General features: G+C 68.8%; 51 protein-coding genes and 1 tRNA gene. 30 read left to right on the top strand and 22 right to left on the bottom strand.

The window, feature by feature from the left end; all coding sequences use genetic code 11:
• Positions 1-159 precede the first annotated feature (159 nt).
• Positions 160-621, bottom strand: a complete 462-nt coding sequence (locus ACWGIC_RS31735; RefSeq protein ID WP_452079621.1) for an NUDIX domain-containing protein — start codon at positions 619-621, stop codon at positions 160-162.
• A 139-nt stretch (positions 622-760) separates the two neighbouring features.
• Here ACWGIC_RS31735 and ACWGIC_RS31740 point away from each other — a divergent pair, with 139 nt between their 5' ends.
• On the top strand, positions 761-1,210 hold the full coding sequence (locus ACWGIC_RS31740; RefSeq protein WP_452079573.1) for a DoxX family protein: 450 nt from the start codon (positions 761-763) through the stop codon (positions 1,208-1,210).
• Between the two features lie 31 nt (positions 1,211-1,241).
• Here ACWGIC_RS31740 and ACWGIC_RS31745 read toward each other — a convergent pair whose 3' ends face one another.
• The 6 genes from ACWGIC_RS31745 to kynU form a co-directional block, all read right to left on the bottom strand.
• Entirely contained in the window at positions 1,242-1,841 is a 600-nt protein-coding gene (locus ACWGIC_RS31745) for a GTP-binding protein (RefSeq protein ID WP_452079574.1), read from the bottom strand.
• Positions 1,822-2,196 carry a DUF742 domain-containing protein gene (locus ACWGIC_RS31750; RefSeq protein WP_452079575.1) on the bottom strand — a complete coding sequence of 125 codons (375 nt, stop codon included), beginning with the start codon at positions 2,194-2,196 and terminating at the stop codon, positions 1,822-1,824. Before ACWGIC_RS31750 ends, ACWGIC_RS31745 begins: the two co-directional genes overlap by 20 nt.
• On the bottom strand, positions 2,193-2,609 hold the full coding sequence (locus ACWGIC_RS31755; protein WP_182891125.1) for a roadblock/LC7 domain-containing protein: 417 nt from the start codon (positions 2,607-2,609) through the stop codon (positions 2,193-2,195). The genes ACWGIC_RS31750 and ACWGIC_RS31755 overlap by 4 nt, the downstream gene beginning before the upstream one ends.
• Complete coding sequence (locus ACWGIC_RS31760) at positions 2,609-5,116, bottom strand: nitrate- and nitrite sensing domain-containing protein (protein ID WP_452079576.1); 2,508 nt, start codon at positions 5,114-5,116, stop codon at positions 2,609-2,611. Before ACWGIC_RS31760 ends, ACWGIC_RS31755 begins: the two co-directional genes overlap by 1 nt.
• Positions 5,117-5,493: 377 nt before the next feature.
• Positions 5,494-5,784 (bottom strand): hypothetical protein, encoded by a 291-nt coding sequence (locus tag ACWGIC_RS31765; RefSeq protein ID WP_452079577.1) that lies wholly within the window; start codon positions 5,782-5,784, stop codon positions 5,494-5,496.
• 212 nt (positions 5,785-5,996) lie between these two features.
• The gene (gene kynU, locus ACWGIC_RS31770; RefSeq protein WP_452079578.1) at positions 5,997-7,187 is read right to left on the bottom strand and encodes a kynureninase; all 1,191 of its coding nucleotides are present in this window, start codon (positions 7,185-7,187) and stop codon (positions 5,997-5,999) included.
• A 145-nt stretch (positions 7,188-7,332) separates the two neighbouring features.
• Here kynU and ACWGIC_RS31775 point away from each other — a divergent pair, with 145 nt between their 5' ends.
• Positions 7,333-9,159: an AMP-dependent synthetase/ligase gene (locus tag ACWGIC_RS31775; RefSeq protein WP_452079579.1), complete on the top strand. Its 1,827-nt coding sequence runs from the start codon at positions 7,333-7,335 to the stop codon at positions 9,157-9,159.
• A 32-nt stretch (positions 9,160-9,191) separates the two neighbouring features.
• On the opposite strand, the gene ACWGIC_RS31780 is transcribed toward ACWGIC_RS31775, so the two are convergent.
• A complete protein-coding gene (locus ACWGIC_RS31780; protein WP_452079580.1) occupies positions 9,192-10,079 on the bottom strand; it encodes an SDR family NAD(P)-dependent oxidoreductase in 888 nt (295 codons plus the stop codon).
• Between the two features lie 354 nt (positions 10,080-10,433).
• Here ACWGIC_RS31780 and ACWGIC_RS31785 point away from each other — a divergent pair, with 354 nt between their 5' ends.
• From ACWGIC_RS31785 to ACWGIC_RS31805, 5 genes are all read left to right on the top strand, one after another.
• On the top strand, positions 10,434-11,642 hold the full coding sequence (locus tag ACWGIC_RS31785) for an MFS transporter (RefSeq protein ID WP_452079581.1): 1,209 nt from the start codon (positions 10,434-10,436) through the stop codon (positions 11,640-11,642).
• Between the two features lie 464 nt (positions 11,643-12,106).
• A complete protein-coding gene (locus ACWGIC_RS31790) occupies positions 12,107-13,471 on the top strand; it encodes a GGDEF domain-containing protein (protein ID WP_452079582.1) in 1,365 nt (454 codons plus the stop codon).
• 441 nt (positions 13,472-13,912) lie between these two features.
• Positions 13,913-16,084, top strand: a complete 2,172-nt coding sequence (locus tag ACWGIC_RS31795; RefSeq protein ID WP_452079583.1) for a phospholipase A2 — start codon at positions 13,913-13,915, stop codon at positions 16,082-16,084.
• A 163-nt stretch (positions 16,085-16,247) separates the two neighbouring features.
• Positions 16,248-17,915 carry an LCP family protein gene (locus ACWGIC_RS31800; RefSeq protein ID WP_452079584.1) on the top strand — a complete coding sequence of 556 codons (1,668 nt, stop codon included), beginning with the start codon at positions 16,248-16,250 and terminating at the stop codon, positions 17,913-17,915.
• Positions 17,916-18,039: 124 nt separating this feature from the next.
• Positions 18,040-18,627, top strand: a complete 588-nt coding sequence (locus tag ACWGIC_RS31805; RefSeq protein ID WP_452079585.1) for a helix-turn-helix domain-containing protein — start codon at positions 18,040-18,042, stop codon at positions 18,625-18,627.
• A gap of 330 nt (positions 18,628-18,957) precedes the next feature.
• On the opposite strand, the gene ACWGIC_RS31810 is transcribed toward ACWGIC_RS31805, so the two are convergent.
• Positions 18,958-20,418 (bottom strand): flavin-containing monooxygenase, encoded by a 1,461-nt coding sequence (locus tag ACWGIC_RS31810; protein WP_452079586.1) that lies wholly within the window; start codon positions 20,416-20,418, stop codon positions 18,958-18,960.
• A 71-nt stretch (positions 20,419-20,489) separates the two neighbouring features.
• Here ACWGIC_RS31810 and ACWGIC_RS31815 point away from each other — a divergent pair, with 71 nt between their 5' ends.
• Both ACWGIC_RS31815 and ACWGIC_RS31820 read left to right on the top strand, forming a co-directional pair.
• Entirely contained in the window at positions 20,490-21,089 is a 600-nt protein-coding gene (locus tag ACWGIC_RS31815) for a TetR/AcrR family transcriptional regulator (RefSeq protein ID WP_406637333.1), read from the top strand.
• Between the two features lie 220 nt (positions 21,090-21,309).
• Positions 21,310-21,819: a hypothetical protein gene (locus tag ACWGIC_RS31820; protein ID WP_452079587.1), complete on the top strand. Its 510-nt coding sequence runs from the start codon at positions 21,310-21,312 to the stop codon at positions 21,817-21,819.
• Positions 21,820-22,547: 728 nt separating this feature from the next.
• Here the strand turns inward: ACWGIC_RS31820 and ACWGIC_RS31825 are convergent.
• Positions 22,548-22,769, bottom strand: coding sequence for a DUF3618 domain-containing protein (locus ACWGIC_RS31825; protein ID WP_452079588.1), 222 nt, complete (start codon positions 22,767-22,769; stop codon positions 22,548-22,550).
• Between the two features lie 124 nt (positions 22,770-22,893).
• Between ACWGIC_RS31825 and ACWGIC_RS31830 the strand changes: the two genes are divergently transcribed.
• Positions 22,894-22,967 (top strand) — tRNA-Leu (locus ACWGIC_RS31830).
• 22 nt (positions 22,968-22,989) lie between these two features.
• Here the strand turns inward: ACWGIC_RS31830 and ACWGIC_RS31835 are convergent.
• The 6 genes from ACWGIC_RS31835 to ACWGIC_RS31860 all read right to left on the bottom strand — a co-directional run bounded on the left by ACWGIC_RS31835 (position 22,990) and on the right by ACWGIC_RS31860 (position 27,419).
• Complete coding sequence (locus ACWGIC_RS31835) at positions 22,990-23,649, bottom strand: hypothetical protein (protein ID WP_452079589.1); 660 nt, start codon at positions 23,647-23,649, stop codon at positions 22,990-22,992.
• A 66-nt stretch (positions 23,650-23,715) separates the two neighbouring features.
• Positions 23,716-24,087 carry a MerR family transcriptional regulator gene (locus ACWGIC_RS31840; protein WP_452079590.1) on the bottom strand — a complete coding sequence of 124 codons (372 nt, stop codon included), beginning with the start codon at positions 24,085-24,087 and terminating at the stop codon, positions 23,716-23,718.
• Between the two features lie 18 nt (positions 24,088-24,105).
• Positions 24,106-24,867: an SDR family NAD(P)-dependent oxidoreductase gene (locus ACWGIC_RS31845; protein ID WP_452079591.1), complete on the bottom strand. Its 762-nt coding sequence runs from the start codon at positions 24,865-24,867 to the stop codon at positions 24,106-24,108.
• 44 nt (positions 24,868-24,911) lie between these two features.
• Positions 24,912-25,502, bottom strand: coding sequence for a dihydrofolate reductase family protein (locus ACWGIC_RS31850; protein WP_452079592.1), 591 nt, complete (start codon positions 25,500-25,502; stop codon positions 24,912-24,914).
• On the bottom strand, positions 25,499-26,308 hold the full coding sequence (locus tag ACWGIC_RS31855; protein ID WP_452079593.1) for a metalloregulator ArsR/SmtB family transcription factor: 810 nt from the start codon (positions 26,306-26,308) through the stop codon (positions 25,499-25,501). Before ACWGIC_RS31855 ends, ACWGIC_RS31850 begins: the two co-directional genes overlap by 4 nt.
• A 46-nt stretch (positions 26,309-26,354) precedes the next feature.
• Complete coding sequence (locus tag ACWGIC_RS31860; RefSeq protein WP_452079594.1) at positions 26,355-27,419, bottom strand: FAD-dependent oxidoreductase; 1,065 nt, start codon at positions 27,417-27,419, stop codon at positions 26,355-26,357.
• A gap of 75 nt (positions 27,420-27,494) precedes the next feature.
• On the opposite strand from ACWGIC_RS31860, the gene ACWGIC_RS31865 reads away from it, so the two are divergent.
• Positions 27,495-28,094, top strand: a complete 600-nt coding sequence (locus ACWGIC_RS31865; RefSeq protein WP_452079595.1) for a TetR/AcrR family transcriptional regulator — start codon at positions 27,495-27,497, stop codon at positions 28,092-28,094.
• Here the strand turns inward: ACWGIC_RS31865 and ACWGIC_RS31870 are convergent.
• Positions 28,081-28,980 (bottom strand): MBL fold metallo-hydrolase, encoded by a 900-nt coding sequence (locus ACWGIC_RS31870; RefSeq protein WP_452079596.1) that lies wholly within the window; start codon positions 28,978-28,980, stop codon positions 28,081-28,083. The two genes, ACWGIC_RS31865 and ACWGIC_RS31870, sit on opposite strands and share 14 nt — an antisense overlap.
• 115 nt (positions 28,981-29,095) lie before the next feature.
• Here ACWGIC_RS31870 and ACWGIC_RS31875 point away from each other — a divergent pair, with 115 nt between their 5' ends.
• The 4 genes from ACWGIC_RS31875 to bcp all read left to right on the top strand — a co-directional run bounded on the left by ACWGIC_RS31875 (position 29,096) and on the right by bcp (position 31,414).
• The gene (locus ACWGIC_RS31875) at positions 29,096-29,971 is read left to right on the top strand and encodes a LysR family transcriptional regulator (protein ID WP_452079597.1); all 876 of its coding nucleotides are present in this window, start codon (positions 29,096-29,098) and stop codon (positions 29,969-29,971) included.
• Positions 29,972-30,002: 31 nt separating this feature from the next.
• Positions 30,003-30,185, top strand: coding sequence for a hypothetical protein (locus ACWGIC_RS31880; RefSeq protein ID WP_452079598.1), 183 nt, complete (start codon positions 30,003-30,005; stop codon positions 30,183-30,185).
• A gap of 197 nt (positions 30,186-30,382) precedes the next feature.
• Complete coding sequence (locus ACWGIC_RS31885; protein ID WP_452079599.1) at positions 30,383-30,922, top strand: hypothetical protein; 540 nt, start codon at positions 30,383-30,385, stop codon at positions 30,920-30,922.
• Between the two features lie 15 nt (positions 30,923-30,937).
• Positions 30,938-31,414 carry a thioredoxin-dependent thiol peroxidase gene (bcp, locus tag ACWGIC_RS31890; protein WP_452079600.1) on the top strand — a complete coding sequence of 159 codons (477 nt, stop codon included), beginning with the start codon at positions 30,938-30,940 and terminating at the stop codon, positions 31,412-31,414.
• Between the two features lie 258 nt (positions 31,415-31,672).
• Here bcp and ACWGIC_RS31895 read toward each other — a convergent pair whose 3' ends face one another.
• Positions 31,673-32,959 (bottom strand): M20 metallopeptidase family protein, encoded by a 1,287-nt coding sequence (locus tag ACWGIC_RS31895; RefSeq protein ID WP_452079601.1) that lies wholly within the window; start codon positions 32,957-32,959, stop codon positions 31,673-31,675.
• A 118-nt stretch (positions 32,960-33,077) separates the two neighbouring features.
• Between ACWGIC_RS31895 and ACWGIC_RS31900 the strand changes: the two genes are divergently transcribed.
• The 8 genes from ACWGIC_RS31900 (at position 33,078) to ACWGIC_RS31935 (ending at position 41,174) form a co-directional block, all read left to right on the top strand.
• Complete coding sequence (locus ACWGIC_RS31900) at positions 33,078-33,806, top strand: FadR/GntR family transcriptional regulator (RefSeq protein WP_452079602.1); 729 nt, start codon at positions 33,078-33,080, stop codon at positions 33,804-33,806.
• An 89-nt stretch (positions 33,807-33,895) separates the two neighbouring features.
• Entirely contained in the window at positions 33,896-34,945 is a 1,050-nt protein-coding gene (locus tag ACWGIC_RS31905) for a pyridoxal phosphate-dependent aminotransferase (RefSeq protein ID WP_452079603.1), read from the top strand.
• Between the two features lie 161 nt (positions 34,946-35,106).
• Positions 35,107-36,873 (top strand): ABC transporter permease, encoded by a 1,767-nt coding sequence (locus tag ACWGIC_RS31910; RefSeq protein ID WP_452079604.1) that lies wholly within the window; start codon positions 35,107-35,109, stop codon positions 36,871-36,873.
• Between the two features lie 16 nt (positions 36,874-36,889).
• Entirely contained in the window at positions 36,890-38,005 is a 1,116-nt protein-coding gene (locus ACWGIC_RS31915) for an ABC transporter substrate-binding protein (protein WP_452079605.1), read from the top strand.
• 38 nt (positions 38,006-38,043) lie between these two features.
• On the top strand, positions 38,044-39,204 hold the full coding sequence (locus ACWGIC_RS31920) for an ABC transporter ATP-binding protein (protein ID WP_452079606.1): 1,161 nt from the start codon (positions 38,044-38,046) through the stop codon (positions 39,202-39,204).
• 22 nt (positions 39,205-39,226) lie between these two features.
• The gene (locus tag ACWGIC_RS31925; RefSeq protein ID WP_452079607.1) at positions 39,227-40,513 is read left to right on the top strand and encodes an amidohydrolase family protein; all 1,287 of its coding nucleotides are present in this window, start codon (positions 39,227-39,229) and stop codon (positions 40,511-40,513) included.
• A 2-nt stretch (positions 40,514-40,515) separates the two neighbouring features.
• On the top strand, positions 40,516-40,800 hold the full coding sequence (locus tag ACWGIC_RS31930) for a hypothetical protein (RefSeq protein ID WP_452079608.1): 285 nt from the start codon (positions 40,516-40,518) through the stop codon (positions 40,798-40,800).
• Positions 40,797-41,174: a Rieske (2Fe-2S) protein gene (locus ACWGIC_RS31935; RefSeq protein ID WP_452079609.1), complete on the top strand. Its 378-nt coding sequence runs from the start codon at positions 40,797-40,799 to the stop codon at positions 41,172-41,174. Before ACWGIC_RS31930 ends, ACWGIC_RS31935 begins: the two co-directional genes overlap by 4 nt.
• Before the next feature lie 507 nt (positions 41,175-41,681).
• On the opposite strand, the gene ACWGIC_RS31940 is transcribed toward ACWGIC_RS31935, so the two are convergent.
• A complete protein-coding gene (locus ACWGIC_RS31940) occupies positions 41,682-42,263 on the bottom strand; it encodes a TetR/AcrR family transcriptional regulator (RefSeq protein ID WP_452079610.1) in 582 nt (193 codons plus the stop codon).
• 79 nt (positions 42,264-42,342) lie between these two features.
• Here ACWGIC_RS31940 and ACWGIC_RS31945 point away from each other — a divergent pair, with 79 nt between their 5' ends.
• Entirely contained in the window at positions 42,343-43,737 is a 1,395-nt protein-coding gene (locus ACWGIC_RS31945; protein WP_452079611.1) for a cytochrome P450, read from the top strand.
• On the opposite strand, the gene ACWGIC_RS31950 is transcribed toward ACWGIC_RS31945, so the two are convergent.
• Positions 43,720-45,183, bottom strand: coding sequence for a SulP family inorganic anion transporter (locus ACWGIC_RS31950; RefSeq protein ID WP_452079612.1), 1,464 nt, complete (start codon positions 45,181-45,183; stop codon positions 43,720-43,722). The two genes, ACWGIC_RS31945 and ACWGIC_RS31950, sit on opposite strands and share 18 nt — an antisense overlap.
• A gap of 229 nt (positions 45,184-45,412) precedes the next feature.
• Between ACWGIC_RS31950 and ACWGIC_RS31955 the strand changes: the two genes are divergently transcribed.
• Genes ACWGIC_RS31955 through ACWGIC_RS31970 form a run of 4 tightly spaced genes read left to right on the top strand, consistent with a single transcriptional unit; the run spans position 45,413 to position 48,137 of the window.
• Positions 45,413-45,979 (top strand): TetR/AcrR family transcriptional regulator, encoded by a 567-nt coding sequence (locus ACWGIC_RS31955; protein WP_452079613.1) that lies wholly within the window; start codon positions 45,413-45,415, stop codon positions 45,977-45,979.
• Between the two features lie 9 nt (positions 45,980-45,988).
• Entirely contained in the window at positions 45,989-47,188 is a 1,200-nt protein-coding gene (locus ACWGIC_RS31960) for an FAD-dependent monooxygenase (protein WP_452079614.1), read from the top strand.
• Complete coding sequence (locus ACWGIC_RS31965; RefSeq protein ID WP_452079615.1) at positions 47,185-47,682, top strand: nitroreductase family deazaflavin-dependent oxidoreductase; 498 nt, start codon at positions 47,185-47,187, stop codon at positions 47,680-47,682. Before ACWGIC_RS31960 ends, ACWGIC_RS31965 begins: the two co-directional genes overlap by 4 nt.
• A complete protein-coding gene (locus ACWGIC_RS31970) occupies positions 47,682-48,137 on the top strand; it encodes an NUDIX hydrolase (RefSeq protein ID WP_452079616.1) in 456 nt (151 codons plus the stop codon). The genes ACWGIC_RS31965 and ACWGIC_RS31970 overlap by 1 nt, the downstream gene beginning before the upstream one ends.
• A 123-nt stretch (positions 48,138-48,260) precedes the next feature.
• Here ACWGIC_RS31970 and ACWGIC_RS31975 read toward each other — a convergent pair whose 3' ends face one another.
• Entirely contained in the window at positions 48,261-49,037 is a 777-nt protein-coding gene (locus ACWGIC_RS31975; protein WP_452079617.1) for an SDR family NAD(P)-dependent oxidoreductase, read from the bottom strand.
• Between the two features lie 293 nt (positions 49,038-49,330).
• The gene (locus ACWGIC_RS31980) at positions 49,331-49,876 is read right to left on the bottom strand and encodes a GlcG/HbpS family heme-binding protein (protein ID WP_452079618.1); all 546 of its coding nucleotides are present in this window, start codon (positions 49,874-49,876) and stop codon (positions 49,331-49,333) included.
• A 185-nt stretch (positions 49,877-50,061) separates the two neighbouring features.
• Between ACWGIC_RS31980 and ACWGIC_RS31985 the strand changes: the two genes are divergently transcribed.
• Positions 50,062-51,180 (top strand): sensor histidine kinase, encoded by a 1,119-nt coding sequence (locus ACWGIC_RS31985; RefSeq protein ID WP_452079619.1) that lies wholly within the window; start codon positions 50,062-50,064, stop codon positions 51,178-51,180.
• Positions 51,173-51,808 (top strand): response regulator, encoded by a 636-nt coding sequence (locus ACWGIC_RS31990; protein WP_452079620.1) that lies wholly within the window; start codon positions 51,173-51,175, stop codon positions 51,806-51,808. Before ACWGIC_RS31985 ends, ACWGIC_RS31990 begins: the two co-directional genes overlap by 8 nt.
• Positions 51,809-51,901 lie beyond the last annotated feature (93 nt).

Raw genomic sequence — 51,901 nt, forward strand, 5'->3', positions numbered from 1 at the left:
GCCCTGCACCCCGATACGAAGCCTCCTCTGCGGTTCGGGGGTGCTTGACACGGCATCTTTCCCGCCTTGACAAGCACCCCCGAACCGTCAGCACAATCGGGCTTCGGGGTGCCCCACGCCCCCGGCGCGCAATGTCGCCGCCAGGCGACGAGCCGCCCCCTACCCCACAACCTCAACCAGCCGATCCAAAAACCCCCTCTGCCCCTTCACCAGCTTCTCCCGAGCCACCTCCACCCCAAACCACTCCACCCGATCCACCTCAGGAAACTCCTGCACCCGCCCAGACCGAGGCGGCCACTCCAGCTCAAACGTCCCCGGCACCACCTCCGCCGGATCAACGTCCCCCTCCACCGCCCAAGCAGTCACCACCTTCCCCGACTGCCGCACCTCCCCCAACGCCACCCATTCCCCCTCCGGCACCGGAACCCCCAGCTCCTCCTCGAACTCCCGCCGAGCAGCAACCTCCGGCTCCTCCCCCTCCTCGATCTCCCCCTTGGGCAACGACCAAGCCGCCGAATCCTTCTTCGCCCAAAACGGCCCGCCCATATGCCCGAGCAACACCTCGACCCCACCCGCGCCCCGACGGAAAACCAACACCCCAGCACTACGCCTCACAACCATCCCCCCAGTCTGCCGAACCCCCGTGACCAGCCCGAACACCGGCACGAAAAAACTTCCCGGCCATGTGTCGATCCACGCCACCCCCGCTCGACGCATCAGCAGAAGGCCCCAACAAGCCACCCCGGGAAGGACCCCCACCATGACCACCACGACCGCCCCCAAGACCGCCGCCGCCACCACCGAAGCCACCCAGTCCCTGGCCGACCGAGTCCGCCCCACCGTCCTGGCCCTCTTCCGCGCAGTGGTGTCGTTCCTCTTCCTCTGCCACGGCCTGATGGGCTTCGGCCTTTTCGGCGGCATCGACAACGCAGGCGGCGCGGTCCCCTTCGGCCAGTGGCCCGGCTACTGGGCCAGCCTGATCGAGGTCGTCGGCGCGGTCTTCGTCTTCGCCGGGCTCTTCACCCGCGTCTCCGCCACAGTGCTCTCCGGCGTGATGGCCTACGCCTACTTCACCGTGCACGCCCCGGAAGGCCTGCTCCCCCTGCACAACATGGGCGAGCCCTCCGCGCTGTACGCCTGGATCTTCCTGACCATCGCCGTGGTCGGCCCGGGCGCGGCCTCACTGGACCAGCTGCGCCGCCGCCGCTGAGAAAACCGCGCAGAGCGGCAATCCCGGAAACCTAACCGGGGTTGCCGCTCACAAGCATTGCCCGCCCCAGCGCGTGCTCCATCAGCACCGTCAGCACCTGCTTGGTCGAATCCCGCTCCCGCGCGTCGCACAGCAGCAACGGCACCTGAGGGTCAAGATCCAACGCCCCGCGGACTTCCTCGGTCCCGTACCGGTAAGCGTCGTCGAAGCAGTTCACGCCGACCACGAACGGCAGGCCCCGCTGTTCGAAGAAGTCCACCGCGGGGAAACAGGATTCGAGCCGCCGGGTGTCCGCGAGGACCACCGCGCCGAGCGCGCCGTCGGCGAGTTCGTCCCACATGAACCAGAACCGGTCCTGTCCCGGCGTGCCGAACAGGTACAGGATCAGCTCGGGGTTGATGGTGATCCGGCCGAAGTCGAGCGCGACGGTCGTGGTGGTTTTGCCCTCGACGCCGGTCAAGTCGTCCACGCCCTCGGACGCGGCGGTGATCACCTCTTCGGTGCGCAGCGGCGGCACCTCGCTGACCGAGCCGACCATGGTCGTCTTGCCGACCCCGAAGCCGCCCGCGACGAGCACCTTCACCGCCTGCGCGGTGAGCGACCGGCGGGGCTCAGAGTTTCCGGATGCCATCGAGAACCGCCTGGAGTACGTGGGGGCTGGGGGCGTCGGTCACCGGCGTCGCGGTGCGGAAGAGCACGAGGTTGCGTTCTATCAGATCGCTCAGCAGCACCTTCACCACCGGCAGCGGAAGGTCGACCCGCGCGGCCACCTCGGCGACCGAGACCGGGCGCTGGCACAGGGAAAGAATGCGCGCGTGCTCCGGTTCGAGGCCGGGCGTTTCGTTCACGGCGCGCAGCGCGACGACGAGCGTGATGAGGTCGAGCCCCCGGGTGTCGGACCGGGTCCGCCCGCCGGTCACGGCGTAAGACCGCACCAGCGGGCCGGCCTCGTCCTCGTACCAGGACTCGCGGTCCCGCGGCGTCATGGCGAGGTCCGCTGGACCGCTCCGGCCCGCGGCGCCGCGGTGAGCACCGCACCGACCCGCTTGACCATCAGGTTCATCTCGTACGCGACGAGCCCCATGTCCGCGTCGACCCCGGCCAGCAGCGCGAGGCAGGCGCCCCGCCCGGCCGCGGTGACGAACAGGAACGCGTGGTCCATCTCGACCATCGTCTGCCGCACGTTGCCGCCGCCGAAATGCCGTCCGGTGCCGCGGGCGAGGCTCTGGAACGCCGACGCGACCGCGGACAGGTGTTCCGCGTCCGCCTCGGACAGGTTGCCCGACCGGCCGATCAGCAACCCGTCGGAGGACAGCACCACCGCGCGGTCCGCGCCGGCGACCCGCTGCACGAGGTCGTCGAGCAGCCAGTCGAGCTCGTTGACGCCGTTGTTCGCCATCAGTCGCGATCTCCGTACCTGTTGTCGTGCCCGGGATCAGCCTCGCGGGCCCGCCGGGTGCCCTGCTGGAACGCGCTGAGCCGGGAGCGGGCCTGCTCCGGCGAATCCTCGCGGACCTCGTCGGATTCCGGCGCCGGCCGGTCGCCGCGCAGTTGCGGAACCAGGTTCTGCTGGCGTCGCCGCTGCGGCAGCGGCGGACGCCCGGGCGGACGCGGCGGGGCGGCCCGGCCGTTGTCCGCCGCCGGACGCGGCGCGCGGGCGGCATCCGCGGGCGGCCGCTGCTCGTGCTGCGGACGGGCTTGCGGAGGACGGGGCGGCGCCTCGGCGGCCGGACGCAAAGCGCGGCGAGTCGGCAGCTCCGGCCGCTGCTGCTCCGGCGCGACCCGGGGCTCCGGCGCCTGACGCGACGGCTGCGGCAGTTCCGCCTGCGGCGCCGGAACCGGGCGCGACGGTTTCCGTTGCGGCAATTCCGGTCGCTGCGGTTCAGCCCGCTGCGGTTCCGGCGCGGGCCGCGAGGGCTCCACCGCGAGCCGGGAAAGCTCCGGCACCCCGTCCTGCTCCGGAGCGGACTCCGCGCCGTCATCCGGAGTCTCGCTGATCGGCGCGAGCAATTCCTTGCGCACCAACACGATCGCCCGGGTCCCGCCGTACGCGGATTCGCGCAGGTGCACCGAGATCCCGTGCCGCGACGCCAGCCGCGCGACCACGAACAGGCCCAGCCGCGGTTCGTCGGACAGCGCCATGATCCCGAAGTCCGGCGGATCGGCGAGCATCGCGTTGAACTCCTCGGCCTGCTCCGGCTCGATCCCGAGGCCCTGGTCCTCGACCTCGATCACGACGCCCTTGCCGACCACGTTGCCGCGCAGTTCGACGCGAGACTCCGGCGGCGAGAACGACGTCGCGTTGTCGATCAGCTCGGCGAGCAGGTGCACGAGGTCGCCGACAGCGGGCCCGCGCACGGCGACCTCGGGCAGCTTCGCCGTCTTCACCCGCGCGAAGTGCTCGGTTTCCGCCGCCGCGCCGCGGACGAGTTCCACCAGCGACACCGGATTGCGCCACTGCCGTCCTGGCTGGCCGCCGCCGAGGATGATCAGGTTCTCCGCGTTGCGCCGCGCGCGGGTGGAAAGGTGGTCGAGCCGGAAGAGCGTGTCGAGCTGGTCCGGGTCCTCCTGCTTGCGCTCGGCCGCGTCCAGCACCTTCAGCTGCCGGTGGACGATCACCTGGCTGCGGTGCGCGATGTTGAGGAACACCGCCTTCGTGCCCTCGCGCGTCTTGGCCTCCTCGACCGCGGCGGCGAGCGCGGACTGCTGCGCGAGGTTGAACGCCTCGGCCACCTCGCCGATCTCGTCCGTCCCGTGGTCGAGCAGATGCCCGCCCTCGTCGAGGTCGACCGGTTCGCCCGCCCGCACGCGGCTCACGAGTTCCGGCAGCCGGACCTCGGCCGCGTCGAGGGTGTCCTCGCGCAGCCGGGCGAGCCGCGAGATGAAGCGGTTCGACAGCCGCAGCGCGATCAGCACCACGGCGAGCGCGAAGAGCACCGCCGCCGCGCCCGCGATGATCGAGTTCCGCAGCGTGTCGTCCGCGTCGGTGATGGCCGCGTTGGTCGCGTGCGCGCTCTGCGCGGCGAACATCGTCATCAGCGTGGTGGCGACCTGCTTCGCGTCGGCCCGCCACTGCTCCAGCGGCACCGGCAGCTGTTTCGCACCGGACAGCAAGGCGTTCTCGACCTGGGTCACGGTCGTCCACGCGGGACTCGCGACGAGCTTGTCGTAGTTCGCCCGCACCTCGGGCACCATCTGCGGCACCGACTGTTCGAGCTGCGCGTGGTACGCGCCGATCTGGCCGAGGTACGCGCGCTGCTCGTCGCCGGACAGCCCGCCCGCGGCGAGCCCGGCCGACGCCAAGGCGTCGCTGCGCTGCATTTCCTCGGCAGCGTTGAAAATCGGGATCGCGGACAGCCGGGCGTAGGCGTTGTCCGCGCCGCGCGCGGCCTGCGCGAGCCCGGCGACGCCCTGGGTGAACTGGTCGATGATCTGGTTGTAGAAGGAAAACACCTCGAGCCGCGGCGCCTGGCCGGCGTCGACCTGCTGGCGCAGCTGCGGCAGTTTCGCTTCCAGCGCGGCGAACGTGGCGATGTTCTGCTTGACGCTGGCGGGCACGTTCGAATCGCTCGCGAAGTTGTCCTGCAGCACCGAGGTGATCTGCGCGGCGGACGCGTCCGTCTTCGGCCGGACGGCCAGCAGCGCGGCGCGCGCGGCGTCCTGGCCGGCGAGCACGCTCATCGACAGCTGCCGTTCCTGTTCCGCGGCGAGCAGGAACGGAATGCCGGGGCCTTCCGAACCGCGAATCTTCCGCGCGTAACCGCGCGCCTGCGTCGCGTCGAGAATCAGGTATCCGGCGAGCGCGATACCGACCACGAGCAACGCCACACTCGGAATCAACGCGATCGCCAGCACACGAGAGCGAATAGACGACCCGCGGCCGTTTCGCCCGGAATTCTGCTTCACCGTGATCCGTTTTCCTTCCGGCGCTTACCTAGGTATTCGGGTCCGCGGTGTTTTCCTTGCACCGGTCCGACCAGCCGGATCACAACTCACCGTGGTCTGCGTTGCCCGCGACGACGGTAAGCAACCCGGACGGGCGAGTCAAGTCCGAAGCCGAACGACCGTCACGTTCCGGTTACTTGCTGGTAACCCTCTGCGGTGCTTGGAAAACTGATCACCGCCGGACGTGACCTTGGTCGCACCGGCCGCCGCCGCGGGCCGCCGCGCCCGGCCGCGTGAGGTCCGTCACGGCCCCGCCCGCACTGGCCCGCCCGGAAACTCATGCGCATTTCCGCATCAACGGCGGAATCGAACGGAAAAACGAGATCAATTTCCGGAATTCAGCGCCGGACGCCATTCGGCGGCCGGTGCGCGGAAAGCCGGGGGCCGGGCAGCGGTTCCGATTCCTCGGCACCGGCCGGGCGGTCGCGGCGAAGCAGATCGTGCAGCATCTCCCGGCACGCCCACGCCAGCACCGCCACGGACGCGATCAGCACCGCCACCAGCGTCGATTCGACCGGATAACGCGCGATCAGGTCGCCGAAACGCGCGAGAACGAAGCCGATCGCCACCCCGACAAGCAGGGTCACGGCATACGAGAGCGGCACTTCCCGACCGCGGGTCTCGATCATTTTCGGCCCCTTCCGCCCCGGATTCGCCTGGCGGCGCCGCCCCTCGATCGGCTCCTGCCCGCGAAAAAACAGGCACCGAGCATACCCGCCGGGCAGTGCGCGGCGCGCCCGCCGATCACCCAAAGGGGCGAGCAGGACACCGATTGTTCACCCTGGACCGGCGATTCCGGCCGGGTCCCCGCGAATCCGCGCGGATATTGCGCGAATTATTTTCAGCGCACCTCGCGCAGCACGGTCACCGCCCGCAGCACCTCGGCGTAAGTCGTGTACAGCGGGGCGAGCCCGAACCGCAGCACGTCCGGCGGCCGGAAATCGCCCAGCACCCCGCGTTCGTGCAACGCGTCCATCGTCTGCTGCCCGCCCGCGTCGCGCACTGAAACCTGGTGTCCGCGCGCGTGCTCCCGCGGCGTCGGTATCTCCGCTCCAGGCAGCAATTCGTCCGCACACCGGAAAAAGAAATCGCCCAGCGCCAACCCTTTCGCGCGCAGCACAGAGAGATCGACGCCGTCCCATACGTCCAGCGCGGCGTCGAGCGCCAGCATCGACAGGATGTCCGGCGTGCCGGCGCGGGCGCGCGCGATCCCCGCGCTGCCGCGGTATCCCGGTTCCATTCCGAACGGATCCGCGTGCCCGGCCCATCCGGCGAGCGGCTGATCGAATTCCGCCTGATGCCGCTGTGCCACATAGATGAACGCGGGCGAGCCCGGTCCGCCGTTGAGGAATTTGTACGTACAGCCCACCGCGAAATCGACCTCGCACGCGTCGAGCTGAACCGGAATCGCGCCGACGCTGTGGCAGAGATCCCACACCGCGAGCGCCCCGGCCGCGTGCACGGCCTCGGTGACCGACGGCATGTCGTGCAGCCGTCCGCTGATGTAGTCGACGTGATTCACCAGCACCGCGGCGGTCCGCTCGCTCACCGCGCCGGGCAGCTCCGCCACCGGCACGCGCCGCACAGTGTGCCCGGTGAGCCGGGCCGCCTGGTCGGCCACGTAGCCGTCGGTCGGGAAGGTCGCCGCGTCGACGAGGAGCTCGTCCCGGCCGGGGTTCGCCCGCACCGCCGCGACGAGCGCCTTGAACAGGTCCACGCTCGTCGAGTCCGCCACCACGACTTGTCCGGCCGCGGCCCCGACGAGCGGCGCGATCCGCTCCCCGACCCGCTGCGGGGCTTCCCACCAGCCCTCGGTCCACGACCGGATCAGCCGCCGACCCCACTGCTCGCGGACCACCTGGCTCAGCCGCTCCGCGACGTGTTTCGGCGGCGCGCCAAGAGAATTCCCGTCGAAGTAGGCGACGTCGGAGTCAAGGTCGAACTCCGCGCGCTTCGCGGCGAGCGGGTCGGCGGCGTCGAGCGCCGCCGCCTCGTCGGCAAGGCTTTCGCCGCGCACGGCAGATTCGGTCATCAACGCTCCTCGGTTCCCGGTTCGTCCCCTTCATAACAGGCGGAGGGCCGTCTTATCGAGCGCCGAGGCTGGCCGGGATTCTCTATCGGCCGCCGCGCCGACGACCTACAGTGACCTGACCAGGCACCACCGGAGGAGGTCAGCGTTGACCCAGTCGATCGCCGAACAGGCCGAGGGCCGAACCATCCCGCTGCTGCTGCGGCGCAACGCCGTCGAACACGGCGACCGGCCCGCGCTCACCTCGCTCGACCTCGAAGGCCGTCCGACGCTCACCTGGAGCGAGTTCCGGACCGCGGTCGCCGAAGTGTCGCGGGGGCTCGCCGGGCTCGGCCTCGCCGCGGGCGACCGCATGCTGATCATGGCCCCGAGTTCGCCCGATCACCTCATCGCCGACCTCGCCGCGGTGCACCTGGCGGCGATCCCCTGCACTGCCTACGCGACACTCAGCCCGGACCAGATCCGCTACGTCGCCCGGCACAGCGCCGCCCCGGTCGTCGTCCTCGCCGGAGCCGACGAGCTGTCCCGCTGGCTGCCGGTGCTCGACGACCTGCCCGCGCTGCGCCGGGTGGTGGTGCTCGACGAATCCGCGATCCCGGACGGCGACGACCGGTTCGTCGCGTACTCCGCGGTGCGCACCGAGGGCCGCGCCGCGCTCGCCGCCGACCCCGAGGCGTTCGACCAGGCGTGGCAGGCGATCCGCCCGGACGATCCGCTCGCGATGATCTACACCTCCGGCACCACCGGCGACCCCAAGGGCGTCGTGCTGTCGCACCGCAACGCGATCCACGAGGGCATCGCCGTGCACACGCTGCACAACGCCCCGATGCACCCCACGAACATCGCATATCTGCCGCTGGCACACATCGCCGAACGCGAGCTGTCGATCTACATGCCGATCGTCACGGCGGGCCACGTGCACACTGTCGGCGATCCGTCCGGCGTCGTCGCGGCGCTCGGCCAGGTGCGCCCGCAGAGCTTCTTCGGCGTGCCGCGGGTGTGGGAAAAGATGGTGGCGGGCTTGAAGAACATGCTCGCCGGGGTCCCCGAGGACCGGCGCGAGGCGCTCATTTCGGCGAACGAACTCCTGCAAGAGGGCTACAAACTCCGCAGCGCGGGCGAGGAGGTGCCTGCCGATCTCGCCGAACGCATCGCGAAGACCGACGAGACCGTGCTCGCGCCGGTGCGCGGGCTGCTCGGGCTCGACCAGCTGCACGTCGCGTCCAGCGGCGCGGCCGCGCTGCCACTGGAGGTGCTGTACTTCCTCGCCGGGCTGGGCGTCGAGATCCGCGAGGTGTGGGGCCTGTCGGAGACCACCGGCGCGGCGACCGCGAACAGCGCCGAAGCGTTCCGGGCGGGCACCGTCGGACGTCCGATCGACGGCGTCGAGGTGAAGACCGGCGAGGACGGCGAACTGCTCGTCCGCGGGCCGATCGTGTTCCTCGGCTACCTGCAGGCGGACGGCACGATCGAACCGGCCACCGACGCTGAGGGCTGGTTCGCCACCGGCGACATCGGCACGATCGACGACGACGGCTACGTCACGATCACCGACCGCAAGAAGGAACTGATCATCACCTCCAGCGGCAAGAACATCGCGCCGACCCGGATCGAGGGCTTGCTGAAGGAGCATCCGCTGATCGGCCAGGCGGTCGCGATCGGCGACGAGCGGCCGTACGTGACCGCGCTGATCGTGCTCGACGACGAGATCGCCCCCGGCTGGGCAGCGGCCAGCGGCGTCGAAGCCGCCGGGATCGAAGCGCTCGCCGCGCACGAAGCGGTCCGAGCGGAGATCGCGCGGGCCGTCGAGTCAGCCAACAGCAGGCTCGCCCGGGCCGAGCAGATCAAGAAGTACCACGTGCTCACCACCGCCTGGACGCCGGAAACCGGCGAGCTGACCCCGACGCTCAAGCTCAAGCGCCGGGTGATCAACGACCGCTACGGCTCCGACATCGCCTCGCTCTATACCTCGTGAGTGGCTACGCCGGTTCTAACCGGCGTAGCCACTCACGAGGCCTGCCGCGACCACTTGCGCAGACGAGGCGGCACGCGCTTCTCCAGCCCGTAGTTCTCCAGGTGGGCGGAGAACACCTCGTCGAACGCCTGCTGCACGGTCTCGGTGTCCCAGTCCGGCCGCTCCAGGATCGGCTGCTTCAGGTACGGCTGCCCCATCACGTGCAGCTGCGGGCCGTTGCACCGGATCATCTGCCCGGTGATGCCGTGCGACCCCTCGCCGAGCAGGAACAGCACGAGCGGCGCGATCTTCGCCGGGGTGCGCTCCGGCGGGCACGCGCGCAGCGCCCGCTCCGATTTCCACACCATCCGGGTGTGCGCCACCGGGCACACGGCGTTCACCCGGATCCCGGAATCGTCGAGGTCCAGCGCCCACGAGTAGGTCAGCGAGGCGACCGCGCCCTTGCTCGCCGAGTACACGCCGAGCTTGCGCTGCCCGAGCGACGCGCCGGAGGAGATGTTCACGATCGACCCGCCGCCGCCCGCGCCGACCATCGCCCGGATCGCGGCGAGCCCGGTGTACATCACGCCGAGCACGTTCACCTCGACCAGCTGGCGGGCCTGCTCCGCGTCGTCCTCCCAGGGCAGCGCCTCGTAGTTGAGCCCGGCGTTGTTGACCAGGCCGTCGATCCGGCCGAACTCGGCGACGCACTGGTCGACGATCGCCTGTGCCTGCGCCGGGTCGGCCACGCTGTGCCCGTTCGCGACCGCGCGCCCGCCGTGGCCGCGGATGGTCTTCGCGGTGCGCTCGGCCAGTTCGGCGTCCACGTCGTTGACGACCACGGCCCCGCCCGCGCGAGCGACGTGCACGGCGAACGCCTCCCCGAGCCCGCGCCCGGCCCCGGTCACGACCACGGCCTTGTCCTGCAACAGTCTGTCCACGCTCACTCCCCGCTGGTGCGCCCGGCGCGAGGACGAACGCTCCGCCGGGTCTCTCCCAGTGTTGGACCGTTCGGCCCAGCCGCACCGGTCGATGGCGACGAACGGTGCTCGCGCTGCGCCGAACGAGGAAAGCTGATCAGTGGCACGGGTACCCCGCGGCAGGTCAGTCCGAACGGCTCCGCGTTCCGGCCACCGGATTCTTCCCGACTGTTCACCCTGGTGTGATCGGCGGCATACTGAGGGTGCATGCCCTGGCCGGAGTAGTGACACTCCTGGCCAGGAGTGTCATCGGCGAAGGCAGAATGCGGGCAGTACCGGCATTCACTCGATCGGGGAGGGGGCAGTGGTCATCTCGTGACGACCGAAGCGACCTCTCGGCTGACGGCGCCGCTGCGGAATGTCGAATACCGCGTACTCTGGGCGGCGGAGGCCATCTCGAGCGCGGGCGATCAGCTGGCGAAGGTGGCGTTGTCCATCCTCGTCTACCACCGCACCGGTTCCGCGCTCTGGGCCGCGGTCGTCTACGCGCTGACCTTCCTTCCCGCGCTCGCGGGCGGGCTCGGCCTGTCCTTCCTGGCCGACCGCTACCCGCGGCGCGCGGTGCTGAGCGTGAGCGCGGCGGCGCAGGCAGTGCTCGTCGGGTTGATGAGCCTGCCCGGGATGCCGCTGATCGCGCTGTGCCTGCTCCTGGTGGCGGTGCAGCTCGCCGCGTCGCCCGCGAACGCGGCGCAGAACGCGATCACCCGCGAGGTGTTCGCCGACGACTATCTGTACCTGCGAAGCCAGGACTTGCGCGGGATCACCACCAACACGGTGCAGCTGCTCGGCCTGGCCGGCGGCGGCGTGCTAGTGACCGCCGTGGGCACGTCGTGGGCGCTGGCGATCGACGCGGTGAGCTTCGCGGTGGCCGCGGTGATCGTGCGGGTGTGGGTGCACAACCGGCCCGCGGCCGGCGGCGACCACAGCACCTGGTTCTCCGCGACGCGCTGGGTGTTCGGGCAGCGCAAACTGCGCGTGCTGATCGCGCTGTCGTGGCTTGTGGGGCTGGCCGTGGTGCCCGAGGGGCTGGCCGCGCCGCTGGCCCAGCAGCTGAACGCGCCGTCCGCGGCGGTCGGCTGGCTGCTCGCCGCCGACCCGCTCGGCTTCGTCGCCGGGGCCTATCTGCTGTCGAAATTCGCGTCCGCCGAGGTCCGGCAGCGGCTGCTCGGCGTGCTGGCGACGACGTCGCTGGCCTTGCTCGCGCTGTTTTTGCTTCAGCCGAATCTGGTGGTGGCGCTGGTGCTGCTCGCGCTCGCCGGTGCGATGGGCGCCTACATCATCACCGTGACCGCGACGTTCTCCACCTGGGTGCCGAACGAACTGCGCGGCGGGGCCGGCGGGCTCTACCGCACGGGATTGCGCGTGGCGCAAGGCATCGGGGTGGCTCTCGGCGGGGTGGTCGCACAGGCGACCGGCTCCGCGGTCACCGCCATCGCGCTGGCCGGGCTGGCCGGCGTGGCTCTGGCGATCCCCACCGCGTTCTCGTGGACCCGGGTGCGGCACGCGGTCGCGGCCGGGGCCTGATCGTGGGGTGGAAGAGGAATCTGCGGCCGGGGTCGAGGCACCGGCCGATCGGGTCTGGATACGCCGGACGGGAAGTCGTTTCACGCTTCACGGTCACGCACGGAACACACCTCCGCTCGCATTGTCACGAATCCGCAGTGGATCGGTCACAGAACTCACGCTTCACGGTCACGCACAGCTGTCCACCTCCGCTCGCTGACAATTCATCGGAAAATGACAACAGCTCGATTCACGCTTCGCGGTCGCGCATGCGAAAACACCTCACTCGGGGGGACGGCGGGGACGCTCCTCCGCAATTTACTTCATGGATGCAGCAGTTGTCGCGGAAGGCGTCTCCGGGTTCGGAGACTACGACCGAATACAGCGTTCGGAGTCGGTGAGTGCGATGATACCGGCAACTGATAACGGCGCAGAACCGGGAACCGTCCGGGAACCGCATCCGACACCGGAGGAGGCACGGCCCGATGCCCGGAACCGAACCGGCGCGCGGTGAAAACCGCGGCCCCGGGGAGGAACCGCCCGCCGCGACGGGCTTCGCCGGGCGGCTGCGCGCGCTGATCGCCGCGAACCCCGTTTCCTCGTGGGATCTCTGGACGAAACCGCGCCGGATGGTGGCGTTCCTGCTCGCCTGGGACGCGATCGCGGTGGCGCTGCTGACCTTCGGCGTCGTCGCGTCGCCGAGCCCGGATCTCGTGGACTGGGGCCGGTTCGCGATCCTCGCCGGCTGCGCGACGGTGCACATCCAGCTCACCCGGCGGCAGGAGGAACGGCGGCGCAACCGGGTCACCGCCGTCCACATCGACCTGACCGGCATCTGGGTGTTCCCGGCCGCGCTGCTGCTGCCGATCCCGCTGACGCTGCTGCTGATCGCGATCCTGCGCGTCCAGCGCTGGTTCAACTCCCGGCGACCGCCGCACAAGTTCGTGTTCACCTCGTTCACGCATGCGGTGTCGGCACTGCTGGCACACCACCTGTACCAGACTTTCGCCTCCGCCGAACTGGCCCGGCTCTCGCCGGCGAACTCGTTGCAGGTCTTCGGGATCCTGATGCTCGTCGGCTTCAGTTACGCCGCGCTGCAGGCGATCGTGATCGGCGGGCTGCTCGCGCTCGGCGGCACGTCCGCGCCCACGCTGCGCAACGTATTGGGCACCAAGGACGACAACCTGCTGGAGCTGTCGACGATCAGCCTCGGCACCATCGCGACGATCCTGCTGGTGAACATCCCGCCGGCGATCGTGATCCTCGTGCTCATCACCGTGCTGGGCAACCGGCTGGCGGAAATCAACCAACTGCAGTCCGAAGCGCGCACCGATCCGAAAACCGGGATCTTCAACGTGCGCGGGTGGTCGGAGTCCGCGGAACGCGCGCTGGCCAGGGCCGCGCGCGGCGGGGAATCACTGGCATTGCTGATGATCGACCTCGACCACTTCAAGTGGATCAACGACACGTACGGCCATCCGGCAGGCGACGACGTGCTCCGCACGGTGGCGCAAACCCTCGACGAGATAACCCGTCCCAAAGACATCATCGGCCGCTTCGGCGGCGAGGAGTTCCTGATCCTGCTGCCCGACGCGGACACCACGGCGGCGAAGGTGACCGCGGAACGGATCCGTACCGCAATCGCCGATCAGCGCATCGTGACGACCGACAAACGCGGCGGTTCGGCATTGATCACCGGCCGCACCGGGTCGATCGGCGTCGCATTGCTCGGGGTGAACGGAACAACACTGGAACAGTTGCTGCACGCCGCCGACGCGGCCGTCTACACCGCGAAGGAAGGCGGCCGGAACCAGGTGCGGTTCGCGGACGCGAATCTGCCTCCGGAGTGATCCACAATTCCGATCACCGGCACTGTTCGCGATTAATCGCGAAACCGATTCAGAAACCGTGCGCGACGGCCAGCGCCCCGTTCCGCCGCCGGATTGGCCCGCCGGGTTAATTGTCAGCGAGACCGCTAACCGCGGCGGCCGGTTTTTCGGGCCGGAACGGAAGCCGCCGGGATTGCCGGACCCAGTTGGCCGAGCACCCGCAATCCGCCCCCCGGACTCGACCGCCCCTCCGGCCCTCCCGCATCCCTTCAGCCAGACCGCCCCAATGCGGCATTGGGTGCGTGCGACGCACCGAACGCCACATTGGGTGCGTCAGATGCACCCAACGCCACATTGGGGCGATCCCAGGCCACCGTGCGGAACCCCCGGGGGTTACCCCCCGCGCGGGTGAGGGGGACAGCCGCCTCCCGCATCCCGCGCCGGGCTGGCACCCTGGTGCGCATGCCAGCCACCGACGACCGTGCCCCGGCCGCCGTTCGCGTTCGCCGACCCTGGTCGACGTCCGGCTGGCTGCTGCTCGTCCTGCTCGTGGTGTTCGGGTTCGGCCTGATCGCCTCGCGGCCCGCGTCCCCGCCCGACCAGGGCCCGCCCACCGGCGGGGTGCTCGCGGCGCAGAACGCGGTCGACGCGCTCGCCCACCCCGGCGGGGAGGCCACCGCGCTCGCGCTCCTGCCCAAGGACTTCACCGCGGTCACCGGCGTGAAGCCCGGCGCGCTGCCCGCCCGCGACGGCACCGTCCGCGCGGCGCATCTCGACGGCGGCTGCTCCGCTCCGTGGGGCGACGACAACACGAAGTGGGACTTCTCCGTCCCGTGCAAGGCGCACGACCTCGGCTACGACCTGCTCCGCTACGCCAACGACAAGGGCCACCCGCTCGCCCAGTCCGCCCGGGCGGCGCTCGACGACCGGCTCGAGCAGGACATGCACCGCACCTGCGAGCTGAACCCGGTGAACTCCGAGCGCACCTGCCAGCTCGTCGCGTCGGTGTTCACCGGCGGGCTGGTGGTCAACTCGTGGCATCAGCGCTGGGGCCCGCCGGTCGGCGACCCGATCGGCCCGATGGTCGCCGGGGTGCTGGTGATCGGCTGTCTGCTCGTGATGCGCCTGCGCGGCTGGCACACCGCCCGCCGCACGACCCCGCGGCCGCGCCTGCCCCGGGGCACGCCGCGGCCATGGGCGGTGCTCGGCATCGCCGGAGCCGTCTCGCTGATGATCGGCGAGTCGGCGACCGCGCTGGCCGATTGGGCGGGCGCGCCGCAGGCCACCTGGTGGCCGCTGACCTGGCTCGCGCAGCTCACCCCGCTGCTCTTCTTCGCGGGCGGACTCGCCAACGCGGCGGGCTGGCGGGCCGAACGCGACCGCGGCTACCGGCATTACCTGGCCGAACGGTCCAGCCCGCTGCTGCGCCCGGCGTTGATCTTCGCCGTGGTCGCCTTGATCGTGCCGCTGGCGCTGGAGCTGCTGGGCATCCCGGCCGGGACCAACGCCACGGTCATGCGGATCGCGCTGCACCCGCTGTGGCTGCTCGGCGTCTACCTGCTGACCGTGGTCGGCGCGCCGATGCTGCTCGCGCTGTACCGCCGGACGCGGCTGTGGTCGGTCGCGGCGCTGACCGCTGTCGTCGTGGCCGGAGAACTCGCCGCGAGCTGGACGAACGAGTCCTGGCCGCGCTACGCCGCCACGCTCGCCCTGGCGCTCCTCGCGCAACAGGTGGCGTTCGCGTACGCGGACGGCGTCCGCCTTCGCCGCTCAGTGCTAGGCGTCGCTGCTGTCAGCGGCGTCGTCGCCCTTGCGGTCGCCGTGTTCGCCTTCGACGCTTCGCCGGTGCTGCTCGGCAACCCAGGCGCGCCTGCCGCGCTGTCCGCACGGCCGTGGACTGTGTTGCTCCTGGGGGTGTCGCAACTCGGCCTCGTCGGGCTCCTCGCGACGCCACTGCGCCGCTGGGCCTCGCGCGACCGCGTCACCCGCGTCGCCGCGCTCATGCTGCGCGCCCCGATGAGCCTGTACCTGGCGTTCCTCGCCGCGATGCTGCTGCTCGTCGCCGTGGTCTATCTGCCCGGGCCGATCGCGGACGGCCTGAACTGGCTGCTGCGTCCGCGAATGCTCGCCGCGGTGGCGCTGCTGCTCGTGCCCGCGGCGCTGGTGTTCTGGTGGTTCGAGCGGCACCCGGGCAAACCTGGTGCCGAAGCACCGGCCGCCCCGCTTCCCTCCATCCCGACCGGCCGCCGTCCGGTGCTCCTCGCCCGGGCGGCCGCCACGCTCGGCATCGGTTACGCGACGCTCGGCGTATTCGGGCTCGCGCTGGCCCGGTTCGGCGCCGAGGCCGCGGACGCCGACGTGCTCGGTTTGCGGCTGGACCCGGTCCAGAGCCTCGTGCATCTGCTCCTCGGCGTCCTGCTGCTGCACGCGGTCCGGACCGGCGGGGCGGCGACCTCGGCCGCGACGTGGTTCGCCGCCGCGCTGACCTGTGTGCCCTCGCTCGTGGCGGCCGCCGGCGGCGAGACGCACGGTTCGGCGATCATCGTCCTGCATATCCTCACCGCGGTGTTCGCGCTGGTCGGAGCGGGTTCGTGCATGGTCCCGGCGCGGCGGACGGCCCCCGCCTCGCCCTGACCCGCGACACGCGTACCGCCGATCGGGCGAAAATGCTTCGGATAACGGACCATGGGTGGTGCACACCACACTGCCCGGGGGAGGTGCGAATCCGCCGCAACCCCCGCCCGGCACCATGCGTCTCCAGAAGCGGACGACCAGAACGAGAGAAGGAGCCGACCGCGTGGACTACCCGCCTCGGAACGGGCAAGGCGATCGCCGCCCTGCCCGCTCGTGGCAGGACCAGCCCGGCCGGGGACCGGCGCGGCGGCCCGGGCCACCTCCTCGTTCACGACGCGAACCGCAGGCGTCGGGTCCGCCTCGCCGTCCCGGACCGCCGCCGCACCGGCGGTCGCGCCGAGGCGGCCTGCGCGGCGCGAAAATCGCTCTCACGGTCGTGTCGCTGCTGGTCATGGGGCTCACCGGCTATGCGTGGGCGTCGCTGCAGGGGCTAGTCAACGGGCTGAGCTACTCCGACGTGATCGGCGACGGCGCGGGCGGCGACAAACCCGCCGACGGCGCCCGCGACATCCTCCTGGTCGGCCTCGACAGCCGTACCGACGCCCAGGGCAACCCGCTGTCGCCGGAACTGCTCGCCCAGCTGCGCGCGGGCGAATCGGACGGCGAGCTGAACACCGACACGCTGATCCTGGTGCACATCCCGAACGACGGCAGCAAGGCCGTCGCGCTCTCGCTGCCGCGAGACTCGTACGTGGACATCCCCGGCTACGGCAAGCACAAGATCAACTCGGCGTACGCCAGGGCGATGCTGCAGGCGCGCAAGGATCTGCAGGCGCAAGGCGTCACCGATCCGAAGGAAATCGACGTCAAGGCCAACCAGGCCGGGGCGAAGCTGCTGATCGCGACCATCCAGGAGCTGACCGGGTCCACGATCGACAACTACGCGGCGATCAACCTGCTCGGCTTCAGCGACATCACGAAGGCCATCGGCGGCGTCGACGTGTGCCTGAACAACAACGTCGACGACGACTACTCCGGCGCGAACTTCACCAAGGGCCAGCACACCATCTCCGGGGTGGAGGCGCTCGAATTCGTCCGGCAGCGGCACGGGCTGCCGCGCGGCGACCTCGACCGGGTGGTGCGCCAGCAGGTCTTCATGGCGGGCATGGCGCGCAAAGTCCTGTCCGCGGGAACGCTGACCGACCCGGGCAAGCTCAACTCGCTGATCGACGCGATCAAGAAGTCCGTGGTGCTGAACCAGAACTGGGACATCTTCAGCTTCGCCCAGCAGATGAAGGGGCTCACCGGCGGGCAGCTGGAGTTCCGCACCATCCCGGTCGACAACGTCGAGTACCGCACGCCGAACGACGGCGTCGCGGTCAAGGTCGACCCGGCGAAGGTGAAGGCGTTCGTGCAGGGCCTCACCGGCCCGCAGAACGGAGCCGACGGCGCCCCGGCGCAGCAGCAGCCGAAGCCGGACGAGTCGCACAAGGACACGACGGTCGATGTGCGCAACGCCACAGGTCGCAACGGCCTCGCCGCGACGGTGTCGAAGCAGCTGGTGGACAAGGGGTTCACCGCGGGCGACACGGACAACGCGTCCTCGCGGAAGACCACGGTGGTCTGGGTTCCCAGCGGTGGCGAGGCGGCCGGGCACGCAGTCGCTGAAGCGCTCGGCACCAAGGCGACGGTGCAGGAAGACAAGAGCGTGCCCAAGGGCCACGTAAAGGTGTTCCTCGGTTCGGACTACGACCCCTCGGCAGGCGCGTCGAGCGGAACCGGTGCGGCGCAAGCCCCTCCGGCGCAGCAGGCCGCACCCCCGTCCTCGCCCTCGGCTCCGGCGGGCGACGACCAGACGATCACCGCCGAGGGCGTCCCCTGCGTCAACTGACGCGTTGCTCCATTCGGGGCACTCGGAAATTTTTTCCGAAACCCGCGTAATGAGCGCCCGCTTCGGCACTTTCACCACCGGGACGCAAGCCCGCGTCCGCGAAGTTGGTTGAGGGGCAGGGGCCGTGATCGACGCTGAGCACTACCAGCGAGTGCTGGGAGACGAGCTGCGCAAGCTCAGGCGTGGCCGGGGATGGACGCGCAAAGAGCTGAACGCGCATCTGCAGAGCGAAATCTCGCTGCAGACACTGGCGACGTACGAACTGGGCACCCGGCAGTGTTCCGTGGTGCGCCTGGTCGAACTGTGCGTGGCGATGGACGAGCTTCCGCAGGATCTGCTGGCGAAAGTGCACAGCCGGGTCTTCACCGAGGAGCCCGGACGGGTCCGCGTGGACCTGCGCCGGGTCGTCGAGGAAGCCGGTCCGGAGCTGACTCCGCTGCGCCGCTGGGCCGAAGGACGGTTGCGGCAGAACGGAGTCGCGGCACCGGGGTCCGCCGCGCGCGCGAGTTCCCCCTCGCGGCCTTCCGTTCCCGCGCCGGGATCCCCAAGCACGCCAAGCCAAACTTCTTCCGCTCCCGCGGCGTCGGGTCAGTCCGCCGCCTCGTCCGACGAGGTGTCGTTCGACTTCGCCGCGCTGGAGCGGATGGCCGAACTGTGCGGTCTTCCGACGGCTGAGCTGGTTTCGCACCTGCGCAAGCTCGCTCCGGCCTGATCCGCACCCACAGATCACGAGGGGGATGTTCGCGACTCCTCCCCTGCCGCGAACGTCCCCCTCGTACTGCTCAGCCTCGGCGCGCCTTGGCCCGCACAGGTTTCTTCCCGCTCAACGACTTCGCCGCCCTTGTCCGGCAAGCGTCCACTGTGGAGCATCCACCTTCGCTGAACGCTGCCCGCCGGGCCCGCGAACCACGAGGGGCGACTTTCGCGACTCCTCCCCTGCCGCGAACGTTCCCCTCGTGCCTCCTGGTCCACTGTGGACCCCAGACCACGAGGGGGACCTTCGCGACTCCACCCCCGCCGCGAACGTCCCCCTCGTGCCTGTTCATCCGAGCAGTTCGTAGTCCTCCCGCCGCACCGTCCGGGTGTCCAGCCAGTACCGCCAGGTGAATCCCGGCCACAGCGTCCGGTTCACGCCCTTCGCGTCGAGGTACCAGCTCTTGCAGCCGCCCTGGGTCCAGATGCCCTTGCCGAGCTTGTGCTGCACCTCGGCGTTGAACCGCTCCTGCACTTCCTCGCGCGGGTCCAGCGCCCGGTCGCCCGCCAGCCGCAACGCCTGCGCGATATAGGAAATCTGCGCCTCGATCATGAAGACCACCGAGTTGTGGCCCAGCCCGGTGTTCGGGCCGAGCAGGAAGAACAGGTTCGGGAAGCCGTTCACGGTGATCCCGAGGTGCGTCCGCATCCCCTCGCTCGCCCACTCCTTGGCGAGGTTCCGCCCGTCGCGGCCGACGATCTCCAGGCTGTCGAACGCGTCGGTCACATGGAAACCGGTGCCGTAGACGATCGCGTCCACCTCGTGCTCGACACCCGCCTTGTCGACGATGCTGTGCTCGCGCACCTCGGCCACGCCGTCGGTGACCACGTCGACGTTGTCGCGGGCCAGCGCCGGGTAGTAGTCGTTCGAGATGAGCACCCGCTTGCAACCCATGGTGTAGTCCGGGGTCAGCTTGGCGCGCAGTTCCGGATCCGACACCGCGCGGTCGATGTTGCTCTTCGCGAGCCGCTGCCCGATCTTCATGATCCACGGCTGGCCGTTGAAGCCGATGGCGCGCGCTTCCAGGGTCCAGTAAAGGAAATTCCGGTACAGCCGCTGCACCGGCGGCACCGCGCGGAACAGTCCGCGCAGCCAGCCCGGCATGTCGCGGTCGGCCTTCGGCATCACCCACGGCGGCGTGCGCTGGAACAGCGTCAGCTCGGCCGCCTCCGGCGCGATCTTCGGCACGAACTGGACCGCGCTGGCCCCGGTGCCGACCACCGCGACGCGTTTGCCCGCGAAGTCGAAATCGTGGTCCCACTCGGCGGAGTGGAACGCGCGTCCCTCGAACCGCTCGATCCCCGGCAGGTCGGGGATCATCGGCCGGTGCAGCGCTCCGACGCCGGCGACCAGTGCCGGAGCCACGAACTCGTCGCCGCCGCGGGTGCTGACGTGCCAGCGGTTCTCCTCGGCGTCCCAGCGCGCGCCGGTCATCTCCTGGCCGAAGCGGATGAAGCGGCGCAGGTCGTATTTGTCCGCGACCCCGCGCATGTACTCGTAGATCTCCGGCTGCGGCGAGTACGCGCGCGACCAGCCGGGGTTCTGCTCGAAGGAGAAGGAGTACATGTGCGACGGGATGTCGCACGCGCAACCGGGATAGCTGTTGTCGCGCCAGGTCCCGCCGACGTCGTGGGCCTTCTCCAGCACCACGAAGTCGTCGCGGCCGTCCTTGCGCAGCTGAATCGCCATGCCGAGCCCGGAGAACCCGGTGCCGACCACGATCACGCCGGTCTCGGTGCGGTTGCCCATGCGTCCTCCCGTTAACTGTTACCCGAAGTCCAGCTTACTCGGAGTAGGTTACTGGCGGTAGAGTGTGCGGCATGACCACCGCCAAGCGCAAGCGCATGCCCCGAGCCGAGCGGGAGCGGCAGATGATCGAGGTCGCCGAGCAGGTCTTCGGCGAGCGCGGCTACGCGATGGCGTCGATGGACGAGATCGCCGAACTGGTCGGCGTGTCCAAGCCGATGCTCTACGAGTACTTCAACTCGAAAGAGGGCCTGCTGCTGGCGTGCATCCGGCAGTCCCGGTCGGCCTTGCAAGAGGCCACCGAGCAGTCGATCGTCGGCGCGGAGTCCGCCCAGGACGCGCTGCGGCGCGGGCTGCTGGCGTTCTTCGTCTTCATCCGGGAACGCCGTCAGGCCTGGTCGCTGCTGCGGCACGAGATGGCCCTGATCGGCACCCCCGCCGCGGACGAGATCGAGGAAACCCGCCGCCAGCAGACCGACCTGATCACCGCGTTGATGAGCGGCTACTTCGACAGCGAGGACACCCTGCGCGCCGAGGCGTCGGCCGAGTTCGTCGTCGGAGCCTGCGAGCGGCTGGCGATCTGGTGCGAGCGCTTCCCGGAGGTGACCCCGGAAAAGGCCACCGAGTACGCGATGGATCTGCTGTGGGCCGGGTTGTCACAGCGTGCGATCTGATGTGCACGTGAAGATGACCGTGCATTAGGCCATTCGGTCGTCACTCAGCGCACATCTCGTCCCGTTACTTGTGACACAGAGTTTTCATACGGTATCGATGACACGGTAGAAAGACACACTGAGTGTCGCGCCAGCGGCCTGCAGGCAGGAATCGCGTCATGAGTTTGCGGTGGCCGGGTCTCGACCTGTGACGCATGCTGATGACGAGAGGGGTGAGGCAGTGGTGGAAACGATCACGGCGACTTACAAGCACGACAACGACGACTGGACGATTACCGTCAGCGGCCGCGGCAAGGAGCTGACCGGCAAGGCGCCGGGCATCATCGCCGCCCGCGACCGGGCCGACCAGCTCGTGGAAAAGCTCGCCCCGAACGAGCGACCCACGGTCGTGCACCTGCTGAACGGCAACGCCCTGGAGTTCACCAGCGCGTACATGGCCGCCCGCCTGACCCTGCCGGAGATCGAGCCGCTGGAAATCCCGCCGTCGGGCGGAGCCAAGGCGGCCAAGGACGCGGCGGACTCCGGGAAAGCGGAAACTCCCGCCTCGACCACGGCTGCTCCGGCGGCCGCGACTGCTCCGGCAACCGCGGAGAAGGAGAAAGCCGCGAAGCCGGCGATGCCGCCGAGCAAGCAGCTCCCGAAAGAGGTCGAAGACCGCAAGCCGGACGAGACGAGCCGCCCCGGTGTGACAGCGGGCGCGTCGGCCACGCCGCCGGTCGCACGCGCCTGACCTGCACTTCTATTTGGCCTGCGGCTGCTTTCCGTACTTTTGGCTCGCCTTTTCGCGGGCTGATTTAGCTGCGCGCGTTCCTGGCATGGGCGGCTTTTCGCGGCCTGCTTCGGCGGCGCGTGTCGCTGCTGCGCCTGACTTTCGCGGGTTTGGGCAGCGCGCGTCCCGGCCATGCCCGGCTTCCACGGGCCGTTTCAGCTGCGCGCGCTCCTGCCGTGTCTAGCTTTCGCAGCCTTTTCCGGCAGCGCGCACCCCTTCGGGCCTGAGCTTTAGCGCTGCTTCGGTGATGTGCTGTCCGCGCATGCCCTGTGCGGGCGACTCGCCCTCACCCGGGCTTGAGCGCTCCGCAAACCTCGCCACCCCTCCGACTGGGCGACCGCCGCACGGGCGGGCCGGATCCGGCCGCTCCGCGCCCGTAGCTGGCTTCGGCGTCCTCGAACTTCCCCAGACCCGTAAACAGTCGGCTACGTCCAGCACAGCGGGATAAAAGCGACCCGTCACCCACCAGGGGTAGCCCAATTCGGCGAACGTGCCGCGTCCAACCGACCCAGGTGAGCGACCGCCAAACAGGTGACCCCTGGTTCAGTGGCACTTCTCACGAAGTTCACTAGGCGTGACAATCACAGCTGTCCACCCGCCATCCGGGTTGGAAACAGCCAGTATCGGCAGACCCCGCGCCGCGCAACCACGGCACCACTCGAGGTAACTGCCGCGAGCGAAGCGAACCCTCAGCGGAACAGCTTGCGCACCAGCAGCACGGCCACGAGCACGCCAGCCCCGATCAGCGGGTACTTGACCTTCGGGTTGTCGAGCTTCGCGCGCACGCCGTCCTTCGCCTGTTCGGCGAGCTTCTGCGGATTGGCTTTCGTGCCCAGCTGGTCGAGGGTCGCCACCAAAGCGTTCCTCGCCTGCTCGATCTCACGCTCGATGGTCTCGGGGTCGCGAGCCACGTGCCCTCCTCGCCGCAGTCGGACTGTAGGCGGTCCACGGTAGAGGACAACCCCCGCGCGACGGCCACTGGCCACGCCGAGCGGACCCGAACGTGGCGCGCGCTACGATCATCCCTGGTTCCTGGGGGCCGTAGCCCAATTGGCAGAGGCACACGGTTTAGGTCCGTGCCAGTGAGAGTTCGAGTCTCTCCGGCCCCACTCGCAGACGCTGGCCGGCACATCACCTCGCGCTGGGGTCCGGTTCCGGAGGAGCCGACCCGATCCGCTTCCACCGGCCGCCCGCCACATCCTCGTAGGCGATCTCGATCCTGCTCGCCGACGAGCAGTAATGCGCGATCACCGTTTCATCGAGATCCGCCCGGGCGAGCCGCCACTCGACGTGCCACGGCTCGCCGGGAAGCAGTACCGGGCAGTCCGTGTTCGCGACCACCTTCAGCGGCGGCTGGGACGGCGGTCCGCTGCTGTGCACTGCCACGACCCGGACGTTCACCATCGGCTCGGTGCCGGAGTGCCGCACCGAGATCGGCGGGAGTTGCCCCTCTTCCCGGCCAGCCGCCCAGTCCGCTTTGACGTAGTGCGCCTGGATCCGCGAGCGCTCTGCTTCGCGTGCTCGCTCGTGCCGGGACTCCGCTCCGGCCAGCCAGAGGGCCGCCACGACAGCGGCAAGCGCTCCGACCCCGCCGACCCACTGGCCGAGCCCGGCCCAATCATCCGAACCGAGCAGCGGCCGGAACGACGCGACGATGAGCACCACAGCGACCGCGATCAGCAGCCAAGGCCAACGCTTCTTCCGCGGCTGCCGGTCTTGCAGTCGAGACGGAGCCGTTGCGGCACGGCGATCGCGAGCAGGACGACGGTGGAGCCGGGAACCAAGATCCACGGCCGCTCCCCTTTCGTGGGTACGCCCGCTAATCGTCGGAATCGCTGCGAGTGTTGCGCGGACCCGTCAATCGCGCGAAACGTCGCCACGAGCCGCAGCAGCAGCCGCCCGTGAAGACAGTTGCTCCCGCGCCCGAGTCAACGCCGCGATACGTTCGTCCAGCACCGCCAGCCGGCGGTCCACCAACGCCACCGCACTCGACGACAACCGTCGCGCAGGCAGGTCGCCCTGGAGACACGAGCCCAGCGGCCGGATGTCTTCCATGGTGAGTCCCGAGTCGAGCAGGTAGCGGATGTTCGCCACCCGCTCGACCGCGGACTCGTCGTATTGCCGATACCCGTTATGGGAGCGGGCGGCGGTCAACAGCCCCTGCTCCTCGTAGAACCGCAGCGCCCTCGTGGTGACACCGGTGGCCTTCGCCAGCTCTCCGATCCGCACCCATCCGAGCGTACGCCGCTAAGCGATCACTGCGCCGCCGTCGACGGGCAGCACCACGCCGGTCAAGTAGGCCGCACCGGGGCTGGCGAGCTGGACGATCCAGTGCGCGACTTCCTCCGGCCGGGCCAACCGCCGCAACGGGACCATCTCCTGCAGGGCTTCGTGCTGTGCCTTGCCTTGTTCGGCGGACATGCCCTCGCGCGCGTAGATGTCGGTGGCGACCGGGCCGGGCGCGACGGCGGCGACGCGGATGCCGCGCGGGGCAAGCTGTACTGCCCAGCTTCGGGTCAGCGATTCCAGCGCGGCCTTCGTCGCGGCGTAGAACTCCCGGCCCGCCATCGGCCATCCGCGTTGCCCGATCGCGGTCGTCACGTTGACCACCACGCCTTCGCTTTCGCTCAGGTGCGGCATCGCGGCCTGGACGAGGTAGACCGGCGCGAGCAGGTTCGTCGCCACCACTCCGTCGAACGCGCCCGGCTTGATCTCGCCCAGCGCGGCCGGCCCGACGATGCCCGCGTTGTTCACCAGGCCGTCGATCCGGCCGAATTCGGCAAGCGCCGCAGCGACAATCGACTCCGCGGCGCCCGCTTCGGTGATGTCGGCGGCGAACGGACGGATCCGGGAGGAACCTTCCGCGGTTTCGGCGAGCCGTTCGGCGGTGCGGCCGACAACGAGGACGTTCGCGCCCTGCCGGGCGAACTCTCGCGCGGTGACCTGTCCGATGCCCGTTCCGCCGCCGGTGACGATCACGGCCTTGCCTTGAAACTGTTCTTCACTCATGCAATCGACGCTAAACATTGCCGCATGCGTGAAGGTCAAGCCGCTCAGCGCACGCGGTCGTAAACCAGGGCCACTTCGCCGAGATCGCCGGTCTCCTGGTGCGCGACTGTCCACTTGGTACCCGGCAGGCCGTCCTCGAACAGCCGCGGGCCGCCGCCGGCGATCTGCGGGCAGATGGTCAGGTACAGCCGGTCCACCAGGTCCTCGGCCAGCAGCGCCTTGATCACGCTGACGCTGCTGTTGACCAGGATGTCGCCCTCGCCTTCGGCTTTCAGCGAGGCGACGACCTCGGCGGCGGGCGCGTTCACGACGCGCGTGCGCTCCCAGGGCGACTCGGTGAGCGTGCTCGACAGGACCACCTTTTTCGTGTCCACCAACCATTTCGCGTAACCGCGGTCGCGCGGGTCGGCGTTCTCGTCGCCGGCGACGGTCGGCCAGAAACCGAGGAATCCTTCCGCGTTGCGGCGGCCCAGCAGCGCGGTCGTCGCGTTCTCCCAGATGCGGGTCAGCTGGTTGCGGGCGGTCTCGGTGGTCACGTACGGGATGATCGCGCTCATGTCGCCGGGGCCTTCCGGACCGTGGTAGCGGCCGTCGAGGGTAAGGGCGAGGTTGGCGGTGACACGACGCTCGGTCATGACTGGACTTCCTTTCGAGTGATGACTTCGGTGAGGTGGTCGAGAACCTGTCCCCAGCCGGTTTCGATGCCGGCGATCGCGGACACGGCCTCGACGGTCGTTGCGCCGATTTCCAGACCCAGCCGCAGCCGGGTGCCGCCGTTCGCCGCGGCGGCGAGGGCGAGGTCGTAGTGGCCGCTGAACGCGACGGCTCCGGCCGCGTCCAGCACCGACAGGTCGAACACGAGCCGCTCGGTTTCGCGAGCGGTCCGGACCTGTCCTTCCGAGCGGTAAACGCCCTCGGCGTCGCGGTAGGCGAGAACGACTTGCCCGCCCGGCTCCGGTTCGAGGACACACTCGGTGACAGTCAGGGACGGCGGGACCCACCACGACGCCAGCAGCCCGGCGTCCGTCCAGTACCGCCAGACCGTTTCCGGCGGCACCGGCAGCACGCGTTCGAAGGAGAACGCGCGACCGTCGGCCCAGCGGTCCTGATTCGCGGCAGCAGTGTCGGCTTCGATCGCCGCTCGGTAGCGGTCGAGCACGTCGCGCTCTCCCGCGTGCGCCTCGATCGTCGCGGCCAGCTTCTGGAGCTGATCGGCGAACTCCCGCAGCGGAGCCGCTTCGGCCGCGTAGACCCGGCGCTGCCCGAGCGGGGCCATGGTGACCAGGCCGGCGCGGGCGAGGGTCTGCAGATGCTTGGTCGTCTGCGGCTGCCGCAGCCCGGTCAGCTCAGCCAGCTCGCCGACCGACCGCGGCCGCTGTGCGAGCAGCTCGACCAGCTGCCACCGGGTGGTGTCTGCGAGTGCTGAGGCGATCCCGTCCATGCACCAAAGTATTCACTGGATCGAATATTCGTGTCAAGGAATTTTTCTAGCCAGGCAGCAGCCGGGCGGCGAGATTGCGGACCGCCAGACCCGGTTTCGTGCGCGGGACCAGCACCGCAGCCGCCGCCGAGACCCCGCGTTGCTTCGGCTTCACGCGCGCTCGATGGGTCGCCTCGTAGTGCGCGAAGGCCTCGGCATGGGCCCCTTCGGCGAGCGCCGCGGCCAAGGTGTGCGCCCCGACGATCGCGAGGCTCGAACCGTCGCCGAGCAGGGAGACGCACGAAGCTGCGTCGCCGACCAGCGCGACCCGGCCGCGCGACCACTTCGGCGGATCGACCACGGCGACCGCGTCGAAGAACACGTCGTCGGCCGCTTCGAAACGAGCCAGCAGTTCTGGGACTCGCCAGCCGAGACCACGGTAGGCGGAGGACACGATTCCCTTGCCCTGACCGGGATCCGGCGCACGGAAGATGAACGCGACCCCGGAGTCGCCCCGCACCGGATGGATCGCCACGAGCCGCCCCGGGGCGTTCAGCAGGACCACGTCCTCCGGATACTCGGACTGCTCGCCGAGCGACACCGTCCCGACGTACAGCCCGGCGTGCCGGACGAACTCCTCCTCGGCCCCGAACACGAGCCGCCGCACCGCCGAGTGCACGCCGTCCGCGCCGATCACCAGGTCAAACCGGCGCGGAGCAGCATGCTCGAAGGTGACGTCGACCCCGGCCTCGTCCTGCTCCAATGCGGTAATGGTGTCGCCGAACAGAATTTCCGCGTCGTCGCGTGCGGACTCGTAGAGCACCGAGGCGAGATCTGCGCGCGGGACCTCGATCTCCTTGCGGACAGCCATCCGCACCGTCGTCACCGAACGCCCACGCGCGTCGAGCACTCGCAACCGACGCGCGTGCGTCGCGACCTCGCGCAACCGCGGCACGACGCCCATCGCGTCGGCCACCTCCATCGCGCCAGCTCGGACGTCCACCGGGTTGCCGCTGCTGCGCTGGCCAGCCGCCCGTTCTACGACAGTCGGCCGGAAACCGTTGCGCGCCAACCAGAACGCAAGGGTCGAGCCAGCGATCCCGGCACCGCAGACGAGCACGTCACGAGTCATGCGTCCCACGATAATCGCACTGAGTGCAGATTTGCAATGAGTGCTGATTTGCACTCGATGTCGTAAGCTCGCGGCATGTCGCTCCGTGAACGCAAGCGCGCCCGCACCCGCCAAGCCCTGATCGACGCGGCCACGGATCTCTTCGAGCGCAACGGCTACGACGAAACGACTGTCGCCGACATCGCCGCAGCCGCCGAGATCGGCACGCGCACGTTCTTCAGCTACTTCGCCAGCAAGGAAGAACTGGTGTTCCCGGACGGCGACAGCCGCGTGCAGGCGATGCGCGACGCCCTCGCGAATCGCTCCCCGGACGACCGGCCGATCGACCTGCTGGTCCGCGTCCTCTCCGACGGCGGCGAGGTCAGCAACGACATCGTCGGCAGGCTGACCCCGTTGCGCATGCGGCTGATGCAGACCGTGCCCGCCCTCCAGGGCCGGGCGCTACAGCTCCAGTTCGACACCGAACGCCGGATCGCCGAACTTCTCGCCGAGGCCTTCCCCGACCAGCTCGACGACCTCAGCGCCCGCGCGCTGACCGGTGCGTTCGCCGGAGCGGTGCGCGGTGCGTCGCAGGCCATGCTCGACCGCACTGGCGAGCTGACCGCCGACCAGCGAAACGAGGCGATCCGGCAGGCCATCGCGACAACGCTGGAGCCATTGCTCAAGCGTGACTGACGTGCTCCGCGCACAGGCAGGCCACCGCGGTGTCGATCCACTCGCGGCCTTCCCAGTCCGGATGCCGCTTGATCAGTTCCTCCCGCACCTCCGCGATCACGCTCGCCTCGTCCAGCGCCGAATCACGGCGCCGCCAGGTCTCGTCGCGCAGCAGCTCGAGGTAGGCACGCAGGTCGTCGAGCAGTTCCGGACCGCTGATGTCGCCGTGTCCGGGAACGACGATCTCCGGTCGCTGCCCGGAAAGCTTCCGCATGACCTCGATCCAGCGGATCCCGGACACGTCCGTGTCGTGCGGCGGGAACCACGGGAAGATCGCGAACTGGCCGGTCTCGGCGAGGTCGCCGGTGAACAGGACACCCGCGTCCGGGACAGTCACGACCTGGTCGCCCTTGCTGTGCGCGCGGCCGGTCGCGCGCAGCTGCACCACGCGCCCGCCGAGGTCGAGGTCGTGTGCCGAGTCGTAGACGACGTCCGGCGTGGGCAGTTCGACGCCCTCCAGCTGACGCGCGACCGGTTCGCCCAGGCCGGTGAACATCTGCAGGTAGCCCGGGCCTTTCGCGGCGAGATCGGTCGCCTGCGCGCGGTTGACCAGGTAGGTCGCGGCTCCGGCGAAGGTCTGCGCGCCGAACGCGTGCTCGGGGTGGAAATGCGTGGTGGTCAGGTAAATCCGGCGGCCGCGCGCGTATTCGGTCGCGAACTTCAGCACGGTTTCCGCGTTGCGCGGTCCCATGCCGGTCTCGACGACGAGCACGGAATGCGTCCCGCCGATGACGCCGACGTTCGGCACCAGCTGCACCCCCTGGTTCGGGATGACGACGAGGTCGCGGGCGAGTTCGCGCACCTGTGAGGTCTGCACGACGGGATCGGGATACGGATAGTCGGCCATCGCCGGAAGCTCCTCAAGGCGCGGAATCAGTGACCGTTCCAGTCCAGCGCCGCGCCCGCGCGGTGTCCAAGACCGATCCGCTTTTCCCGATACCGCACGGGTATTGTCGCTGGTTGTGGATCTCCGTTCGCTGCGGTACTTCGTCGCGGTCGCCGAGGAACGCCACTTCGGCCGGGCGGCGGCGCGGCTGCACATGACCCAGCCGCCGCTGAGCCGCGCGATCAAACAGCTCGAAACCGACCTCGGCGCGACCCTGCTGGACCGTTCGCCGTCCGGGGTCGCGCTCACCGCCGCCGGAACCGCGCTCTACGACGAGGCCCGCACCCTGCTCGCGGGCGCGGACCAGGTCCGCGCGAAAGTCGCCGCGGCGGCCGGGCCCGGAACGCTCACGCTCGGCACCCTCGCCGACAGCTCGGAACCGGTCGGGATCCGGCTCGCCAGCGAGTTCCGCGAGCGGCATCCAGGCGTGCGGATCAGCGTCCGCGAGGCCGACCTGACCGATCCGGCCACCGGTCTGCGCGCCGGGCTCGTGGACGTCGCGCTCACCCGGATTCCGTTCGACACCACCGGAATCCGCACGCACGTGCTGCGCTCCGACCCGATGGGCGTCGTCCTGCGCGCGGACGATCCGCTGGCCGGCCGCGCCGAGGTGCGCCGGGAGGAACTCGCCGACCGGACGTGGTTCCGCTTCCCGGACGGCACCGACCCGCAATGGCAGGCGTTCTGGAGCGGCGGCAGCGCGGGCGGCCCGGTCGTGCGGACGGTGCACGAATGCCTGCAAGCCGTGCTGTGGAACGGAACCGTCGGGCTCGCCCCGCTCGCGCACTCGTTTCCCGAAGGCGTCACGACGGTCCCGCTGGCCAGCTATCCGCCGAGCCGGCTCGTGGTCGCCTGGCGTGAAGACTCGGCGCCGCCGCTGGTGCGCTCGTTCGTCGAGCTCGCCGTCCGCATCGCCGGGCTCGGCCATCGCGAAACGCCCGCGAACCCGTAGGCTGGGCCCGGACATCGGGGAGGTGTGGGCCGTGCCGGAACGCAATCCGCTGCGGATCCTGCGCAAATGCGCGGACTGGTTCGAAAACCGCGGCGTGTACATCCCCGGCGAGGAAAGCCGCGCGGTCGACCCGGTGCGCGACTTCGGCTGGCTCATGGTCGCCTGGGGCGCGGGCGTCGCGATCTTCATCCTCTTGTTCGCGTTCGCGGTGTGAATCCCGGCTTGCGGCCGTTGACATCGAGGTGACGACTGTCACCCGCAGTGCTCTTTCGATCACGGATCGGCCACGGCTGTACACCAGGTCCGCGACTTCCGCACCGTGACGGCATTAGTGCCGTCAGAGTGGAGCGGGTCCGTCCGGCAACTACGCCGAACGGCACACCGCCCCACCCCGACTGGAGTACCCCCGCGATGGCGCCCCCGCGCACCCCGAAACTGCTGTTGACCGCCTGCCTGCTGTTTTCCGTGGCGGCCTGCGGCGGCGTCAGCGCTCGGGAAGGCTCCGCCGCGATGGGCGTCGGCAACCCGGCGGCACAGCCCGCGGCCGCCCCCGCCTCCAGCGACCTGCAATTCGGCGCCAACCACCGCTTCGCCAGCGGAATCACGGTCTCGCTGTCCGCCCCGCAGTCCTTCCAGCCGAGCCCGGCGGCGTACCCGCGCAGCGCCCGCGCGGCGGCGTTCTACATCCAGGTCACGAACAACGGCACCGACCCGTACCGGGTTTCCGCGCTCTCGGTCACCGCGACGGTCGCCGGGAAGCCGGCGAAGCAGATCGTCGACGCCACGCAGGGGCTCGGCGGCGTCTCCGACGCGGGGAAGGACCTGATGCCGGGCCGGTCCACGCAGGTCACGCTCGCTTTCGCAGTGCCGGCCGACAGCGCTCGGATGGCCGTGCAGGTGCGGCCGAGCACTGGCGAGCCCGCCGTCGTCACCTATTGCGGAGACGCCTGAATTACCCTCGTCTCCATGACCGACCAGCGACTCGCCCCGGGCGACGAAGCGCCCGAATTCACCCTGCCGGACAGCACCGGCAAGAACGTCTCGCTCAGCGACTTCCGCGGCCAGGCCGTGGTGGTGTACTTCTACCCGGCGGCTGGGACGCCTGGGTGCACCAAGCAGGCCTGCGATTTCCGGGACAATCTGGCTGAGCTGAATGATGCCGGGTATCAGGTATTGGGGATTTCGCCGGACAAGCCGGAGAAATTGGCCAAGTTTGTCGAGGCGGAGAAGCTGACGTTCCCGTTGTTGTCCGATGTGGACAAGACGGTGCTGACCGAATGGGGGGCGTTCGGGGAGAAGAAGAATTACGGGAGGATTGTGCAGGGGGTGATCCGGTCTACGTTTATCGTGGATGCGGAGGGGAAGATTGCTCGGGCGGCTTACAATGTCCGGGCTACTGGGCATGTGGCCAAGTTGATTCGGGATTTGGGGATTTCTGCCTGACGGTGGCGGTGTTGTTTCGGGGAATTGGTGCGGTGGGGGCACCCCGAAGCTGATCGTGACTACGTGCGGAGAGGCTTGTCAAGGCGGGAAAGATGCCTTGACAAGCCTTTCCGCGCGTGTTTTTGGCTTCGTATCGGGGTGCAGGGCCGGGTGTGGCTGCGTTGGTGGGGTTGGGTGCGCGGGCTGCGGTTGAGGGGGTGGTGCGCGGGGTTTGGGTGTGGTGGTGGGTTGGGTTCGCGGGTGGGGGTCGGGTGGGGGCTAGCGCCCCAATGTGGCATTGGGTGCGTGTGACGCACCGAATGCCACATTGGGTGCATCTGACGCACCCAATGTGGCATTGGGGGCATTGCGGCTGAGGTGGCTTAGGGCGAGGGTTGCCAGGGCGGCGGCTTGGTCGCTGAGGACGCTGTCGTCGAAGAGTGCGCGTGGGGAGTGGTTCATCTCTGCGGTGTCGGGGTCGGTTCCGGGCGGGGTGGTGCCTAGGAAGATGAAGGCGCCGGGGACTTCGTTCAGTACTGCGGAAAAGCTCTCCGACGCCATCACTGGGTGTTCCAGTGGGACGGCTCGCTCCGCGCCGAAAAGATCGCTTAGGACGTTCAGTGCGTGTGCCGCCGCCTGTGGATCGTTCGTGGTGACTGGGTAGACCGAGCGGAACTCTGTTTCCGCGCGGCAGCCGAAGGCTGTTGCGATTCCGTTTGCCAGTCCGGGAAGTTCGTCGGCCAGGATGTCGACGCTCTCCGGGGAAAGCGCGCGAATCGTGGCAGCTAGCGTCGCTTCGTCGGGGATGGCGTTGATGATCTCGCTTGCTTGCATTTTGGTCACCGTAAGCACAACCGGGTCGAAGACTGGGAACCGCCGGGTGACGTACGTGTGCAGGGCCGAAATGATCTGTGCGGCGGCGGGAACCGGGTCTACCGCCTGATGTGGTCGCGAACCGTGGCCGCTTCGTCCTAGTACGCGCACGGTGAGGCTGCTCGCCCCGGCCATCACCGCGCCGGGGCGGGTCGTGAATACGCCGGTTCGGCCCGGCAGGACGTGAATGCCGTAGGCCGCCTCGACGCGGGTTCCCGCGGCCGAAAGCACTCCCTCTGAGATCATCCGCTGTGCGCCGCCGCCGGCTTCTTCGCCTGGTTCGAACATGAACACCACTGAGCCTGAGATCTCATCGCGGCGGGTGCTGAGCAGCTTTGCCGCACCAACGAGCGCGGCTGTGTGCAGGTCGTGCCCGCACGCGTGCATCAACCCGGGCGTCTGAGATGCGAACGGCAGCCCGGTTTCCTCCGTGACGCGCAGTGCGTCCATGTCAGCGCGCAGCAAGACCGACGGGCCGTGCCGTGTGCCGTGCAGTACTGCGATGATCGACGTGAAATCGTGGGGGCCGGGTGTCACTTCCAAGCCAAGTGAGGCCATCGCGGTCAGCACGGCTCGCTGGGTGCGGGGGAGCGCGAACCCGGCTTCGGGCTGGGCGTGGAGGATGCGGCGGAGTGCGGCCAGCTCTGGCTGGAGGGCGGCGGAGGCGGCGAGGATCGAGGCGGAAACCGGCATCGGGGCTCCTTAAGCACGGTGCGTGCCGCGCTGGTGACGCAAGCGTCTAATGTCTACAATCAATATAGACGATGTCGGGTGTTCGGGGTTCCGGTGCGCCTCTAATCTGTCACTACGCGTGACCCGCGTCGGCGACGTCACCGGACCGAGTACTTCGGAGGACTTCTTGCCGCAGATCACGAACACCGCAGCCGCCGTCCAGGTCGCCCGGGCGCTCGAGGACGAGATCGTCTCGGAGGGCTGGAGCGCCGGGCATTTCGTCGGCCGCCGTCAGGAGCTGATGGCGCGCTTCGGCGTCGCGCCGGCCACGCTGAGCGAGGCGATCCAGCTGCTGCGCGCCCGCGGCATCGTCGACGCTAAGCCGGGGCCGGGCGGCGGGATCTTCGTCGCGACGCGTTCGCCGTTCACGCACCTGAGTGATCAGCTGCTCCAGTTGCGCGAAGGAAAGGCGACCGTGGAGAACTGCCTGCGCGTCCTGGACGCGCTCGACGGTTCAGTGCTGCACGACGCGGTCGAGAACGCGAGCGATGAAGATATCGCTGATATCTCAGCGTGTGCCGAGACGTTGAAGGCGGCCTGGGATTCCGCCGAAGCGCCAACGGCGATCTGGGCCCTGCACGCGCGGATCGCACAGGTGTCGCCGAACGAGCTATTGCGCAGCCTGTACACGAATCTCGTCGACTACATCATCGCTGCGAAGCTCGAAGGCGTCACCGCGCCGACCACGCGGGAGCGGCTGCGGACGCACCTCGATTTCGCCGAGGCGGTCATGAAGCGCGACCACGAGCTGGCGGAGTCGGCGATTTCGCGGCATCGCCGTCCCGCGGTGGCAGCCCGGCCTTCCTGAGCTTCGCAAGCCGGAGAACTTGATGGATGTACACGCGCTCAGAATTATGTATATTCATTACAGTTAATCGTCCGGCTTGAGGAGGATGCATGCTGCTGGAGCTCCGCAGTGTGGTCGACCGCGTGCTCGCCGCCCCCGATCGCTCGTCCCGCGGTGCGCAGCCGCCGATCCGCTTGTCCCAGAACGAAATGCCGTGGGCTCCCGCCGACGTCATCGTCGCCGCCATGACCGAAGCGGCCCGGAATGCCCACCGCTACCCCGATTACCACCGGGCCGCGGCACGCGCCGCCGTCGCCGAGGCGATGGGCCTCGACGCGGGGCGGATCGCGATCGACAACGGCTCCGGCACTCTGCTGCACGCGCTCGCCCGGCTGGTCTGCGAACCCGGCGTGCACGGCGTGCGCCCGGCACCGTCCTTTGAGGCGTATGCGGCGGCGCTTTCGCTTGCTGGCGCGGAGTCCGCAGAGGTCGGTCTCGACGCGAACGGCGCGATGGATCTCGACGCGATGCTCGCCGCCGTCGGCCCGGAAACCCGCATTGTCTACCTCTGCAATCCCAACAACCCGACCGGCGGGCTGCGCGGGGTCGAGGATATCCGCGACTTCCTGAAAAGCGTGCCGTCGAGCGTGCTGGTTGTTGTCGACGAGGCGTACCGCGAGTTCGTGTCTGCCGAACCGGTGGACGCGACTGTCGGATTGCTCGACGAGTTCGAGAATCTCGTGCTGCTGCGGACACTGTCCAAAGCGCACGGTCTGGCGGGAATCCGCGTCGGTTATGCCGCGGCCGCACCGCGTATCGCCGAGGCGCTGCGCCGCACATCCGTCGGGTTCGCGCTCAACAGCGTGGCCGAGGCGGCGGTCATCGCGGCGTTGAGCGCGGAAGGATTGGCTGTGGCTAAGGAAAGAACCGCCGTCATCGTCTCCGAACGCGCTCGAGTCGAGGCCGCGCTGACCGCGGCGGACGTCGCGTTCGTGCCCAGCCAGGCGAATTTCCTTTTCCTGCCGGGAGACGCGGCCGTCCTGCTGTCCCGTTTGGAGGCTCGCGGCGTGCTCGCCCGGCCGTTCCCGAAGGCGGGCGGGGCGCGGGTGACGATCGGGCTGCCCGAAGAAAACGACGCGGTGCTCGCCGCCCTTGTCTGATCAGCGGTTTCCTCCGACACCGTGTCGGAGGAAACCGGAAGGACTTCGGAGAGCCGCTCGATGAGCCGCCGCACCCGAGTTCTTACGCTAACCGGCAGGACGGACGGAGCGGTTCGTCCCCGCGGCGGGCAACCGGCCGCTCGCAGGAAGGAACGACTGCAGTGACGGAGCGCCTATTCGAGCACGACCGGCGGGCCTCGATGCGCCGCTCGGTGACCGGCGGTGTGCTCAAAGCAACCCTGCTCGCCGGGCTCACGCTGATTTTCGTCTATCCGGTGGCGATGATCGTGCTCGGCGCCTTCCGCGACGGGCTTCCCTCGGACAACATGCCGTTCACGATGAGCGGCCTGCTTTCGGCGTTCGAGGCTCCGGAAACCTGGCACACGCTGTGGAACTCGATCGTGCTGGTCGTCGTGTGCGGCACGATCTCGGTGGCCGGCGGCGGGCTGTTCGCCTGGATCGCGGCCAACACGAACGTGCCCGGCCGCAAGCTGCTCACCCCGATCATGGTGATCAACCTGTTCGTCCCGCCGCTGTTTCACACCCTCGGCTGGATCATGCTCGGCAACGCGCAGAACGGCCTGCTCAACCAGTTCGGCCGGGCGCTCGGCACGGACGGTCCGCTCATCGACATCCAGGGCTGGGGCGGGCTGATCCTGCTGACGTCGCTCGGTTACCTGCCGTTCGCGTACCTGCTGCTGCTCGGCGCGTTCAAGAACCGGGACCAGTCGCTCGACGAGGCCGCGGCGATCAGCGGAGCCGGAACGGTGCGCACGTTCTTCACCATCACCATCCCGTCGGTCGGCCCGGCGATCACCGGTGCGGCCCTGCTGATCGCGGTGCTGGTGTTCCAGTCGTTCGACGGGCCGCAGCTGATCGGCCGCCAGGCGGGCATCTACGTCTTCTCGACGCAGATATACCACTACGTCCGGGATGAGGCGCCAGCCGAGTACACCAAGGCGTTCGCGCTGTCCCTCGTGCTGATCCTGCTGGTGCTGCTGCTGTTCCTCGCGCAACGCTGGATGCTGCGCGGCCGCAGCTTCACCACGCTCACCGGGAAGACGTCGCGGCGCGATCCGCAGGAGCTGGGCCCGGTCCGCTGGGTGCTGTCCGCGCTGATCGTCGTGGTAGTGCTGCTGAACTTCCTGCTGCCGCTTTTCGCGATGGTGCTCGGCAGCCTCCAGCCGATCTTCGGGGTGATGAGCACCGGGCTGACCCTGGACAACTACGTCACGATGCTCACCGACCCGCAGTTCAGTTCCAGCTTGGCGCTCACCGCGTGGCTCGCGGTCGTCGGCGGCTTCGGCTCGATCGCGATCGCGCTGCTCACCACCTACGTCACCGCGCGGCGCAGGGGATTCCTGCGGAGCTACACCTCGTTCGCCGTCTGGATCCCGTGGGCGCTGCCCGGCGTCGTGCTGGGCCTCGCCTACATGTTCGCCGTGCTCTACCTCCCCGCCTTCCGCGGTCTTTACGGTTCGGCGTTCCTGATGACGCTCGTGCTGATCGTCGCCACGATCCCGGTGTCCAGCCGGATCGCCGAGGGCGCGCTCGCCCAGCTGTCGCCCGAACTGGAGGAAGCGGGCCGGATGTCCGGCGCGAGCGCGGGACGGGTGCTGGTGACCATCGTGCTGCGCCTGGTCGTCCCGAGCTTCCTGGCCGGCTGGTTCCTCTCCGCGCTGTTCATCTCGGGCAACCTCGCCGTGCCGATGCTGCTCGCCCCGCCCGGCCTGGAACCCGTTTCGCTGACCGCCTTCCAGCAGTTCCTCACCGGCGAGATGTCCCGGGGCGCGGCACTGTTCATGATCATCCTGATCGCCGCGTTCGCCGTGCTCGCGCTCGCCGCGGTGTCGGTCAAGCTCGGCGGCCGGATCCTCGGCCGCCGCACCGACCGGCTGTCCGGCTCGTTCTCCCGCATCACCCACTGACCCGAGAGGAAGAACAATGAAGTTCTCCCGCACGAAACTGCGCGCGCCCGCGCTGGCGCTCACCGCCGGCCTGCTCGCCGCGCTGACCGCCTGCACGTCGGCGGGCGCGACCAAGGCGAGTTCGCCAGTCGAGGTCCCTGGTGCGTCAGCCGCGGCCAACAAGTACATGAACGAGCTGTACGACAAGGCGTTCGCGGCCAACCACACCCAGCTCGTGCTGTACGGGCCGGGGGTGACCGCGAACCAGGCGCTGAACGACGTGTTCGCCAAGCGCTTCCCCGGGATCAAACTGCTCCCGCAGGACCAGGCGGACGCGCAGATCCTCACCAAACTGGACACCGAGGCGCAGAGCGGGAACCGGATCGCGGACGTCTACGTCGGTGGCGAATCCCCGCAGGCGGCCGCGAAACCCAACATCTGCACGACCGCGGACGTGCGCACCGCCGACCCCGGGTTCAAGGTCCCGACCGACAACGACGGACGGCTCACCTACTTCGCGCTGCGCTACTTCGGCTTCGTCTACAACACCGACCAGGTGCAGAAGCAGGACGCGCCGAAGAACTGGCACGATCTGCTCGACCCGAAGTGGAAGGGCAAGATCGCGGTCGGCGACATGACCGTCCCCGGCGGCATCCGGTACATCCTCGAATCGCTGATGCTGCCCGAGAACGAGAAGAAGTGGGGCCGCTCCTACCTGGAGAAGCTGGCCGCGCAGGACCTGCAGATATCTCAATCCGAGCCGATGGTGCCCACAGATGTCGCCAGTGGCCGGTTCCCGGTCGGCATCGCCGTATACCAGGGCTATTTCGAGGCGCAGAAGCAGAAGGGCGCCCCGATCGGCATGGTGTTCCCGCTCGAGGACGGCGGGAACTACATGGCGCGCTCGGCACTGTGCCTGATCAAGGACGCACCGCACTCCGAGGCCGCGCAGCTGTACGTCAACTGGCTGTACTCGCCGGAGGGCCAGAAAGCGCTGGCGGAGAAGGACAACTCCTACGGCCGCACGCCGACCGCGCCCGGCCCGCCCGGACTGCCGTCGCTCGACAAGCTGCCGCGGCTGCCGTTCTCGAACCCGGACCCCGCGTTCAACAAGCCCTACTTCGACTTCATCACCCAGGCGTTCAAGAAGTAACGCCTCCCCTCCCGGCCGGAGAGAAAGCGCAGGTCACGATGACCGAGGTCCAGGTATCCGGACTCACCAAGAAGTACGGCGCGAAGGCGGCGCTGCACGAACTGGATCTGACGATCGAGTCCGGGCAGTTCGTGACGCTGCTCGGCCCCTCGGGCTGCGGCAAAACGACCACGTTGCGCTGCCTGGCCGGGCTGGAGCGGCCGAGCGCGGGCCGGATCGTGATGGGCGACCGGGTCGTGGTCGACACCGCGCGGCGGACGTTCGTGCCCGCGGACAAACGCCGGGTCGGCATGGTGTTCCAGAGCTACGCGCTCTGGCCGCACCTGAGTGTCACGGACAACGTCGCCTATCCGCTGAAGGTTGCCCGGATGCCCGGCCGGGAACGCGCGCAGCGGGTGCGGGAAATGCTCGACGCGGTCGGTCTTTCCGATCTCGGGAAGCGTTCGGTCACCGCTCTGTCGGGCGGTCAGCAACAGCGCGTGGCACTCGCCCGCGCGCTGGCCGCCCGGCCGGGGATCATCTTCTACGACGAGCCGTTGTCCAATTTGGACAGCAAGCTGCGCTATCAGATGGGCCAGCAGGTGCGGTCGCTGCACAACCGGTTCGAGACCACTTCGGTCTACGTGACGCACGACCAGGAGGAAGCGATCACGCTGTCCGACCGGATCATCGTGATGAGCGAGGGCGTCATCGTCCAGTCCGGTACGCCGAGCGACCTTTACGACCGCCCGAATTCGGCGTATGTCGCGGATTTCATGGGCTTTCAGAACATCCTGCCCGGAACGGTCACCGGCGTGCGCGGCAAAACCGCCGAGGTGCGCGTCGATGACACGTCGCTGGTCTTTTCCGGGATCACGACCGGCGACGTTTCGATCGGGGACCGCGCCGACATCGCGTTCCGCGCGGCGCATGCCCGGCTGTGCCCGGACGGTGCCGGAGCCGGAAAATTCCGCGGGACGGTCGAGCGCACGACCTATCTCGGCAGTGCGGTCAACCTGCTCGTCCGCGCGGACGGCCTCCCGATGCGTGTGCGCACCGAAACCGCCGAGCTGTCCGCGGAATCCGTTCCGACCGCGGGTGAGGAACACACCTTCGCGGTGAGCCCGGACCGCGCCGTCGTCATCCCGCACGAGAACGCGGCCCCGGCCGACGACGACTACCTGACCACGATGACCGATGCCGCCGTCGCGCCCCGCTGACGCCGGACGAAGGGAAGAACCCGTGCCCGACCTCTCTGTGCCCGGCTTTTCGGCGCCCCGTTCCGGCGGGGACGGGCCGCGGATCCGGGAACTCGCCGAGATCGGCGGACGCACCGACACCCGCGACGTCCTCGCCCACGCGACCAAACAGGCCGAACGGGAATACGACGACTACTTCATCGTCGACATCGACGCGCACGTCTCGGAGGACCATTTCTGGGGCGAGGTACTGGAACTCATCGACAACGACGTGTGGCGCCAGATCGGCATGGACCAGTTCGGCAAATTCGCCGGCAACAACGCCTTGCTGAACATCCAGCCTGGTATGTCACACCAGAGCGTTGGCGGACGCATCGGGCACCAGGGCCGCAAGGAGCCGCTCGAGGGCGTGTCCGGGCACCCGTTCGTCGCCGCCGCCCGGCGCGGGATGGACGCGATGGGGCTGGACTATCAGGTCGTGTTCCCGAGCGCGATGCTGTTGCTGGGCATGCATCCGCAGGACGAGATCGAGGTCGTGCTCGGCCGGGCGTTCAACCGCTGGCTGACCGAAGTCGTTCTGCCGCAGGACGATCGGCTCAAGGGCATGCTGTATTTGCCGTACAACACGCCGGAGGTCTGCGAGGAGCTGGTCGAGAAGTACGCGGACAACGACGGGATCATCGGGTACACGGTCTGTTCGACACGGAACAACCCGGTTCATTCGGATGTCTACACGAGGCTGTACAAGCTGATCGAGGACAGCGGGAAGCCGCTCGCCTTCCATTCCGGGTACCACTGGGGCGATCCGTCTTTCGCTCAGCTGAACCGGTTCCTGTCGATGCACGCGCTGTCGTTCACGCATTACAACCAGATCCACGTGACGAACTGGATCATCAACGCGATGCCGGAGCGGTTTCCCCGGATCAAGATGGTCTGGGTGGAAAGCGGGCTGGCGTGGATCCCGTTCCTCATGCAGCGGCTCGATCACGAGGTGCTGATGCGTCCCAGCGAGGCTCCGGGGCTGACTCGCTTGCCTAGCGAGTACATGAAGGAGATGTGGTACACCAGCCAGCCGATGGAGCGGACCAGCATGGAGTTGCTGGAGGCCGGGATGAAGGCGTTCAACGCGGAGACTCAATTGCTGTATTCGTCGGACTGGCCGCATTGGGATTGGGATGCGCCGTCCACGATCACTCGGCTGCCGTTCCTGTCTGAGGAGGCTAAGCGGAACATCCTGGGGCTCAATGCTGCTCGGGTTTTCAATCTTCCTACTGACCGCCGGAAACCCGCTGCGCAGAGCGTGCTTCGTGAACGGCCGGGGGTTTCGTGATCATGACATCTGAACTGACCTCGCTGGTATCTCGGCTGGGCGGGTTGACATCCGAGATCGTCTCTGCCGACCGGGCTGCTGCGGTCGCTGATGAGGAGATCGCTGAGTTGCTGTATGCGGCGGCTCGGTTGTTCTCGGCCAAGACTGATCGGGTGGGGAAGATTGCCTGGCCTGTTCGGGAGGATGCGCTTACCGCTACTGAGACTGTGGTTTTGGTGACCGCGTTGCTGGACGCGGCGGATGTGAATCTTTTCGATATGGCGATTTGGTATCGGAGGGCCGAATGAGCGCTGTGCGGCGGGAAGTGGCTGTGGCTGGGTTGGCGGAGCTTCGGGCCCGGGAGCGGATTGTGGTGGAAGTGGACGGGCTGGAGGTGGGGGTTTACTTCCACGCTGGGGAGGTGCGGGCTTGGCATAACGTGTGCCCGCATCAAGGGGGGCCGGTGTGTCAGGGGAAGATCATGCCTCGGACTGTTCAGCCGGTTCGGGAGGATCGGAAGAGCGGTGGGCCTGCTTTTCATCCGGCTGATCGGAATATTGTTTGTCCTTGGCATGGGTTTGAGTTCGATGTTTTGACTGGGCGGCATCCGGCGGATGGGCGGGTGGGGTTGCGGGCGGTTCCGGTTCGGGTGGTGGGGGATGAGGTTGTGGTGACGGTGTGAGTTTTGGGTTTTAGTCGCCTGTTTGGTGGTGGGGGTTTGCTTGTGGTGAGTGTTGCGGTGGGGGCACCCCGAAGCTGATTGTGACTACGCACGGAAAGGCTTGTCAAGGCGGGAAAGATGCCTTGACAAGCCTTTCCGTGCGTGTTTTTGGCTTCGTATCGGGGTGCAGGGCCGGGTGTGGCTGCCGGGGTGGGGTTGGGTGCGCGGGTTGCGGTTGAGGGGGTGGGGCGCGGGGCTTGGGTGTGGGGTGGGTTGGGTTTGCGGGGTGGCGGTGGGGTAGGTAGCGCGCGGGGCTTGGGTGTGATGGTGGGTTGGGTTCGCGGGTGGGGATCGGGTGGTGGGTGGGGCTAGCGCCCCAATGTGGCATTGGGTGCATGTGACGCACCGAATGCCACATTGGGGCAGGCAGTGCGCCGCGGCGGGCCGGGTGGGGGAGTGGGTCGTGAGGGGAACCCTGAGGGAATCAGTGTCTGTGAAGGTTCCCCTCACGGACGGCTTTCTCGCGCCTCAGAGTGTTTCCGGATCCACTTCGACCGCGGCGAAAAGAGTCCGCGCGCAAAGGTCCCGCAGTTCCTCCGTGCTGATCTTCGGTTCGTCCAGCCAGTCCAGGATCAGGGTCGCCACGAACGAAAGCCATCCCCGGACCGCCAACCTCGTCGTGGGGGTGACGGGGCGCAGCAGGCTTATCGCGGCCAGGATGCGTTCGGCGTTCGCTGCCATTCCGGCTTCGCAGATTTCCCGGATTTCGCGGTCGGCGTCGCCTGCGCTGCGGTGCACGATGCGGTAGCCGTCCGGATGGGTGCGGGCGAATTCCAGGTACACCTCCAGCCCCGCACGCAGCTGTTCGGCCACCGGCAGTGCGGGGTCGGGTTCGCTCATCGCCAGCAGCTGGTCGCGCTGGCCGCGGACGATTGCCGCGAAGAAGTCTTTTTTCGTGGGGAAGTAGTGGTACAGCAGGCCGCGCGAGACGCCGGCTATTTCGGCGACTTCCTCGATCCACACCTCGTCGTACGGGCGGCCCGCGAACAGTCCGGCTCCGATGGCCAGCAGCTGTTCGCGCCGCTGCTCGGTGCTCAGGCGCGTCCGCATCGTCCCAGCTTACTTGACACGGGTTCAGCAGCGGGGGATCGTGACCCTATTGGATGTGGGTTCAGTAGGGGAGCGAACTGTGGACACCACCGCGATTCCGCACCGTCCGGGCAGGCTGCCCGTGGTCGGTGACCTGCTCGGGGCCAGTCTGCGCGCGCCGCTGCAGGGCACCATGCGCGCCGGCGCGCGGCTCGGGCCGATTTTCACCCGCAAGTTCTTCGGGATGGAGATCGTGTTCGTCAGCGGGATCGACCTGGTCACCGAGCTGAACGACGAGACGAGGTTCGGCAAGCACGTCGGCCTCGGCGTCGAGCGGCTGCGCGCGGTCGCCGGCGACGGGCTGTTCACCGCGCACACCCGCGAGCCGAACTGGCGGCTGGCCCACGACATCCTGCAGCCCGCGTTCTCCGCCGAGGCGATGCGCCGCTACCACTCGACAATGCTCGAGGTCGCCCACGAGCTGACCGCGGCGTGGGACCGCGCGACCGGCCCGGTTGACGTCGCTGCCGACATGACCAGGCTGACCCTGGAAACGATCGGTCTGGCGGGTTTCGGCTACCGGTTCGGGTCGTTCGAGCGCGCCGAACCGCATCCGTTCGTCACCGCGATGATCCGCGCGTTGCGGTTCGCGCAGCTGGAGAACGTCAAGCTTCCGTTCGTGCGGCGTGCGCTGGCCGGGTCGGCGGCGCAGAACCAAGCGGACATCGCGACCATGACGAACCTGGTCGACGAGGTCATCGAGACGCGCCGCCGGGAAGGCGGGGAGGCCCGTGATCTGCTCGGCCTGATGCTCACCGAGGGCCACCCGGCGACCGGCGAGCAGCTCGACCCGGTGAACATTCGCAACCAGGCCATCACGTTCGTCGTCGCGGGACACGAGACGACGTCCGGTGCGCTGTCGTTCGCGTTGTACTACCTGACGCGGCACCCGGAACTGCTGGCGAAGGCCCGCGCCGAAGTCGACGCGGTGTGGGGCGAGCGCGAACCGGCCTTCGGCGATGTCGCGAAGCTGCGGTACGTCCGCCGTGTACTCGATGAGGCGATGCGGCTGTGGCCGACCGCGCCGGGCTACTCCCGGGAAGCGCGTGAAGACCTTGTGCTGGGCGGGAAATACGCGATGCGCAAGGGCGATTCGGTCATCGTGCCGTTGCCGATGCTCCATCGCGACCCGACGGTGTGGCCGGATCCGGAGAAATTCGATCCGGACCGTTTCGAGCCTGCGGCGGTGCGGAAACGCCCGGCTCAGGCGTACAAACCGTTCGGCACCGGGGAACGCGCGTGCATCGGCCGCCAGTTCGCCTTGCACGAAGCTGTGCTGGCGCTGGGGATCATGTTGCAGCGCTACGACTTCGAGGCCGATCCGGCGTATGAGCTGAAGATCGTGGAGTCGTTGACGCTGAAGCCGAGCGGGTTCACCCTCCGGCCGCGGATCCGGGAACGGGCGGCGGGACTGACCTCAGCTGCTGCCCGCTAATTCCCCGGACAGCGTTTCGTGCATCCTCGCGCTGTGCTTGTTCAGCCCGACGATCTCCACGGTTTTCCCGCGTGCCTCGTACTTCGTCGTGATCGCATCCAGCGCCGCTACGGTCGAGGCGTCCCAGATGTGTGCGGCCGAAAGGTCGATGATCACTCGATCCGGGTCGTCGGCGTAGTCGAACTGATACACCAAGTCGTTGCTGGACGCGAAAAACAGCGCCCCGGTCACGGCGTACCGGACACTGTCGTGCTCGCGCACCGCGGTCACCTCGACCAGGTGCGCGACCCGGCGCGCGAAGATCACCATCGCTGTGATCGACCCGGCCACGACCCCGATCGCGAGGTTGCTGGTCGCCACCACGATGCCCACGGTCACCGCCATCACGGCGACCTCGCCGACCGGCATCCGCTTCAGCGTCGCGGGCGCGATCGAATGCCAGTCGAACGTGCCGAAAGCGACCAGCACCATCACCGCGACCAGTGCGGCCATCGGGATCCGCGACACGACGGGTCCGAACACCAGGCACAGCACCATCAGGAACGCCCCGGCGAGGAACGTCGACAGCCGCGTCCGGCTGCCCGCGACCTTGACGTTGATCATGGTCTGGCCGATCATCGCGCAGCCGCCCATGCCGCCGAAAACCCCAGTGACGACGTTGGCGACGCCCTGCCCGGCCGCTTCCCGGGTTTTGTTCGAGTGCGTGTCGGTGATGTCGTCGACGAGTTTGGCGGTCATCAGCGATTCCATCAGCCCGACCAGCGCGAACGCCAGCGCGTACGGCGCGATCAGGCCGAGCGTGCCGAAGGTGAACGGCACGTCCGGAATACCCGGCACCGGCAGCGCTGAGGGGAGCGCGCCCTTGTCGCCGACGGTCGGCACCGCGATCCCGGCCGCGATCGTCAGCGCGGTGAGCGCCACGATCGACACCAGCGGCGCGGGAACGGCCTTGGTCAGGCGCGGGAAGAACACCATGAGCACGAGACCGCCGGCGAACAGCGGGTACACCGGCCACGGCACGTTGATCAGTTCCGGCACCTGCGCCAGGAAGATCAGGATCGCCAGCGCGTTCACGAACCCGACCATCACGCTGCGCGGCACGAACCGCATCAGCTTCGCCACGCCGAGCGAGCCGAGCACGATCTGGAACAGTCCGCCCAGCACCACCGTCGCGACGAGATAGCCGAAGCCGTGTTCCCTCGCCAGCGGCGCCACCACCAGGGCGATCGCCCCGGTCGCGGCGGAGATCATCGCCGGGCGGCCGCCGACGAACGAGATCACCACCGCCATGGTGAACGACGCGCACAGGCCCACGCGCGGATCGACGCCGGCGATCACGGAGAACGAGATCGCCTCCGGGATCAGCGCGAGAGCGACGACCAGCCCCCCGAGGATCTCGGTGCGTGCGACTCGGGGCGACAGCCACGCCGGCCGTCGGATGGACACGGTGGACAGCGGCGAGGGCACAGTGAATGACCTGTCGGTTTCGGGGACGGGCAGAAAGAGCCGCTTCTGACGGTAGACGACTGGGCTGATGTCGCCGCCGCTCCCCGCTTTCAGGTGAGGCTCGGGTCACCCCGCTTTCCCGCCGCGACGGGCCGCGCTAGGATCAGGGCAGTCGTACAGGACGATCGCCCTGAACGACTGACCGGGACGATTGACCAGGAGTGAGCGGATGAATTCTCCGGCGGCGGCACGCGGGCGTGACGTGCGGCAGAAGCTGCTGACAGCGGCGACGGAGCTGGTGCCGGAACGCGGCTGGACGGCGGTGAGCACTCGCGTGCTGGCAGACCGGGCCGGGGTGACGCCGAGCGTGGTGCACTACCACTTCCCGTCCCTGCAGGCGTTGCTGCGCGAGGCGGTCCTCGACGCGATGCGCGAGGTGCTGGAGAGCGTCGGCCCCGCGTTGGCTGCGACGGAGAACCCGGCTGATCTGGTGACCGCGCTGTTCGGATCGGTCGAGCCGTACAGCGGGGTGGACCCGTTGTCGGTGCTGTTTGTCGAGGCGTATCTGGCGGCGAGGCGTGACGAGGAGCTGCGGGAGCGGATCGGCGGATTGCTCATGGAATTCCGTGCGCGGCTCAGCCGCTGGCTCGCCGAGCGCGGCGTCCCGGAACCGGACGCGACCACCGAGGTGCTGGTCGCGACCATCGACGGTTTGCTGCTGCACCGCGGCCTCGCCCCCGGAGGGGATCCGGCGGCGGTCACCGGCGTGCTGCGCGGACTGGTCACTCGCCCCTAGGAGGACGCGATGAGAATCCTGGTCTGCGGCGCTGGCATCGCCGGGCTGGCCGCGGCGAACCGGCTGTCCGTGCTGGGCAACGATGTGACGCTGGTGGAGCGAGCGCCCGGGCCGCGCCCGCAGGGATACATGATCGACTTCTTCGGTCCCGGGTACGACGCGGCCGAGGCGATGGGGGTGTTGCCTGCGATCCAGGAGGCGGCGTATCCGATCTCCGAAGCGATTCTTCTTGACGCACAAGGAAAACGCCGATCCGACATTCAATTCGCGCAGTTCGCGCGTACCGTCGGCGGCCGGTTGCTGAGCGTCCTGCGGCCGGATCTGGAACAAGCTTTGCGCGCGTCGCTGCCTCCGGAGGTCGAACTTCGGTACGACAGTGGAGTGGTCGCAGTCGAGGACGAGGACGGCCGGGTCGCGGCCACCCTCTCGGACGGTTCAGTGCTGGAAGCCGACCTGCTGGTGGGTGCCGACGGGATCCATTCGACCATCCGGCGGCTGGTGTTCGGCGAGGAATCGCGGTTCCTCCGCTATCTCGGATTCCACACCGCAGCGTTCCTGTTCAAGTCGCCCGAGATCCACGCGGTGGCAGACGGACGGTTCTGCCTCACCGACACCGTCGGCAGGCAGATGGGCTTCTACGGGCTGCGCGCCGGGACTGTCGCCGCCTTCGCCGTCCATCGCACGCCCGATCCCACGCTGCCCGACGACGTGCGGGCTTCGCTGCTGGGCACCTACGGCTCACTGAGCTGGGTGGTGCCGGAAGCACTGACACACTGCCCGCCGTCCGCGAAGATCTACTACGACCAGGTCGCTCAGATTGAGATGTCAACGTGGAGCACCGGCCGGGTCACGCTGGTCGGGGACGCGGCGTACGCGGTGTCGCTGCTGGCTGGGCAGGGCGCGTCGCTCGGGATCGCGGGCGCGTACGTGCTGGCAGACCAGCTGAACCGCGCGTCGTCGATCTCCGAGGGACTGGCGGAGTACGAACGGCTCTGGCGTCCGGTCGCGGCCGACAGGCAACAGCTCGCCCGCAAGGGTGCGCGATGGTTCCTTCCCAGCAGCAAACCGCAGCTCTCCCTGCGCCGTCTAGCCCTGAAACTGGCCCGGTTGCCCGGAATTGACCGGTTCGTGGCCGGGAGTTTGACCGGGAAATCCACCGCGCTCATCACGAACCCGCACCATTCGTCGAGGGAAGGAGCCCGACCGTGAACCCGATCGTGCGCACGGTCTTCAAAGCGCCGGCGAAACTGTACGACCGCCACCTGGGATGGTTGCTGGGCAAGCGTTTCCTGTGCCTGACCCACCTCGGCCGCAAATCCGGCCGCCAGTACCGGACGGTGCTGGAGGTGATCGGCCTCCGTCCCGAAACCGGCGAAGTGCTGGCCATCGCCGGGCTGGGGCCGTCCTCGGACTGGTACCGCAACATCCAGGCCGCCCCCGCGGCGGAGGTCGCGATCGGCCGCCGGAAGTTCGTGCCCGAACACCGAATCCTCGACGAATCCGAAGCAGCCGACGCGATCGCCGGGTACGAACGGCGAAATCTGCTGCTGCGGCCGGTTCTGCATCCCGTGCTGAGCAAGCTGCTGGGCTGGCGCTACGACGGTTCCGCCGCCGCCCGGCACCGGATGGTCCAGCAGCTGCCGATCGTCGCCTTCCGCCCGCGCGGCGGAAACCCCTCCGACCAAGAAGGTACTGACCGCTGATGAACTACATCGCCGAACTGCGCGAACTAGTCGGCACCCGCCCGCTGATCCTGCCCGGCACGTCGGTGCTGATCGCCGACGAGCGCGGCAGGCTGCTGCTGGTGTTCCGCGAGGAAAGCCAGGACTGGGGACTGCCCGGCGGGTTCCTCGACCCCGGCGAGTCCTACGAGGACGCCGGGCGTCGCGAGGTGCTGGAGGAGATCGGCCTGGCTGTGCGGGACCTCGAACTGTTCGGCGTCTACTCCGGACCGGAGTACTTCTACCGGTACCCGCACGGCGACGAGGTCCACAACGTCACCGCCGCGTTCACCGCGACCGTCGAGAACACCGAGGTCACCGTGGACGGAACGGAGATCACCGGCTACGAGTTCTTCGCACTGGACCGGCTGCCGGACGACATCATCGCCCCGGAACGGCCGATCGTCGAGGACTATGTGAAGCGTTTCGGCGGCTGAGGCTTCGGAGCGAGGGTCCGTCGTCGGGCACGAGGTCTGCGCGGCGGGCTAGCTGATCGCCGGGTCCGGGGAGATTCCGCAAGCCGGTCCACCCCCGGACCGATCCGGTGCGGCCCGCCTGGTTCACATGGTTTTCGTCATCCCGCCGTCGAGCACGAGGTCCGCGCCGCTCATGTTCGCGACCTTCCCCGAAGCCAGGAACACCACCAGCGCCGCGATCTCCTCCGGGCGGGCGAATTCGCCAGTCGACAAGCCGACCGCGGCCGGCAGCCGGTCCTTGAACTCCTCCAGTTCGGCGCCCGCGCGCCGGGCGAGCTGGTCCCCAGGACCGCCGGGAGAGGTCCACAGGTCGGTCCACACCGGACCGGGCGAGATCGTGTTCACCCGCAGGCCGCGTCCGCCGAACTCCTCCGCCAGCGCCTTGCCGAGATTCGTCACCGCCGCCTTGACCGCCGACTGCGCGACCAGCCGCGGCTGCGGCAGCTTCGCGTTCACCGAACTGATGTTGATCACCGCGCCACGGCGTTCCAGCAAGCTCGGCAGGGCGGCCCGCGTGGCACGGACGTTCGACAGGAACGTGACGTTGAACGTGTGCAGCCACGCCTCATCGTCGAGTTCGAGGAACCCGCCAGGCGGATTCGAGGTGCCCGCGACGTTGTTGACCAGCACGTCGACCCCGCCGTGCTGATCGAGCGCGTGCCGCACCACCCGGGCCGGCTCGTCCGGGTCGCTCAGATCGGCTTCGATCGCGTCCGGCGTCAGATCCTTCACCGAGGCGGTGACCGTACGGCTCGCCGCGACCACGGTGTAGCCGTCCTCGACCAGCCCCCGGACGATCGCCAGCCCGATTCCCCGTCCGGCTCCCGTCACCACGGCAACCCGCTTCGATTCAGTCGGCACTCCAAGCCTTTCTTTGTCAGCGGCTATCGGGGAAACCGCAGCGGAATTCATCTGTGGTTGCGAATTCTGTTGCGGGGATGGGGATTTCGTTGCTGAGCAGCTCACTGCCCTGACAGACTATCCCGGTTTTCCTTGCTGTGGGGCTGTTTCAGCTAGGACGAAGCCCGGTTCGGCGGCGAGCAGCACTGACGGATTCGGCTGACTCTCCCGTCAGCGACAGTGCCCGCCCGGTGGGCCTCGCCGTCACCGACGAGACCCACCGGAAGAAAGCCGGACCATCGAGCGCGGCGGCCTTACTTGCCGAGTGCGTCCACCCCGGCCTGCGCGAAAGTCTCGTCCTGCGCACCAGACGGCGCACCGGCCACGCCGACCGCCGCGATCGGGGCGTTGTTCGCGTCCACCGGGACCGCTCCGGCGAGGAACAGTGTGCCCTTGATGTCCTTCAGAGTCGGGGTCTGCTGCAAGCGACCGGTCAGTTCGGAGGTTTTGGCGTTCCACGAAACCGCGGTGAACGCCTTCTCCTCGGCCGACGAGTACGATTGCGGGCCCGCTCCGTCGCCGCGCAGGGTCACGATGGTGTTGCCGTCGCGGTCGACCACCGCGACCGACACGTGCTGGCCCGCCTTTTCGGCGGCGTTGAGCGCGGCCTGTGCGGCCTTCTGCGCGGCGGCGATCGACAGGTGCGTGGTCTGGACCAAACCCTTGGGGGCGGCCTGGGCGGCAGGGGCAGCGGCCGGGGTGGCGGCGTTGGCGGCCAGCGCGCCGGTGGTGGCGGCTCCGATCACGGCGAGCCCGCCGACGACGGTGGCGATGCGGGTCTTGGCGGTGAAGTTCTTCATCGGGTGCTCCTTGGCTTGTCCGGCTTGATGCGTTCATCGTGCGTCCGGGAGCGCCTTCACCGGATCGGAGTCCCGGCTCGCCTGGCGGCGCGGAACGGCCGACACTCAGGTCATCCGATCGGCTGATGCCGGCCGGGTTGGCACAGGTCAGGCTCCAGGACGGAACGGAAAAACGGAGGGCGGCGATGACCGATCGGGACGCGCGGTGGCTGGCCGCGACCATGCACACGGCGTTCTTCCTGCTGCTGGTCGCGTCGATCGTGCGCTTCCTCGACCACCATCACGGCGAACCGGCCGCGCCCTGGGTGATCGCGCTGACCGGCTGCCTGGCCGCGGTCTACGCGGTCGGCCTGGTGCTGCGGGTGACCGGGCCCGAGCAGGTGACCGTGCCGTATCTGGCCTGGCTGACCGTCGTGACCGTGCTGTGGGTGGTGCTCGTGCTGCTCGCGCCGAGCTTCGCCTGGTGCGCGGTCCCGCTGTTCGTCACCGGCCTCCGCACGCTGCCCACCGGACCGGCGTTAGTGCTGGTGACGCTGGTGACCGCGCTGGTGGTGCTCTCCCAGAACCGCCTCTCCACCGGTTTCGACCCGAACCTGACGATCGTGCCGGTCGCGGTCGCCGCCGTGACCGCCGCCGTGATCACCTACCTGCGGCGGCAGGCGGCGCGGCTGCGGGAAACCGAGCGTCGCGCGGGAATGCTGGACGAACGGCAACGGCTGTCGCGCGAGATCCATGACGCTCTGGCGCAAGGTCTGTCCAGCCAGGCGATGCTTCTCCAAGCGGCCGACCGCGCGTGGTCCGACCCGGACCTGGCCCGCGAGCATGTGCGTGCGGCACAACAGATCGGCGCGCGGAACCTGGCCGAAGCCCGCAGCCTCGTGCAAGATCTGGCTCCCGCCGATCTCGACGGGCACTCGGTCGAAGAAGCCCTCCGGAACGTCGCCGAACGCGAACCGCGGCCGGTGCGCGTCCAGGTCGACGGGACCGCGCGGCCGCTGCCCGGCCGGGTGCAGTCCAGTTTGGTGCGGATCGCGCAGGGAGCGCTGGCCAACGCGCGCGAACACGCGGACGCGTCGGGAGTGGCGCTCACCCTCACCTACCTAGACGATGAGGTCGTGCTGGACATCACCGACGACGGCCGCGGTTTCGACCCGGACGCCCCGGCCGCCGCCGGACGCGGCCACGGCCTGCCCGCCATGCGCGCGCGGGCGACGCAGCTCGGCGGCCGGTTGACCGTCGAATCCGCACCCGGACAGGGCACCGCCATCTCGGCCGCGATTCCGTTGGGACCGAGCCATGTCTGACGATCAGCCCATCCGCGTCGTGCTCTGCGACGACCACACCATGGTCCGGGCCGGGCTGCGGGCGCTGCTGGCCGGTGCGGGTGGGATCGAGGTCGTCGGCGAGGCCGCGACGGGGCACGAGGCGATCAGTCTCGCCGCTGCGTTGCGGCCGGATGTGGTGCTGATGGATTTGCAGCTGGGCGACGGAATGGACGGGGTGGAGGCGATTCGGCGGATTCGGGCTGTTGCCGAGCCTCCTCGGGTGCTGGTGTTGACGACATATGACACTGATGCTGATATCACGCGGTCTATCGCGGCTGGGGCTACTGGGTATTTGCTGAAGGCTGAGTCGGCTGACGAGCTTTATGCGGCTATTCGGGCGGCCGCGGCTGGGCGGACGGCGTTGTCGGCTCCGGTGGCGGACCGGATGATGGCGCAGTTGCGGGCTCCCCGGCCTGGGCTCACTGACCGGGAGCGGGACATTCTCGAGCAGCTCGCGCAGGGGGTGGGGAATCGGGAGATCGCGCGGCGGTTGTTTATCAGCGAGGCGACGGTTAAGACGCATTTGGGGCGGATTTACGAGAAGCTGGGGGTGGATACTCGGGCTGGGGCGGTTGCGGTGGCTAAGGAGCAGCGGTTGTTGTCTTGAGGCTTGCTGAGACGGTGCGTGGGGGCACCCCGAAGCTGATTGTGCTGACGGTTCGGGGGTGGGTGTTGAAGGGGGGGAAGTTACGTGTGAAAC

The sequence above is a fragment of the Amycolatopsis sp. NPDC054798 genome (assembly GCF_053611505.1).

Bases quoted from the DNA above. Each gene is read 5' to 3' on its own strand.
- ACWGIC_RS31990 (WP_452079620.1), top strand. From the start codon at position 51,173: ATGTCTGACGATCAGCCCATCCGCGTCGTGCTCTGCGACGACCACACC.
- ACWGIC_RS31980 (WP_452079618.1), bottom strand. From the start codon at position 49,876: ATGAAGAACTTCACCGCCAAGACCCGCATCGCCACCGTCGTCGGCGGG.
- ACWGIC_RS31790 (WP_452079582.1), top strand. From the start codon at position 12,107: ATGCCCGGAACCGAACCGGCGCGCGGTGAAAACCGCGGCCCCGGGGAG.
- ACWGIC_RS31740 (WP_452079573.1), top strand. From the start codon at position 761: ATGACCACCACGACCGCCCCCAAGACCGCCGCCGCCACCACCGAAGCC.
- ACWGIC_RS31985 (WP_452079619.1), top strand. From the start codon at position 50,062: ATGACCGATCGGGACGCGCGGTGGCTGGCCGCGACCATGCACACGGCG.
- ACWGIC_RS31940 (WP_452079610.1), bottom strand. From the start codon at position 42,263: ATGCGGACGCGCCTGAGCACCGAGCAGCGGCGCGAACAGCTGCTGGCC.
- ACWGIC_RS31960 (WP_452079614.1), top strand. From the start codon at position 45,989: ATGAGAATCCTGGTCTGCGGCGCTGGCATCGCCGGGCTGGCCGCGGCG.
- ACWGIC_RS31915 (WP_452079605.1), top strand. From the start codon at position 36,890: ATGAAGTTCTCCCGCACGAAACTGCGCGCGCCCGCGCTGGCGCTCACC.
- ACWGIC_RS31905 (WP_452079603.1), top strand. From the start codon at position 33,896: ATGCTGCTGGAGCTCCGCAGTGTGGTCGACCGCGTGCTCGCCGCCCCC.
- ACWGIC_RS31865 (WP_452079595.1), top strand. From the start codon at position 27,495: ATGTCGCTCCGTGAACGCAAGCGCGCCCGCACCCGCCAAGCCCTGATC.
- ACWGIC_RS31845 (WP_452079591.1), bottom strand. From the start codon at position 24,867: ATGAGTGAAGAACAGTTTCAAGGCAAGGCCGTGATCGTCACCGGCGGC.
- ACWGIC_RS31970 (WP_452079616.1), top strand. From the start codon at position 47,682: ATGAACTACATCGCCGAACTGCGCGAACTAGTCGGCACCCGCCCGCTG.
- ACWGIC_RS31745 (WP_452079574.1), bottom strand. From the start codon at position 1,841: ATGGCATCCGGAAACTCTGAGCCCCGCCGGTCGCTCACCGCGCAGGCG.
- ACWGIC_RS31860 (WP_452079594.1), bottom strand. From the start codon at position 27,419: ATGACTCGTGACGTGCTCGTCTGCGGTGCCGGGATCGCTGGCTCGACC.
- kynU (WP_452079578.1), bottom strand. From the start codon at position 7,187: ATGACCGAATCTGCCGTGCGCGGCGAAAGCCTTGCCGACGAGGCGGCG.
- ACWGIC_RS31930 (WP_452079608.1), top strand. From the start codon at position 40,516: ATGACATCTGAACTGACCTCGCTGGTATCTCGGCTGGGCGGGTTGACA.
- ACWGIC_RS31815 (WP_406637333.1), top strand. From the start codon at position 20,490: ATGACCACCGCCAAGCGCAAGCGCATGCCCCGAGCCGAGCGGGAGCGG.
- ACWGIC_RS31810 (WP_452079586.1), bottom strand. From the start codon at position 20,418: ATGGGCAACCGCACCGAGACCGGCGTGATCGTGGTCGGCACCGGGTTC.
- ACWGIC_RS31895 (WP_452079601.1), bottom strand. From the start codon at position 32,959: ATGCCGGTTTCCGCCTCGATCCTCGCCGCCTCCGCCGCCCTCCAGCCA.
- ACWGIC_RS31850 (WP_452079592.1), bottom strand. From the start codon at position 25,502: ATGACCGAGCGTCGTGTCACCGCCAACCTCGCCCTTACCCTCGACGGC.
- ACWGIC_RS31795 (WP_452079583.1), top strand. From the start codon at position 13,913: ATGCCAGCCACCGACGACCGTGCCCCGGCCGCCGTTCGCGTTCGCCGA.
- ACWGIC_RS31750 (WP_452079575.1), bottom strand. From the start codon at position 2,196: ATGACGCCGCGGGACCGCGAGTCCTGGTACGAGGACGAGGCCGGCCCG.
- ACWGIC_RS31955 (WP_452079613.1), top strand. From the start codon at position 45,413: ATGAATTCTCCGGCGGCGGCACGCGGGCGTGACGTGCGGCAGAAGCTG.
- ACWGIC_RS31855 (WP_452079593.1), bottom strand. From the start codon at position 26,308: ATGGACGGGATCGCCTCAGCACTCGCAGACACCACCCGGTGGCAGCTG.
- ACWGIC_RS31885 (WP_452079599.1), top strand. From the start codon at position 30,383: ATGGCGCCCCCGCGCACCCCGAAACTGCTGTTGACCGCCTGCCTGCTG.
- ACWGIC_RS31755 (WP_182891125.1), bottom strand. From the start codon at position 2,609: ATGGCGAACAACGGCGTCAACGAGCTCGACTGGCTGCTCGACGACCTC.
- bcp (WP_452079600.1), top strand. From the start codon at position 30,938: ATGACCGACCAGCGACTCGCCCCGGGCGACGAAGCGCCCGAATTCACC.
- ACWGIC_RS31920 (WP_452079606.1), top strand. From the start codon at position 38,044: ATGACCGAGGTCCAGGTATCCGGACTCACCAAGAAGTACGGCGCGAAG.
- ACWGIC_RS31870 (WP_452079596.1), bottom strand. From the start codon at position 28,980: ATGGCCGACTATCCGTATCCCGATCCCGTCGTGCAGACCTCACAGGTG.
- ACWGIC_RS31765 (WP_452079577.1), bottom strand. From the start codon at position 5,784: ATGATCGAGACCCGCGGTCGGGAAGTGCCGCTCTCGTATGCCGTGACC.
- ACWGIC_RS31735 (WP_452079621.1), bottom strand. From the start codon at position 621: ATGGTTGTGAGGCGTAGTGCTGGGGTGTTGGTTTTCCGTCGGGGCGCG.
- ACWGIC_RS31935 (WP_452079609.1), top strand. From the start codon at position 40,797: ATGAGCGCTGTGCGGCGGGAAGTGGCTGTGGCTGGGTTGGCGGAGCTT.